Source organism: Streptomyces xantholiticus (assembly GCF_014651015.1).
GTDB lineage: Bacteria > Actinomycetota > Actinomycetes > Streptomycetales > Streptomycetaceae > Streptomyces > Streptomyces xantholiticus.
The window spans coordinates 1-51,824 of the sequence record NZ_BMWB01000038.1; the positions used below are offsets into that span (position 1 = coordinate 1).

General features: G+C 68.7%; 45 protein-coding genes and 15 pseudogenes. 34 read left to right on the forward strand and 26 right to left on the reverse strand.

Going from position 1 to position 51,824, the window contains the following annotated elements; translation table 11 throughout:
- The first annotated feature begins 148 nt into the window (after positions 1-148).
- Positions 149-298, forward strand: coding sequence for a hypothetical protein (locus tag IE198_RS32665; RefSeq protein WP_189893252.1), 150 nt, complete (start codon positions 149-151; stop codon positions 296-298).
- On the opposite strand, the gene IE198_RS32670 is transcribed toward IE198_RS32665, so the two are convergent.
- The 3 genes from IE198_RS32670 to IE198_RS32680 form a co-directional block, all read right to left on the reverse strand.
- Positions 299-1,342 carry a TolB family protein gene (locus tag IE198_RS32670; RefSeq protein WP_229834717.1) on the reverse strand — a complete coding sequence of 348 codons (1,044 nt, stop codon included), beginning with the start codon at positions 1,340-1,342 and terminating at the stop codon, positions 299-301.
- A complete protein-coding gene (locus IE198_RS32675; protein ID WP_229834719.1) occupies positions 1,339-2,592 on the reverse strand; it encodes an MFS transporter in 1,254 nt (417 codons plus the stop codon). The genes IE198_RS32670 and IE198_RS32675 overlap by 4 nt, the downstream gene beginning before the upstream one ends.
- A gap of 130 nt (positions 2,593-2,722) precedes the next feature.
- Complete coding sequence (locus IE198_RS32680) at positions 2,723-4,141, reverse strand: CBM96 family carbohydrate-binding protein (RefSeq protein WP_189893256.1); 1,419 nt, start codon at positions 4,139-4,141, stop codon at positions 2,723-2,725.
- Between the two features lie 535 nt (positions 4,142-4,676).
- On the opposite strand from IE198_RS32680, the gene IE198_RS32685 reads away from it, so the two are divergent.
- Entirely contained in the window at positions 4,677-5,789 is a 1,113-nt protein-coding gene (locus IE198_RS32685) for a HupE/UreJ family protein (protein ID WP_189893258.1), read from the forward strand.
- 58 nt (positions 5,790-5,847) lie between these two features.
- Positions 5,848-6,044: pseudogene (locus IE198_RS35880) on the forward strand (ABC transporter ATP-binding protein); the annotation flags it as partial.
- Between the two features lie 242 nt (positions 6,045-6,286).
- Here IE198_RS35880 and IE198_RS36245 read toward each other — a convergent pair.
- The 3 genes and pseudogenes from IE198_RS36245 to IE198_RS32700 all read right to left on the reverse strand — a co-directional run bounded on the left by IE198_RS36245 (position 6,287) and on the right by IE198_RS32700 (position 7,591).
- On the reverse strand, positions 6,287-6,415 hold the full coding sequence (locus IE198_RS36245; RefSeq protein ID WP_268246520.1) for a hypothetical protein: 129 nt from the start codon (positions 6,413-6,415) through the stop codon (positions 6,287-6,289).
- 172 nt (positions 6,416-6,587) lie between these two features.
- A pseudogene (locus tag IE198_RS32695) lies at positions 6,588-6,956 on the reverse strand (helix-turn-helix domain-containing protein); the annotation flags it as partial.
- Between the two features lie 137 nt (positions 6,957-7,093).
- Complete coding sequence (locus IE198_RS32700) at positions 7,094-7,591, reverse strand: SRPBCC family protein (RefSeq protein WP_229834723.1); 498 nt, start codon at positions 7,589-7,591, stop codon at positions 7,094-7,096.
- A gap of 176 nt (positions 7,592-7,767) precedes the next feature.
- Between IE198_RS32700 and IE198_RS32705 the strand changes: the two genes are divergently transcribed.
- The 6 genes and pseudogenes from IE198_RS32705 to IE198_RS32725 form a co-directional block, all read left to right on the forward strand.
- Positions 7,768-9,006, forward strand: coding sequence for an IS701 family transposase (locus IE198_RS32705; RefSeq protein ID WP_189893262.1), 1,239 nt, complete (start codon positions 7,768-7,770; stop codon positions 9,004-9,006).
- Positions 9,007-10,231: 1,225 nt separating this feature from the next.
- Positions 10,232-11,056: pseudogene (locus IE198_RS32710) on the forward strand (tyrosine-type recombinase/integrase); the annotation flags it as partial.
- Between the two features lie 82 nt (positions 11,057-11,138).
- A pseudogene (locus tag IE198_RS35885) lies at positions 11,139-11,331 on the forward strand (MarR family transcriptional regulator); the annotation flags it as partial.
- Positions 11,332-11,504: 173 nt separating this feature from the next.
- On the forward strand, positions 11,505-13,067 hold the full coding sequence (locus tag IE198_RS32715; RefSeq protein WP_229834725.1) for an FAD-dependent monooxygenase: 1,563 nt from the start codon (positions 11,505-11,507) through the stop codon (positions 13,065-13,067).
- Positions 13,068-13,172: 105 nt separating this feature from the next.
- Positions 13,173-13,433, forward strand: a pseudogene (locus IE198_RS32720) (aquaporin family protein); the annotation flags it as partial.
- A pseudogene (locus tag IE198_RS32725) lies at positions 13,430-14,466 on the forward strand (ArsO family NAD(P)H-dependent flavin-containing monooxygenase); the annotation flags it as partial. The pseudogenes IE198_RS32720 and IE198_RS32725, both read left to right, overlap by 4 nt.
- Before the next feature lie 38 nt (positions 14,467-14,504).
- Here IE198_RS32725 and IE198_RS36460 read toward each other — a convergent pair.
- Complete coding sequence (locus IE198_RS36460; RefSeq protein ID WP_189893338.1) at positions 14,505-14,750, reverse strand: TIGR02391 family protein; 246 nt, start codon at positions 14,748-14,750, stop codon at positions 14,505-14,507.
- Positions 14,678-14,958, reverse strand: a pseudogene (locus IE198_RS32735) (GNAT family N-acetyltransferase); the annotation flags it as partial. The gene IE198_RS36460 and the pseudogene IE198_RS32735, both read right to left, overlap by 73 nt.
- Between IE198_RS32735 and IE198_RS35895 the strand changes: the two are divergent.
- Positions 14,905-15,174: a hypothetical protein gene (locus IE198_RS35895; RefSeq protein ID WP_229834728.1), complete on the forward strand. Its 270-nt coding sequence runs from the start codon at positions 14,905-14,907 to the stop codon at positions 15,172-15,174. The pseudogene IE198_RS32735 and the gene IE198_RS35895 overlap by 54 nt on opposite strands.
- Here IE198_RS35895 and IE198_RS36850 read toward each other — a convergent pair.
- The 3 genes and pseudogenes from IE198_RS36850 to IE198_RS32750 all read right to left on the reverse strand — a co-directional run.
- A pseudogene (locus IE198_RS36850) lies at positions 15,100-15,282 on the reverse strand (hypothetical protein); the annotation flags it as partial. The gene IE198_RS35895 and the pseudogene IE198_RS36850 overlap by 75 nt on opposite strands.
- A gap of 62 nt (positions 15,283-15,344) precedes the next feature.
- Positions 15,345-15,713 (reverse strand): ArsR/SmtB family transcription factor, encoded by a 369-nt coding sequence (locus tag IE198_RS32745; RefSeq protein ID WP_189893264.1) that lies wholly within the window; start codon positions 15,711-15,713, stop codon positions 15,345-15,347.
- Between the two features lie 48 nt (positions 15,714-15,761).
- Complete coding sequence (locus tag IE198_RS32750; RefSeq protein WP_189893266.1) at positions 15,762-16,811, reverse strand: flavin-containing monooxygenase; 1,050 nt, start codon at positions 16,809-16,811, stop codon at positions 15,762-15,764.
- A 105-nt stretch (positions 16,812-16,916) separates the two neighbouring features.
- On the opposite strand from IE198_RS32750, the gene IE198_RS32755 reads away from it, so the two are divergent.
- The 3 genes from IE198_RS32755 to IE198_RS32765 are packed head-to-tail and all read left to right on the forward strand — an operon-like array spanning position 16,917 to position 19,804.
- Entirely contained in the window at positions 16,917-17,135 is a 219-nt protein-coding gene (locus IE198_RS32755; protein ID WP_189893269.1) for a hypothetical protein, read from the forward strand.
- 48 nt (positions 17,136-17,183) lie between these two features.
- Positions 17,184-18,542 (forward strand): NAD(P)-binding domain-containing protein, encoded by a 1,359-nt coding sequence (locus IE198_RS32760; protein ID WP_189893271.1) that lies wholly within the window; start codon positions 17,184-17,186, stop codon positions 18,540-18,542.
- Positions 18,543-18,547: 5 nt separating this feature from the next.
- On the forward strand, positions 18,548-19,804 hold the full coding sequence (locus IE198_RS32765; protein WP_189893272.1) for an MFS transporter: 1,257 nt from the start codon (positions 18,548-18,550) through the stop codon (positions 19,802-19,804).
- Here the strand turns inward: IE198_RS32765 and IE198_RS32770 are convergent.
- A complete protein-coding gene (locus tag IE198_RS32770) occupies positions 19,791-19,928 on the reverse strand; it encodes a hypothetical protein (RefSeq protein WP_189893274.1) in 138 nt (45 codons plus the stop codon). The two genes, IE198_RS32765 and IE198_RS32770, sit on opposite strands and share 14 nt — an antisense overlap.
- Before the next feature lie 113 nt (positions 19,929-20,041).
- Between IE198_RS32770 and IE198_RS36465 the strand changes: the two genes are divergently transcribed.
- The gene (locus IE198_RS36465; protein WP_308426899.1) at positions 20,042-20,944 is read left to right on the forward strand and encodes a hypothetical protein; all 903 of its coding nucleotides are present in this window, start codon (positions 20,042-20,044) and stop codon (positions 20,942-20,944) included.
- Between the two features lie 124 nt (positions 20,945-21,068).
- Positions 21,069-21,304 (forward strand): annotated as a pseudogene (locus tag IE198_RS35900) (acyl-CoA dehydrogenase); the annotation flags it as partial.
- Here IE198_RS35900 and IE198_RS35905 read toward each other — a convergent pair.
- Positions 21,262-22,136: pseudogene (locus tag IE198_RS35905) on the reverse strand (sporulation protein). The pseudogenes IE198_RS35900 and IE198_RS35905 overlap by 43 nt on opposite strands.
- 432 nt (positions 22,137-22,568) lie before the next feature.
- On the opposite strand from IE198_RS35905, the gene IE198_RS32785 reads away from it, so the two are divergent.
- Positions 22,569-23,048 carry a hypothetical protein gene (locus tag IE198_RS32785; RefSeq protein ID WP_189893278.1) on the forward strand — a complete coding sequence of 160 codons (480 nt, stop codon included), beginning with the start codon at positions 22,569-22,571 and terminating at the stop codon, positions 23,046-23,048.
- A 548-nt stretch (positions 23,049-23,596) separates the two neighbouring features.
- Here IE198_RS32785 and IE198_RS32790 read toward each other — a convergent pair.
- From IE198_RS32790 to IE198_RS32805, 4 genes and pseudogenes are all read right to left on the reverse strand, one after another.
- Positions 23,597-23,791: pseudogene (locus tag IE198_RS32790) on the reverse strand (IS701 family transposase); the annotation flags it as partial.
- 174 nt (positions 23,792-23,965) lie between these two features.
- Positions 23,966-25,744: a sulfite exporter TauE/SafE family protein gene (locus IE198_RS32795; RefSeq protein WP_189893281.1), complete on the reverse strand. Its 1,779-nt coding sequence runs from the start codon at positions 25,742-25,744 to the stop codon at positions 23,966-23,968.
- Positions 25,741-27,147, reverse strand: coding sequence for a tetratricopeptide repeat protein (locus IE198_RS32800; protein ID WP_189893283.1), 1,407 nt, complete (start codon positions 27,145-27,147; stop codon positions 25,741-25,743). The genes IE198_RS32795 and IE198_RS32800 overlap by 4 nt, the downstream gene beginning before the upstream one ends.
- Before the next feature lie 104 nt (positions 27,148-27,251).
- Entirely contained in the window at positions 27,252-28,790 is a 1,539-nt protein-coding gene (locus IE198_RS32805; protein WP_189893285.1) for a DUF4331 domain-containing protein, read from the reverse strand.
- A 523-nt stretch (positions 28,791-29,313) separates the two neighbouring features.
- On the opposite strand from IE198_RS32805, the pseudogene IE198_RS32810 reads away from it, so the two are divergent.
- Positions 29,314-29,865: pseudogene (locus tag IE198_RS32810) on the forward strand (oxidoreductase C-terminal domain-containing protein); the annotation flags it as partial.
- An 84-nt stretch (positions 29,866-29,949) separates the two neighbouring features.
- Here the strand turns inward: IE198_RS32810 and IE198_RS32815 are convergent.
- Positions 29,950-30,378 carry a beta-class carbonic anhydrase gene (locus tag IE198_RS32815; RefSeq protein WP_189893288.1) on the reverse strand — a complete coding sequence of 143 codons (429 nt, stop codon included), beginning with the start codon at positions 30,376-30,378 and terminating at the stop codon, positions 29,950-29,952.
- 323 nt (positions 30,379-30,701) lie between these two features.
- Between IE198_RS32815 and IE198_RS32820 the strand changes: the two genes are divergently transcribed.
- The 10 genes from IE198_RS32820 (at position 30,702) to IE198_RS32865 (ending at position 39,553) form a co-directional block, all read left to right on the forward strand.
- The gene (locus IE198_RS32820; RefSeq protein WP_189893290.1) at positions 30,702-32,063 is read left to right on the forward strand and encodes a PP2C family protein-serine/threonine phosphatase; all 1,362 of its coding nucleotides are present in this window, start codon (positions 30,702-30,704) and stop codon (positions 32,061-32,063) included.
- On the forward strand, positions 31,963-32,361 hold the full coding sequence (locus tag IE198_RS32825) for a universal stress protein (RefSeq protein ID WP_229834749.1): 399 nt from the start codon (positions 31,963-31,965) through the stop codon (positions 32,359-32,361). Before IE198_RS32820 ends, IE198_RS32825 begins: the two co-directional genes overlap by 101 nt.
- A complete protein-coding gene (locus IE198_RS32830) occupies positions 32,358-34,175 on the forward strand; it encodes a glycoside hydrolase family 15 protein (RefSeq protein WP_189893292.1) in 1,818 nt (605 codons plus the stop codon). Before IE198_RS32825 ends, IE198_RS32830 begins: the two co-directional genes overlap by 4 nt.
- Complete coding sequence (locus tag IE198_RS32835) at positions 34,172-34,654, forward strand: hypothetical protein (protein WP_189893294.1); 483 nt, start codon at positions 34,172-34,174, stop codon at positions 34,652-34,654. Before IE198_RS32830 ends, IE198_RS32835 begins: the two co-directional genes overlap by 4 nt.
- A gap of 243 nt (positions 34,655-34,897) precedes the next feature.
- A complete protein-coding gene (locus IE198_RS32840; RefSeq protein ID WP_189893340.1) occupies positions 34,898-35,281 on the forward strand; it encodes a VOC family protein in 384 nt (127 codons plus the stop codon).
- 56 nt (positions 35,282-35,337) lie between these two features.
- Positions 35,338-35,685 (forward strand): DUF488 domain-containing protein, encoded by a 348-nt coding sequence (locus IE198_RS32845; RefSeq protein ID WP_189893296.1) that lies wholly within the window; start codon positions 35,338-35,340, stop codon positions 35,683-35,685.
- A 161-nt stretch (positions 35,686-35,846) separates the two neighbouring features.
- Positions 35,847-36,560 carry a GTP cyclohydrolase I gene (gene folE / locus IE198_RS32850; protein ID WP_189893298.1) on the forward strand — a complete coding sequence of 238 codons (714 nt, stop codon included), beginning with the start codon at positions 35,847-35,849 and terminating at the stop codon, positions 36,558-36,560.
- A gap of 52 nt (positions 36,561-36,612) precedes the next feature.
- The gene (locus IE198_RS32855) at positions 36,613-37,437 is read left to right on the forward strand and encodes a RibD family protein (RefSeq protein WP_189893300.1); all 825 of its coding nucleotides are present in this window, start codon (positions 36,613-36,615) and stop codon (positions 37,435-37,437) included.
- Between the two features lie 783 nt (positions 37,438-38,220).
- The gene (locus IE198_RS32860; protein WP_189893302.1) at positions 38,221-38,514 is read left to right on the forward strand and encodes a hypothetical protein; all 294 of its coding nucleotides are present in this window, start codon (positions 38,221-38,223) and stop codon (positions 38,512-38,514) included.
- Between the two features lie 415 nt (positions 38,515-38,929).
- On the forward strand, positions 38,930-39,553 hold the full coding sequence (locus IE198_RS32865; RefSeq protein WP_268246521.1) for an NADPH-dependent F420 reductase: 624 nt from the start codon (positions 38,930-38,932) through the stop codon (positions 39,551-39,553).
- Between the two features lie 123 nt (positions 39,554-39,676).
- On the opposite strand, the gene IE198_RS36470 is transcribed toward IE198_RS32865, so the two are convergent.
- Positions 39,677-39,853, reverse strand: coding sequence for a hypothetical protein (locus tag IE198_RS36470; RefSeq protein WP_189893306.1), 177 nt, complete (start codon positions 39,851-39,853; stop codon positions 39,677-39,679).
- Positions 39,854-40,103: 250 nt separating this feature from the next.
- Between IE198_RS36470 and IE198_RS32875 the strand changes: the two genes are divergently transcribed.
- Positions 40,104-41,930 (forward strand): glycoside hydrolase family 15 protein, encoded by a 1,827-nt coding sequence (locus IE198_RS32875; protein WP_189893309.1) that lies wholly within the window; start codon positions 40,104-40,106, stop codon positions 41,928-41,930.
- A 214-nt stretch (positions 41,931-42,144) separates the two neighbouring features.
- Here IE198_RS32875 and IE198_RS35930 read toward each other — a convergent pair whose 3' ends face one another.
- Entirely contained in the window at positions 42,145-43,233 is a 1,089-nt protein-coding gene (locus tag IE198_RS35930) for a site-specific integrase (RefSeq protein WP_229834739.1), read from the reverse strand.
- A gap of 435 nt (positions 43,234-43,668) precedes the next feature.
- Between IE198_RS35930 and IE198_RS32890 the strand changes: the two genes are divergently transcribed.
- Complete coding sequence (locus IE198_RS32890; RefSeq protein ID WP_189893311.1) at positions 43,669-44,082, forward strand: hypothetical protein; 414 nt, start codon at positions 43,669-43,671, stop codon at positions 44,080-44,082.
- Positions 44,083-44,160: 78 nt separating this feature from the next.
- On the opposite strand, the gene IE198_RS32895 is transcribed toward IE198_RS32890, so the two are convergent.
- Positions 44,161-44,733: an ArsR/SmtB family transcription factor gene (locus tag IE198_RS32895; RefSeq protein ID WP_189893313.1), complete on the reverse strand. Its 573-nt coding sequence runs from the start codon at positions 44,731-44,733 to the stop codon at positions 44,161-44,163.
- Between the two features lie 93 nt (positions 44,734-44,826).
- Between IE198_RS32895 and IE198_RS32900 the strand changes: the two genes are divergently transcribed.
- On the forward strand, positions 44,827-45,546 hold the full coding sequence (locus tag IE198_RS32900) for a hypothetical protein (RefSeq protein ID WP_373300049.1): 720 nt from the start codon (positions 44,827-44,829) through the stop codon (positions 45,544-45,546).
- Between the two features lie 50 nt (positions 45,547-45,596).
- On the opposite strand, the pseudogene IE198_RS32905 reads toward IE198_RS32900, so the two are convergent.
- Positions 45,597-46,547: pseudogene (locus IE198_RS32905) on the reverse strand (IS256 family transposase); the annotation flags it as partial.
- Between the two features lie 415 nt (positions 46,548-46,962).
- Here IE198_RS32905 and IE198_RS35935 point away from each other — a divergent pair.
- Positions 46,963-47,305, forward strand: a pseudogene (locus IE198_RS35935) (hypothetical protein); the annotation flags it as partial.
- 31 nt (positions 47,306-47,336) lie between these two features.
- Here IE198_RS35935 and IE198_RS32910 read toward each other — a convergent pair.
- Together IE198_RS32910 and IE198_RS32915 are read right to left on the reverse strand one after the other, a co-directional pair.
- A complete protein-coding gene (locus tag IE198_RS32910; RefSeq protein ID WP_189893317.1) occupies positions 47,337-47,603 on the reverse strand; it encodes a hypothetical protein in 267 nt (88 codons plus the stop codon).
- The gene (locus IE198_RS32915) at positions 47,600-48,214 is read right to left on the reverse strand and encodes a nucleotide-binding protein (RefSeq protein WP_229834745.1); all 615 of its coding nucleotides are present in this window, start codon (positions 48,212-48,214) and stop codon (positions 47,600-47,602) included. Before IE198_RS32915 ends, IE198_RS32910 begins: the two co-directional genes overlap by 4 nt.
- Positions 48,215-48,407: 193 nt before the next feature.
- On the opposite strand from IE198_RS32915, the gene IE198_RS32920 reads away from it, so the two are divergent.
- Positions 48,408-48,626, forward strand: a complete 219-nt coding sequence (locus IE198_RS32920) for a hypothetical protein (RefSeq protein WP_189893346.1) — start codon at positions 48,408-48,410, stop codon at positions 48,624-48,626.
- Positions 48,627-48,920: 294 nt separating this feature from the next.
- The gene (locus tag IE198_RS32925; RefSeq protein ID WP_189893319.1) at positions 48,921-49,067 is read left to right on the forward strand and encodes a hypothetical protein; all 147 of its coding nucleotides are present in this window, start codon (positions 48,921-48,923) and stop codon (positions 49,065-49,067) included.
- Between the two features lie 656 nt (positions 49,068-49,723).
- Here IE198_RS32925 and IE198_RS32930 read toward each other — a convergent pair.
- Both IE198_RS32930 and IE198_RS32935 read right to left on the reverse strand, forming a co-directional pair.
- On the reverse strand, positions 49,724-50,875 hold the full coding sequence (locus IE198_RS32930; protein WP_189893327.1) for a UvrD-helicase domain-containing protein: 1,152 nt from the start codon (positions 50,873-50,875) through the stop codon (positions 49,724-49,726).
- Between the two features lie 132 nt (positions 50,876-51,007).
- Entirely contained in the window at positions 51,008-51,475 is a 468-nt protein-coding gene (locus IE198_RS32935) for a UvrD-helicase domain-containing protein (protein ID WP_189893330.1), read from the reverse strand.
- A 102-nt stretch (positions 51,476-51,577) separates the two neighbouring features.
- On the opposite strand from IE198_RS32935, the pseudogene IE198_RS32940 reads away from it, so the two are divergent.
- Positions 51,578-51,735, forward strand: a pseudogene (locus tag IE198_RS32940) (IS256 family transposase); the annotation flags it as partial.
- Positions 51,736-51,824: the final 89 nt, after the last annotated feature.

A 51,824-nucleotide genomic window follows, 5' to 3' on the forward strand; every position in this document is an offset into this window, starting at 1 on the left:
ACCGCCGAAGAAATCCTCGAATCCCTCGCCCGCTTCTGCCGACGGATCTCCGGCGCAGGACACTAGCCGCGGGCGCCCCAATCGGTGAAGGTGGCTGGATAGTTGGTTCAGAGAAGAAGTGCGTAAAGGGCCGGTCACCTCGTAGGTGATGGATCCTGGAGCAGGCCGGGCGGCGAGGGCCGACGGTCTGTGCCTCGGCCAGCGCGTCGGCTTCCCCAGTCTCGGCGAGCGCCCGGTACACGAGGCGGCCGACGGGGCCCTGCCGTTCCTCTCCGTCTTGATGGTCAGCTTCGGGTGATCATCCGAGCGCGGAGGGGGAGTGGGCGTCGCGCAGCAGCCGCCGTGGTTCGCCGGAACCGTCGGCGGGCACGGTCCAGAGGTCTTTGATGCCGTCGTCGTGTTGCTGGGCGTAGGCGAGGGTGGAGTTGTCCAGCCAGGCCGCTTGGTCGTCCACGCTGCGGGTTTCGGCCGTGGGGGTGACTCGGTCGGTGGCGAGGTCGAGCACGGTGAGCCGCCAGCCCCGTGTCGAGTCGCCGTTGATCGGTGCTTTGAACGCGATCCTGGTCCCGTCGGGCGAGAGCGAGGGACATTCGACGTGGTCGCGCAGGGTACGGACGGTTCGTGCGGCGAAGTCGCCTTGGACCAGGTGACGGTGCCCCTTGGTGTACATGGTTGCGTAAAAGGTGTTGTCGTCGTCGGTGAAGGTCACTCCCCAGTAATTGACGTCGACCGACTGATATGGCTTGCCGTCCTTGATGACGGCGAAGGTTTCCAGTGTCTTGAACAGGGTTCCCGTCTTGGTGTCGTAGATTCCGGTGCGGGTGGAGAAGTCCAGTGTGGCGTAGCTGTCGCCGCCGACGAAGGCGGTCCAGGAGACCATCCGGCCGCTGGTCGAGACGCGGACCCGGTTGGGGATGCCGCTGACCGGGATCGCTTTGCGTTCCTTGAGGTCCGCGTCGAGGATGCGCATCGTGACCGTGCCGAGTATCCCGTCGGCGTAGAGGCAGGCGACCGTTCCCGCGGCGGCGTAGATGCGATCGCACTTGGTCTTCGACACCGTGCGAGCGCCGCCCTGGGTGTCCTTGTCGACCGTGGTCACCTGCCCGGTGCTCATCAGGGTCAACAGCCGCGGGCCCGGCGCCAGCGACACCGTTTCGGCCGTGGTGGGCGCGTCGGGGGCCTTGGCCGATGAGCTGAGCTGGACGTAGCCGATCGCGACGCCGGCGAGTGCGATGGCGGCGGCCACCGTGGTGGCGATGCGAGCTGCGCGCCCGAACCGGGGCCATGAGGGCGGTGGGCTCAGCTGCTGCGTCTCGGTGTCGATCGTGGACTGCTCGCTCATGCGACCACCTCGGTGTTGGTAGTGGTGTCGGTTGATGGGTTGATCAGCAGGGATGCCGTGGCCACCACGGCCAGCACGGCAACGGCAGCGGCACACCGGCTGGCGGTGGCCGGGCCCCACAGCTGCCATGCGAGTCCGAACAGGACTGAGGAGGCGAGGTAGGCGAGAGCCTGGCCGGTCTGGATCAGCGCGATGCCTGTGGTGCGCAGATGCTCGGGCAGCACCGGGCCCGCCAACGCCATGAACACGCCGTCGGTCGCGGCATAGAAGAAGCCGTAGAGCAGCAGCACCACGGCCGGCAGTGGCCAGCCGTGCAGCGGGCCGAACAGCAACAGGTAGACCGCGACCAGCGCGGTGTAGCCGCCGAGCAGGATGGGCACCCGGCCAACCCGGTCGGCCAGCGCCCCCATGGGTATGGCCAGCAGCAGATAGGCCAGGCTGGCGCCGACCGCGAGCAGGGGGAACCAGCCGAGTGAGATCTCCTCGCGGCGTTGCAGGAGCAGAAAGACGAAGCCGTCGCCGATGACGGCGAAACCGAGCAGGCATGCCGTGATGAGCAGCCTGCGCACTGGCGCGGCCCGCAATAGCTCCAGGGCCTCCCGCGGGGAGACCACGACGGTGGGTGGGCGTTCGTCGTGCCGGTCCCGGACGAAGAGCACGAGAATCAGCACGCCGAGCGCGGCGATGCAGAAGCTGGTCACCAGGACGGCGTCGAAGGCCTGGCCCGCGGCCGCCAGCACGGCCAGCGCGACCAGCGGCCCCAGGAACGCGCCGAAGCTGTCCATCGCCCGGTGCACGCCGAACGCGCGACCCAACGCGTGCGTCGGGGCCGACAGCGTGATCAGCGCGTCCCGGGGTGCGGTACGCAGACCTTTGCCCGCCCGGTCGACGGCTATGACCAGCCCGATCGCGCTGGCCGAGCGGCCGACCGCGAGCAGCCCGAGCTTGGCCAGCGCCGACATGGCGTATCCGATGCCCGCCACCGCTTTGGGCTTGCGGACCCGGTCCGCAAGGTATCCGCCGATGAGCCGGAGCACAGCGGTCGCGCCGGTGTAGATCCCGTCGATCATGCCGTAGGCCAGCGGGCTCATCGAGAGCCCGAAGACCAGGTACACCGGCAGGATCGCGGTGACCATCTCGGCCGAGATGTCGGTGACCAAGCTGACCGTACCGAGCGCGAAGACGTTGCCGCCGACGACCGTGAGACCGCGTCGGCGCGAGCGGTCTGCGGTTTCTGTGGAGTCGGCCACGGGCCGATCGATTGAGGACAGGTACATGCGAGCGGGCCTTCCGGGGCGAGAACGGAACGGGGTGCTGTGACGACTCGGCAGCGGGCGGGTGCCCTCCCTGGCTGGGAGGGCACCCATCACCCGGCGCCGGTCAGTGACAGTTGTTGGTGCCGCTGTCGGTGAAGGTCTTGCCCGCCTCAGGGACGAACTGCCAGTCGTAGCTGTTGGCGTGCAGGGTCAGCTTCAGCACGCCCCAGGTGCTGCTGTTGCGGACTTCGCTGTTGGGCTGGATGGTGCCGAAGCCGCCCAGGCCGGTGCCGCCCATGCCGGCCACGAACTGCCGGATGCCGCGGGTGGTGTCCAGGGTGCCGTTGGCGTCCATCGGCTTGAACCGCTCGTAGTTGTGGTTGTGCCCGGTCACGATGACCTCGGCGTTGTGGTCGTACAACGCCTGGTACAGAGGCTTCACCGCGGTGTTCGGGCCGTGGCTGGAGCCGGAGGTGTAGCGCGGGTGGTGCCAGTAGGCCACCGTGCACGGCTTGGTGTTCGCGGCCAGGTCGTTGCGCAGCCACTGCTCCTGGGTCGAGCCGGCCGAGCAGGACACGATCGAGCAGTTGGAGTTGAGCGCGACGACGTGCCAGTTGCCCAGGTCGAAGGAGTAGTAGCCCTTGGTCGGGTCTCCTGCCGAAGCGCCGTAGTAGTTGAAGTACCCGGCCGCGCCTGTGGTGTGGTACTCGTGGTTGCCGGTGGCCGGCCGGGTGCGGGCCTTGTGCCGGCCCCATGACTGCTGGTAGCAGTTGGTGTAGTCGGAGGCCTTGCCGTCCGGGTAGGCGGTGTCACCGATGGCCATGACGGTGCCGGTGATGCCGTCCAGCAGGTTGGCGGTGGCCTCGTCGCCCGCAGTGCCGCAGTTGGCGATGTCACCGGCGCCGACCAGCACCGGGTCACCCGACGGCTGCGGTGACGATGTCGTGGGCGTGGGCGTGGGTGACGGGGCGGTGCCGGTGGTGATCACCATCTGCGGCGCGTCGGCGCCGGACTCGCGGGAGTCGTAGTACGCGCCGTTGGTGCTGGTGGAGGTGCCGCCGAAGCTGTACGTGCCGTTACCGGTCACCACCGAGGTCACGTCGATCTCGACCCACTGGTCGTTGGCCACCGATCCGAGCGATGCGACAGTGGCGCCGTCGATGATCGGCTTGTTGTTCCAGGTGACGCCGGTCTCCGACCAGGTGGTGTCGGTCATCGACTTCCAGGTGCCGCCGTTGCTGCTGTTGCCGCTGCTGGTGACGCGGATGCGCAACTTGGCGCCGGCGACGGCCTCGGTGAGGCCGCTGACGTTGAACTTCAGGAACGAGTGGCGCACCGGCGAGTTGTCCACCGTGAAATTCGCCGCAGTGCCGTAGTTCGTCGACGGGGTGGTGTCCTGTACGTAGGTGTCCCCGACCGGGTTGAGGGTCGTGGTGGCTGCCGAAGCCGTCGGGGTGAACGAGGACAAGGAGAAGACCGTGAGGATCATTGCGCTGACGGCGGTGACCGCCGCCCCCGCTTTGACCGCTCGGTGTCTGAACATGCAAAAGCCCTCCGCTTCCTGTTGTCGTGGGGGGCTTCACGGAAGATAGGGACACAGGCAGACCACCCGGTGATGAGACATAGGTCACACGATGGCTAACAGTTGAACGATCGACGGTGGTCGCGATCGGTGCGTTTGAACTCACTGGAACAGCGGGTTCCGTGCTGGCACACGAGTGCCGCAACGACACTCGCAGCGCAGGAGGGGACGCTCAGGCGGCCGATAGGCAGGCGTGGATACACATCCCGGAGGTCTTCCTGGCTTCGTGGTTCGAGGACGGCTTGCCCCTTCTTACTGAGGCGCAGCTCGCCGAGGCGCCGGCGTTCATCACCGAGCGCAAGGCCCGCGGAGAGTTCGCCGACGTGATCGGCCACCGGGCGGCTGGACGCCGATCCCGGCGGGGACGGCCAAGAATTCAACTAGGCGTCGTACCTACGAAACGAGCAAGCTACGCGGTCCCTCTCTCGGGCGGCTTTGGTTCCTCAACATGACGCTCTTGGCTCCGCGGCAAGGCTTTCAAGGCTCCCCCGGCCGAATGAGCCGCGCGCTTCTGGTCGCGCTGGGGGTCACGGTTCTCACGGGGCTCCTGATGTCGCTGGCAAGTTCGGTGGCCTCGGCGCATGTCCCGACGACAGACGGCACGTCCACCATCCGCCAGGACGGCTCGCTGGTCCGCTACCAGCTGGAGCTGGACTACGACATGCTCACCAAGGCCGCCGGCCTCGGCAAGCTCCCGCCCGGAGCGAAGGACGCGGAGCGCGAAGCGTTTCTTGAGGCTCGCCGCGACGAGCTGGCGTCATACCTGGCCGACCGCGTGACCGTCGCACTCGACGGCGTCCGCTGCGACGCCGAGCTCGAGGACACAGGAATCACGAAGCGCCAGAAGTTTCTGTACGCCCGCGTGCTTCTGATCCATAGTTGTCCGGGCGCGGCAAGCGGCGAGTTCACCGTGCGCTACGGGGTCTTTTCCCAGGCGGACGCCATCGGCGCCGATCACACCAACATCGTCGAATACCAGCTCGGCGGTGCCAGCGGGAGCGACGTCTTCGACGCCGGTCATCACGAATTGCGGGTCGGCGATACCGGTTCCCTCACGTCGATCGGCCGGTTCGTGACCCTGGGTGTGGAACACATCCTGCTCGGCATCGACCACGTGCTCTTCCTGGTGCTCCTGCTGCTCGGCGCGCGGGGATGGCGCAGCGTCGTCCGACTCGCGACCAGCTTCACCGTGGCGCACAGCGTTACTCTCGCCCTGGCCGTGCTCGGGTGGGTCCACGTTCCGGCCCAGATCGTCGAACCGCTGATCGCACTGTCCATTCTGTACGTCGCGGTGGAGAACATCGCGCGCGGCGAGTCGCGGCACCGCACCCTCGTCGTGTTCGGCTTCGGCCTGCTGCACGGGCTGGGCTTCGCCGGGGCGCTGAGCTTCACCGACGACCTCGGTGCCCGGTTGCTCGGCTCGCTGGTCAGCTTCAACATCGGCATCGAAATAGGCCAGCTCACGGTCGTTCTCCTGGTGTTCCCGCTGCTCTTGCTGGCACGCCGGTACTCCTGGTCGTCCGTGGCCCAGGTCGGCGCGTCCACCTTGTTCGGTGTCATCGGTCTGGTCTGGTTCGTCGAGCGCCTCCTGGCGCCGAGCGCCGCGTAGTCCGCTCGCCTCCGTTGGACCCGTCGACTCCCGTAACGCCCGCCGCTACGACTGCTCAGCCAAGGCTGCGTTCGACGAGCACCGTCCCGTTCTTGATCAGGTGGCCCGCACGGCCGTCCGGCTCCGCGGAGCGGAACCGCACGACGTTTTGGCCGAGGCTCTGAACACCTTGGGTGGCCTCGGCCTCGATGACACCCATGCGCGGCGCAGGCCCGGGCGTCTGTCCGGGGCGAGCTCCAGCGCGCCGCACTGAGCTGAACCGGATTTTCTGACGGCCCTTGGGCGTTGGTGCTCGTCACCTGTTGGGTGTCTGATGCGTTTTCGTTCAGCGGGCATGCAATGGTCCCGACGCGGTAGGCCCGTACATGCAGCTGGGACCCGTGGATGGAGGACGGAATGGCACTACATACCGGGAGAGGCGCGGATAGCGACGCGCGGCTGCGGCCGGTCGCGGCGCACGGGAAAGCCCGCAGCCGGGGTGATGTGTCCTGACGGGCTCAGCGGTCGAGGAGCCATGTGGTGAGGGCGCGTACCGCGCCGCTGACGGCTCCGGCGACGATGCTGCCGATGAGGGCGAGGATCTCCTTGCGGCGGGTGCGGTCGGCGTTGTGCGTGGTGCGGGTCATGGTGCGGCTCCCCGGGTAGAGGCTCGGCTGCTTGGTAGCGCCATGGAGCGGGTTCCGGGGAGTTTCCGGCGAACCGATACGACACCGGCGGGAAGTAACTAATTGGACTCCGTTAGGTCTGTCTCGATCTTGATGTTCTGTATGTCCTGCTGGGCAGGGGCTGTTGGCAGGTGTTCTTCGACTGCTCGGCGATGGTGTGGTCGCGGGTGGGGACCAGGGTGCCGATCAGCACGGTGTCCTTGCGGAACCGCTCCCGGGGCTGGAGCGCGAGGGATGGCCCGAGGTGGTCGACGATGCGGTCGGCGGCGGACTTGGACACCCCGAACAGCGGCGCCAGTTGGCGCAGGGTCAGGTTCGTCCGCCAGTAGGCGGCGACCAAGAGCACGCGGCCTCCAGCGGCAGGCTCCACGGCCGGCCCTTGCGCACACCGGATCTGCACCCTCGCGCCGGAGCGCGGTGACCAGCTTGCCGAACTGACGCGGACTCAGCCCGCTGAACGGGGCTATCCAGGAGGGCTCCGACGCCGGATCACACCAGACACGGCAAGATCATCTCACCCAGGACCAGTAGTTACGGGGCAGCGCTTAGTACTCCAGCCGTAGATCGCAATCTCGCTGGTCAGGGGCGGTGTGAAGACAGGTACGGCCGGCGGCAGGGCCCCTCCCACCGGCAAAGATCTCAGGTCGACGCAACCGACGACATCAGCTCCTCCAGCTTGTTGAGGCTCTGAGTCCAGCCTTCCTCGTGAAGAGCTTGGCGCCGCTCAGTGGCGAAGTCGCCCTGGGTGAAGACCAGCTCGGCCGAGGTACCGCCGATATCGCGAAGGGACAGCGTCACCACTGTCTCCCGATCCTCGGGATCGGGATCCTCCCACCGGAAGGTGTAGGACAGGCGTTCCGGAGGGTCGACCACAAGGAATTCCCCCACCAGGTGGAACCGATCGCCTTCCGGAGGCTGCATCGCGATCCGGTAACCACCTCCTGGCCGAAGGTCGCTTTCCACACTCGGGGTGGTGAACCCGTCGGGGCCCCACCACTTGGCCACTTCCTGCGGTTCGGTCAACGCTCGGAATACGACCGTACGCGGTGCGCGGAGGACACGTTGCATGTGCAGCCTCAGCCCGCCATCGTGCGTCATCACGAACCTCCTCCGGCCGAAGGCGTCGGGATTGACCACCGCACTTATCCTATGTATCCCCGCCGTAGGCTGCGATCTCACAGGTCAGGGGCGGTGTGGGGGGCAGGTGCGGCCACCGGTGATCATCGCGTGTTGTGTGGACAAACGAAGATCAAGCGGTGGCCGCAGGCCATAGCGTAGACCCCGCTCGCTGGCGGGACCTGTTCGATGCCCTGATGGGCCGGATCGCGGGCCGCTTCGCGCGGGTCGAACCGCGACGTCGCGCACGGGCCCTCGTCCTGGGACTGCTGTCGGACCTGCCACGGAAGAATTGCTGGACGATCGCCGAGCATGCCGGACACGCCACACCGGACGGCCTGCAGCACCTGCTGGCCCGGGCCAAGTGGGACGCCGAGGCAGTCCGCGACGACCTGCGCGGATACGTCGTCGAGCACCTCGGCGGCCAGGACGCCGTACTGGTCGTCGACGAGACCGGCGATCTGAAGAAGGGCACCCACACGGTCGGCGTGCAGCGCCAGTACACCGGCACCGCGGGCCGCATCGAAAACTCCCAGGTTGCCGTCTACCTCGTCTACTCAACTCCGGCCGGACACGCCGCGATCGACCGGGAGCTGTACGTCCCGCGCTCGTGGACCGATGACCCGGACCGCTGCCAGGCAGCCGGGATCCCCGCCGAGATCGGCTTCGCCACCAAACCGGCCCTGGCCACTACGCTGATCACGCGCACCCTGGACGCCGGCATCCACGCCGCCTGGGTCACCGGTGACGAGGTCTACGGCGCCAACCCACACCTGCGCGCCGCACTCGAAGCCCGGCAGACCGGCTACGTGCTCGCTGTCGCTTGCGACCACCAGATCCCCACCCACGCCGGGAAGCTCCGGGCCGACGCCCTGGCCAAGAAGCTGCCCAAACGGGCCTGGCAGCAACGCTCCGCAGGCACCGGAGCCAAGGGACTGCGCTTCTACGACTGGGCCGTGGCCGACATCACCGATGTCCGCCCCGGCCACCACCAACTGCTGATCCGGCGCAACCGCCGCACGGGCGAACTCGCCTTCTACCGCTGCTACTCGCCCGCTGCCGTTCCACTGGCCACCCTTGTGCGCGTCGCCGGACGCCGATGGACGATCGAGGAAACCTTCCAGTCCGGAAAGGGCCTGGCCGCACTCGACGAACACCAGGTCAGACGGTGGACGTCCTGGCGCCGGTGGGTCACCCTCGTGATGCTCGCGCACGCCTTCCTCGCCCTGACCGCCGCACAGGAACAGGCCCGCCATCCGTCCCCGGACGGGCTGATCCCGTTGACCTGCAACGAGATCCAGCATTTGTTCACCACGCTGATGGTCCAGCCCGCCCACGGCCCAGCTCACCGGCTTCGATGGTCCGACTGGCGACGACGACACCAAGCCCGCGCCCGCAACGGCCACTACCTGCAACAAACAGCCCAGACCCCATGAAGATCAAGATCTACGGCTGGAGTATTAGGCAACGCAAACTGCCCAAGCCTTCAGAATCCACGACTGTCCCCGCGGATATTTCTCGGCACTCACCCACCAACGCGTCTCGCTCTGGGGTCTACTCGAGGTCATTTGAGCGGGATAGGGTGCCGTCCACACCAGTTCGCCTGTGGTCGGCGAATACTCGCGGTGTATGGCCTCCCCGCCGCCGCCGCTTACTCGGTACCCTTCGGGACAAGTGACTGCGATTCCCTTGCCAGGCGAGCCGTCATTGGCTGATTCGCGATTGACGAGGATATAGTGGTCCACTGCGGCCGATGCGGATCCTCCGGCCAGCAAGGACACCGCCAGGGTTCCTGCCGCGACGGAGCCGGCGAGGAACGAGGGGATCCCTATTCGATATTTTCGCTGATTATCTGGCATTGATTCACTTTCGGACCTAGCATATGTCGAGCCTCACCTACCGAGTGTATTTGAGCCCTCGATTTCGCTCATGAGTAGTTGCTACTCAATTCCCCTTGCTGTTCGGCACAGCGTGAGCGGAACGCCCGATTATGCCGAATCGGCCCCTCGGTATTGGCGTTCCGGGCGATAGGTTCGCGGTGTCCTCTCCCGGCCGACCATCTCAGTTCGCGGGCGGCGGGAGTCGCGGTCCGCTCGTGGGTGGTGCAAGGGGTGTCCGGGTCGTTCGTCACCGGGGCCGGCTCCGGACGCCCTCGCGCTGTCACGGGGCCCGTTCTCAACTGGGCGCCACGGGCTGCTCGAGGAGCCCTCCGGCGCGGCGGAAGCCGCAGCGCCGGTACTGCGGCGCGCTGAGCGGGAAGGCCAGACGACCAGTGTGTCCAGGCCGTCACTGCAGGCGTAGCGGTTGACCTCTTTGGGAGGGCTTGGCCGATACCGCGATTGCGGCGTTCGGGGATGACGTAGAAGGCAAATCAACTCAGTTCAGCCGCGTGAGGTTTCATGGGGCTTGGGTTGTGCGGGCGAACGTGACAGGGCGATCGGACCGCGCATGGAATCCCGTGGATACGCTCTCGTTGAGTGATCGGCCGAGCCCGCCGCAAGAGCAGCGTTCGTTCAGGCTTGCGGGTGGGGCGCAGGTGGCCACCTTGTACCTCGGCGGGCAGGGCGAAGCTGTAGCGGCCGTGGAAGTTGATGTGCGCGAACAACTGCGGGGAGCGGCGGGAGATGTCCTCGTCGCGGACGTGTCGGCCCTCAGCGCGGACGGTGTCTGGCGTCGGTGGCGGACGACGAGATCGGCGAGGCCCTCGAACTGCTCTGGGGCACCTCGGCGGTCAACACCTGGAACTCCCGCCGGGCGGGGGTGCCGTCCTGGCTCGGCTGGTGCCGTGAGCGCGGCTATGAGGGCCGATGGTTCCGGCCTGGGCGAAGCGGCTGGCGGTGCCGGACTCCGAGACCCCGGCGCGCTCCAAGATGGCGATCGACCGGCTGATCGCGCAACGCGAGGTCCACCTGCGGGAGAGGACGCTGTGGCGGATGCTCTACGAGACCGCCGGGCGGGCCGAGGAGATCCTGGGCGTCAATATCGAGGAGGTGGACTTCGCCGGGCGTCGTTGCCTGGTCAAGGCCAAGGGCGCCCGGACCAAGGGCCGCCGCCGCGGCCAGGCGCGCGAGGACTACGTGCTGGAGACCGTGTACTGGGACGCCGGCACCGCCCGGCTCCTGCCCCGGCTGCTCAAGGGCCGCACCCGCGGACCGGTGTTCGTCACCCATCGCCGCCCAGGGCCGGGCAAGGTCGTCAGCCCCCGCGACGTCTGCTCGGACACCGGGCTGGCCAGGCTGTCGTACGAGCAGGCCCGAGCACTGCTGGACAAGCACACTCCGCCGCGGTCCCGGTACGGGCTGGGACCTGCACGAATACCGCCACTCCTCTCTGACCCACCTCGGCGAGCAGCACTCGTCACTCCTGATGCTCATGGCGAAGTCCCGGCACAAGAAACCGGAGAACGTCCGCCGCTACTTCAAGCCGTCCCCGGAGGCGATCGCCGAGCTCACGACCCTGCTCGCTCCCGGCGACAGCAGCCGATGAGCCTCGTTCCTTGATCGTTCTCACCGCTAACTGTGTGCCCCGCTCTCGTATGGCTACGGCGAACGGACACGTGGGGCTGGGCGTCTCGGACGGCGCGCACCTTCGACCCGCGGCTGCAGGGCATGAGCTGATCGCCGCCGCCAGCGCGGAGATAGCCCCCATCACCGCCCGCATCTGGGGGCGGGATACCCGCCAAGGACCTGGCCGCCGCCGGCCGCGTCCTCGCTCTGGTCACTGAGCGCGCCAGCGCGGAGCTTGCAGCGCTGACCGCCTGACCGCCCGGCCACCTGATCGAGCCGATCGAGGACCGGCCGGGACACCGGCAGGGGCGGGTGAGGTAGCTGAGGAGGAGCGCGGATGGCCCGCTTCCCGTCCCTCCTCGCGGGGCTGGCTCCTTGACACCGCGGCGCCTTTTTGGCCTTCTCGGCCCTCGGTCATAGTCGGCGCCATGGACTATGACGTAGTGGTGGCCGGAGGCGGCCCGGTCGGACTGATGCTGGCCTGCGAGCTCCGGCTCGGAGGCGCGCGGGTGGCCGTCCTGGAGCGCCTCACCGAAGTGGACCCGACGATCAAGGGCGGTGCGATCACCACGCCCAGCGCAGAGGCGCTCTACCGCCGGGGCATGCTGCCCGCGCTGGCCGAGGTGCAGCGGCAGGCGATGGACCGCTTCCAGGCATTCATGCGCGAACGGAACGGCGGGGACGGAGGCGGGGCCGCGGGCCAAGGGCTCGGGTTCGTCGGGCACTTCGCCGGAATCATGCTGCGCGCCGACCTGGTCGACCGTACGGAGCCGGGCCTCGGCGACGCCGGACCCGCCGCCGAGATCGCTTTCGTGGCGCAGCAGGACATCGAGCGGCTGCTCGGCGGGCGGGCGGACGAGCTCGGCGTCGACGTGCGCCGGGGAGTGGAGCTGACCGGCTTCGACGCGGACGACGGGGCCGTTACGGTGCGGACCAGCCACGGGGCCATACGCGCCGGCTGGCTCGTGGGCTGCGACGGCGGCCGCAGCACGGTCCGCAAGCTCGCGGGGTTCGAATTTCCCGGTACAGAACCGGAGATCACCTGTCACCAGGCGGTCGTGGAGATGAGCGGCGCCGAGGACCTGAAGGTCGGCTGGACCGCCACGGACACCGGGGTCTACGCCCACGGGCCGATGCCGGGACGCGTCGTCACCGTGGAGTTTGACGGCCCGCCGGCCGACCGGGACGCGCCGGTCACCACCGAGGACCTCCAGGCGCGGCTGCGCCGCGTATCCGGCGTGGACGTCACGATCACCGGGGTGCGGACCGCGACCCGCTTCACCGACCACGCCCGCCAGGTCACCGAGTACCGCAAGGGCCGGGTGTTGCTGGCGGGTGACGCGGCGCACGTGCACTCCGCGTTCGGGAGCCAGGGGCTGAGCCTGGGTATCGGGGACGCGATGAACCTCGGCTGGAAGCTCGCCGCGGTGATCGGCGGCCGGGCGCCGGAAGGGCTGCTGGACACCTACACCTCCGAGCGGCACCCGGTCGGTGCGTGGGTCCTGGACTGGACCCGGTCCCAGGTCGCGGCCATGCGCCCGGACCCGCAGTCCCGGGCCCTGCGCGAGATCGTCAGCGACTTGGCGGGGACGGTCGTGGGCACCACGTACCTCACCGCGCGGCTCAACGGTGCCGGGGGTCGGTACGAGCTGCCGGGCGAGCACCCGCTGACCGGCCGCAGCGCCCCGGACCTCGAACTCACCGACGGCGGCCGCCTCGCGGACCACCTCCACGGGGGCCGGGCGCTCCTGCTCGACCTCACCGACGACCCGGAGCTCCGGGCCCTCGCTGCGGGGTATGCCGGCCGCGTCGACACCCTGACGGCCGGCTGCCCGTCCCGCCCGGAACTGGCGGCGGTCCTCGTCCGTCCGGACGGCTTCACGGCCTGGGCGGCCGACGCGGGGGTGCAGGCGCCGACGTCGACGGCCGAGCTGGCGGAGGCGCTGGAGGAGTGGTTCGGAGTGCCAGAGGGTGCGGTGACGCCGGGCTGATCCGCCGCTCTGCTGACTGACTCGAACCACGAGCCGATCCCACTCACGGCCGCCGCACCCACCCGGTGTGGCGGCCGCCCGCACCCCAGTCCCGGCCCAGCAGCAGCCCGCACCGACCGCCTGCGTTTCGCGCCCGTGGCCGTCGCCTCCTACATCGGTGCCGCATACTGGTTCACCTCCTCCACCTCCTTCGCCAACCCGGCCGTGACCATCGGCCGGGCCTTCACCGACACCTTCGCGGGCATCGCCCCCGCCTCGGTCCCCGGCTTCATCGGCGCCCAACTCGCGGGTGTCGTGGTGGGTCTGGCCCTGGTGGCGGTCATCTTCATGGGCGGCCGGACCGGATCCGAGCAGCCCGCTGCATGACCCAGCGGGCAGACGTGGTGGTGATCGGCGGCGGCCAGGCGGGATTGGCCGCCGGTTACCACCTGCGCCGCCTCGGCGTGGACTTCACCGTGCTCGATGCGCAGTCCGCGCCGGGGGGCGCCTGGCAGTACATGTGGGACTCGCTGCACCTGTTCTCCCCGGCCGCCTACTCCTCGTTGCCCGGGCGCCTCATGCCGCCCCAGCCCGGCCAGACGTATCCGGACGGGAAACGCGTCGTCGACTACCTCGCCGACTATGAGAAGCGGTACGAACTGCCCATCCAACGCGGCATCCAGGTCGACGCCGTCCAACGCGACGGTCAGTTCCTGCGCGTGGAGAGCGGCTCCGGCTCCTGGCGAGCGCGTGCGGTCTTCAGCGCCATTGGCAGCTGGTCGCGCCCGTTCCTGCCCGCTGTCCCCGGCCGCGACGTCTTCACCGGCCGCCAGCTCCACACCGCGCAGTACCGCCGCCCGGCCGACTTCGCCGGACAGCGCGTCATCGTGGTGGGTGGTGGTAACTCCGGTGCACAGATCGCCGCCGACCTCGCCCACGAGACGGAACTGACGTGGGTGACCCGGCGTGAACCGCGCTTCCTCGCTGACGACATCGACGGCCGCATCCTTTTCGATGTCGCCACCGCCCGCCGCCGCGCCCTCGACGAAGAACGCACCGACACCGGCGGTGTCGCCTCGCTCGGCGAAATCGTCGCCGTGCCGCCCGTACGGGAAGCCGGGACGCAGGACTACTCAAGGCCCAGCCGATGTTCATCCGCCTCACCCCGGACGGCGTCGAGTGGGCCGACGGCAGCCGCGCAGAGGCCGACGCGATCATCTGGTGCACGGGCTTCCGCCCGGCCCTCTCTCACCTCGCGCCACTCGGGCTTCGCGGCCCGCGCGGGCACATAGCTACCATCGGCACCCGGGCCGTGGACGAACACCGCCTGCACGTGGTCGGCTACGGCGACTGGACCGGCGCGGCATCGGCCACCCTGATCGGCGTAGGCCGACCCGCTCGCGATGCGGCACATCAGATTTGCCGAACTGCTCCGCTGAGGCCCGTTCTTCGCGCCGCTCAGAAGGCGATGGTGGCGGTGTCCACCCAGCGAGCCAGCACGCTGAAAGCAGCCAGCTGCTCCAGCGCCTCATGCTCGGGCAGCTCGGGAAGACCGTCCTCGTGGCTGTTGGGGTTACGGATGCCCGCAACGCAGCCCTCGGCGAAGGCGGCCGCGCCGCGATGGACGGTCCGGAGGCGGTGCCGCGCCCGCGGGCGTAGGGGTGGACGTAGACCGAGTGCTCGACGACGCCGGCGTAGGCGCAGCGGCCGGAACCTTGGTGGCCGCGACCCAGCCCAGCACGGTGCCGTCGTCGTCCAGGGCGGCGAAGCGGTGTTCGGGCAGCTTGGTCGCGTCGAATGCCTGCCACGTGGGGGCGGTTGTTTCGAAGGTGGCGTTGCCTTCGTTGATGCCGAGTTGGTGGATGCGCAGCACTCGCTCGGCGTGCGCGGTGGTCAGCGGCGTGATGTTCATGAGCGAACCATGATCGCTCGGACGGCGGCCGGGGAAGCGTTCCAGTCCGGCGCCGTTGACCTGGTACCGGGTCGAGGCGCCGATCCGTTCGGCCGGCACGAAGCGGACATCGGCCAGGACTTTCAGGTGATGGGAGACCGTCGGCCGGCCGATCGGCAGGTGCTCGACGATCTCCCCGACAGCCATCGGGCGCCGCTCGGTTGGCAAGCAGGTTGAGCACCCGGACCCGCATGGGGTCGGCCAGACTTTGAACCACCCGGCGTACAGGGTGGCGTCTTCGGTGCTGAGCGCGGCCAAGACGCGCTTCGTCTGTGACCGTTCCATTGATGATCGGCGATAATCGATTGAGCAGCCGCCCCGGAAGAGTCCCGGGGGTTGCGGCTTCGTCAGGGGGTCGCGGCGGTGGCGAGGAGCTTGCCCATGGCGGCGAGGACGGACGGCTCGACGCGGTAGTAGACCCAGGTGCCCCGCCGCTCGGAGGTCAGCAGGCCGGCCTCTTTGAGCTTCTTCAAGTGGTGGGAGACAGTGGGCTGGGAGACGCCGACGTCGGAGATGTCGCAGACGCACGCCTCGCCGCCCTCGTGGGAGGCGACGGCGGAGAACAGGCGCAGCCGGACCGGGTCGCCGAGGGCCTTGAACATCTTCGCAGCCGTCTCGGCTTCCTCGGCGTTCATGGGGCGCTCGGTCAGCGGCGGGCAGCACGGCGCCGCGGCCTCGGCCGGTTCCATCAGCGGCAGCACCTGCACGTTCGACATGCGTCTATCTTGACATACGTCGAACTAGCGCGCCCAGGGATCGGTCAGCTATGGCCGGTGGGCCAGGCGGCGGGCGGCTCGAGCAGCGTCCCGGCCGACGCCCCGCAGCGAGTTCGACGACAGTGAGCGCTGCCATTCCAGCCCGACGAAGGCCGGCCCGGGGTGCGTCAGGGAGGCGCCGTCGCGGTGGCGGGGCCGCCCTGTGGCGTCGAGGGCGCCGAGCCCGGTGAGGTAGGGCAGGTCGGGGCGGTACCCGGTGGCCAGCAGGATCACGTCGATCTCCTCTGCGGTGCCGTCCGTCCATGTCGCCTTGCGGTCCTCCAGGGCGGTGAACAGCTCCCGGCGGTCCGGCATGCCCGCCGCCAGTGCGGCGCGGTAGCGGCCTTCGTCGATGACGGGCTGGCCCGGCGGAGTGCGCAGCAAGTCGCCGAGTGGGGCGGTGTCCAGGCCGGTTGCCTTGAGCCAGAAGTGCAGGTCCCGGCCGAGGACGTGCTGGCGGGCGAACTTAACCGGGTGGCGGCTGGCGAGCGTCACCTGCGCCACGGTGGCGAGCTCGGCCGCGATCTGCACGGCGGAGTTCCCGGCTTCCACGACGATGATCCGCTGTCCGGCGAAAGAGGCGGGGCCGCGGTAGTCGGCGGCGTGCAGCACCGTGCCAGGGAACTGCTCAAGGCCCGGCAATGCCGGCAGGTGCGGGCGTCCGAAGGTGCCGGACGCCGCGACCACCGCGCGCGCGGACAGCCGGCCGCCACCGGCCAGACTGAGGATGAAACCGGCCGCGTCCGGATGGACTTCGGTGACGCTGCTGCCGGTGCGGATGTCAGCGTCCAGGTGTGCGGCGTAGGAGGTGAGGTAGGCGACGACCTCGTCGCGGTGCGGGTAGCGGTCCGGGTCCCCGCCGTCGAACGGCATCCCCGGCAGAGAGCTGTACCGGGCGGGGGAGAACAAAGTGAGGCTGTCGTAGTAGCACGGCCACGAGCCGGCTGCCCGGTCGGACGCCTCCAGCACCACAGGCTTGAGCCCGCGCCGGATCAGCTCATACGCCGTGGCCAGCCCGGACTGGCCGCCCCCGATCACTGCGACGTCAACGTGCTCCATGAAACAACTCCAGATTCGACGTATGTCTATGTTGACGTTCATCGAAGCAGGTGTCATGCTTGCAGCGCAAGACATCGACAGGCATCGAAGCACCGAGGAGTCGTCATGAACGAGCCCGTCGCCCCCGCCACCGGCACCACCCCCAACTCCACCGAGACCGCGCCCTCGTGCTGCGGACCGGCCCCCGCACCGCCCGCCGATGCGACCGCTCCGGCCGAGTCCTCCCCGTGCTGCGGCAGCAGCGAGGGCGCGAAGGCGGCCGGAGCCTGCTGCGACCCGGCGGCCCAGCGCGAAGCCGTCGCCACCGGCACCGGCTGCTGCTGACAAGCCGACCCCCACCCACGCCCCTTTGTACGAGTCCGGAGACATGTGATGAGTGAGAGCCCCACCGTCCACCTGCCCGTCGTCGTGATCGGAGCCGGTCCCGCCGGCCTGGCCGCTGCCGCCCGCCTGATCGAGTACGGCCTCGAGCCGCTGGTGCTGGAGGCCGGAACGGCCGCTGGCGCCGCGGTGCGCGAGTGGAGCCACGTACGCCTGTTCTCCATGTGGGGCGAGCTCACCGACCCGGCCGCGGAGAAGCTGCTGGCCCCGACCGGCTGGGTGAAGCCGGACGCATCCACCTACCCGTCCGGCGGGGACTGGGCCGAGCAGTACCTCCAGCCCCTGGCCGAGGTCCTTGGCGAGCGCGTCCGCTTTGGCGCCACCGTCACCGGGGTCTCCCGCACCGGCCGCGACCGGATCGTGGACGCCGACCGCGAAGCACAGCCCTTCGTCGTGCACTTCGCCACTGCGGACGGCGGTGAGGAGAGGGTCTTCGCCCGCGCTGTCATCGACGCCTCCGGCACTTGGACCACGCCCAGCCCCGCCGGCGCCAGCGGCTTGCCCGCCCTCGGGGAGAAGGCAGCCGCCGACCGCATCACCTACCGCGTCCCCGACCTGAAGAACCCGGCCGTCCGCGCCCGCTACGCCGGCAAGCGCACGGCCGTCATCGGGTCCGGCGCCTCCGCCTTCACCGCATTGGCCACGCTCGCCGACCTCGCCGAGGCCGAGCCGGGCACGCGCGCGGTGTGGATCCTGCGACGCGGCATCAGCGGCTCCACGTTCGGCGGCGGCGATGCCGACCAGCTGCCCGCCCGCGGCGCCCTCGGGCTCGCCGCGAAGGCCGCCGTCGACAACGGGCACGCGGACGCAGTCACCGGCTTTCGCACCGAGGCGATCGAGCGGACGGCCGACGGCCGCCTGGTCCTGGTCGGTGAGGACGGCCGGCGCCTGGACCCGGTGGACGAGGTCATCGTGCTGACCGGCCTGCGCCCGGACCTGTCGTTCCTGTCCGAGATCCGCCTCGGTCTCGACGAGCGCCTCCAGGCCCCGGTCGAGCTGGCGCCGCTGATCGACCCCAACCAGCACTCGTGCGGCACCGTCTACCCGCACGGCCACCGCGAGCTGTCCCACCCCGAACCGGGCGTCTATCTGGTCGGCATGAAGTCCTACGGCCGCGCGCCCACGTTCCTGGCCATGACCGGATACGAGCAGGTCCGCTCCGTCGCCGCGGCCATCGCCGGCGACCTGGAAGCCGCCGAGCGCGTCGAACTCACCCTTCCCGAGACCGGCGTCTGCGGCGGCGCCGGCCTGTTCGACCAGCCCGCTGCTGAGGAGACCAGCGGCGGAGGCTGCTGCGCTGCCCCGGCCACCCTCACCATTGGTGCCGCCGCCTCTTCCGGCGGCTGCTGACCACCGTGCCGACAACCCAGGCCACCGCGGCCGCGACCGGGACGGGACTCCGATCGCGGCCGCGCGCCGTACTGCCCGCACTGTGCGCCACCCAGATCACCAGCTGGGGCATCGTCTACTACGCCTTCCCCGTCCTCAACCCCGCCATCACCGCGGCCACCGGCTGGCCGGCCGGAGCGACGACAGCCGCGTTCTCCGCCGCCCTCCTGGTCTCCGCCCTCGCCGGGATCCACGTCGGCCGGATCCTCGACCGCCGAGGCCCGCGCACGGTCATGACCACCGGCTCGATCCTGGGCGTACTGAGCCTCCTCCTCGTGGCCGCCGCCCCCAACCTCCTCGTATTCACCGCCGGGTGGCTGCTCGCAGGGCTCGCGATGGCATCCACCTTCTACCCGCCCGCCTTCGCCGCCCTCACCCGCTGGTGGGCGCCCGACCACGTCCGCGCCCTGACGATCGTCACCCTGGCCGGCGGCCTCGCCTCCACCGTCTTCGCACCCCTGACCGCCGCCCTGGAAAGCCACATGTCCTGGCGCGCGACCTACACGGTGCTCGCCGGGATCCTCGCCCTCCTGACGATCCCCGCCCACGCCCTTGCACTGAAGGCACCGTGGCCCCCGGCCGCAGACGGCCCCGCCCACCCCGCCCAGGGAACAAAAGACGTCGTGCGCAGCCGGCCGTTCTGGATGCTGGCCGCCACGCTCACACTCTCGGCGTTCGCGATGTACGCCGTCGTCATCGCGCTCGTTCCGCTCCTGCTCGAACGCGGCTACTCCACTGCGCAGGCTGCCTGGGCCCTCGGCTTGGGCGGCGTAGGACAGACCCTCGGGCGCACCATGTACGCAACGCTCGCCCGCCACACCGGGGCGACCTTGCGCACCAGCATCCTGGTCGCGCTCGGCGGCCTCACCACCGTGGCCCTCGCAGCCATTTCCGGCCCGTACATCCTGCTGGTCATCCTCTCCGTACTGGCGGGAACGGTCCGCGGCAACCTCACCCTTCTCCAGGCCACAGCGGTCACCGACCGATGGGGCACCTCCCACTACGGACGGCTGTCCGGACTCCTCGGCGCTCCCTCTCACACCGCGGCCGCGCTCGCTCCCTTTGCCGGAGCCGCCCTGGCCGGCCCACTCGGCGGCTACCCGCAACTGCTCGTACTGCTGGCCGCGCTGTCCGGCCTTGCAGCCACGACGGCCCTTGCCACCAGTACTCCACGCAACGCCCCAAGTTCACCCATGGGCACAGGCAGGGTCAGCGACGGCTGAGATCGGCGGCATACTCCGGGCCGAAGCCCTGGGCGTCGCGCTGCCAGTTGTCGGCGGTGCTCTGATGGAAGCCCGGAAGCCGGCTGACGACGAACGCCGGAAGCTCGGAGGCGAGCTCGATCAAAGCCGACCGGTGAACGACCTGGCACCGGATGCCGACTGCCTTAAGCCCCACCGCCAGGGCATGGGGAGTGAGGGGCATCCCGTGTGGGAACCGGGGAACAGCCACGTGGACTCGTGCACAGGAACGGTGACGGCCTTCCCCCGGCGTCTGCGGACCAGGGCACGGACGAGTTCGTCGAGAGGTTCAGGGAGAGTGACCGGTTCGCTGCCGAGCTGCAGGGTGACGGTGTGCCCGTCGTCGGTGACGTGGTGAGTGGTGAGCTGGACAATCCGGCAGAGCTGCCCGCGCCGCGAGCAGCGCGTCTGGTCCAAGCTGCGGCACACCGAGACATCCGACGCGGCTGTGGTTGGCTTCACCGGCCGCCCGGACCGCCCCGCCGCCCTCGTGCTTCAGCTCGCCGAACGCACCCCCGACCCGCCCTCACGGCGCCACTGTCCACCGCGCTGCGCCTGCAGGCCGCCAGGTCGCCAACCACTCAGCCGCCCGCCCCGAGGCCTCCCACCCGATCACCAACTGGAGAGAACAAGTGGCCACCGTCTCCAGCACGGACACCATCGTCACCTTCGCCGCCGCCTTCGCGACCCTGTGGACCGCCCACACCGTCGGGGACCAACTGGGTACAGACCTCGGTCCAAAGCGCCGACGGGGGCCAGCACGACCGCAACCCGGGCCAGTCCAGCCGCATCGGCCGACTCGCCTGCACCCGACACGTCATCGGCCTGACCCTCACCAAGGCGCTGCTCCTGGCGCTCGCCGCCGTCGTCCTCGACCTGCCGCTGGGCCTCGCCGGAGTCACCGCCGGCCTCGGTCTGGACGCCGCCTCGCACTGGTGGGCGGACCGACGCTCCAGCCTCACCTGGCTCGCCGAGGTCACGGGAAAGAGCGAGTTCTACAGCCTCGGCACCGGCGCCCACCCGGCGCACCCCATCACCGCAGAAGGCAAGCCCGCCGGTCACCTTGGGACGGGGGCCTATGCGCTCGACCTCCTCTGCACCAACCAGGCCGCACTCCGATGAACTCCTCGCAACAGGATTCGCGAGACATCCTCGGAGCTGGAAAGCCCAGATCAATTCGATAGCGTCCACTCGCGAGTCGACCACCTAATGGGTGCAGTCGACTGACCCGATCCTGGTCCCTCCTCGGCTGATGACGCAGAAGGCCACCCACCTCGACGACGTCGGTGACGACATCAGCGCCGGCGAGGCCGTGAGGGCTGTCGGCCAAGCCGTCCACACCTCGAGCCAAGGGTCTCAACCGCGCGTTCGGCCTCGCCCGGCTGATCACGGCGACCCGGTGGCCCGGATGGCCCCGGTCAGCCGGGAGATGACCTGACCTACATGTCTATCCACACCCTGGGGCCGCCCAAGTCGTACTGAACCTTCTCGCGATCATCGACAGCCTTCTCGGGCAGGACGGCGACCTCGTCGATCCACTGCCGGACTCGCGCCTCGAAGTCCACGTGGCCGACCTCGTGGTGGGCGGCCACGTAGCGCAGGACGGGCGGCTTCTTCCACCAGTCCTTCTGGTGCAGGGCGGCCTTGCGGACGTAGATCTCGGAACCGACCGCGTTGGTATGGAAGTTCACCTCCAGGTGCTGCGGGCGGTCCGGCCCGGTCACGGCCAGCGTGTCGACGAGGCGCAAGCTCTGTCGCATGTAACGGATGTGGCGCTCGGTACGCGGAATGCCCTCATCGTCGATCTTCGCGCTCCCGCAGGAGTACCCCGCGGCCTCGAAGGCGTCGAGGACCACCTCGTGCAGCGGCGTCGCGCCGATGCGCAGGGGGTCGCTGTCCGTCCGGTCCTCGATGCCATCGGCCTCTACCTCGGTGTAAAGAGCCAGGCGCACCCCTTGGAGCTGCCTCCCCTGCACCTCGGACACCGGGCTCTCCCACTGGAGCCGGTACCGCAGGGGCACCCGTGTCTCCTGGCCCTTCTCTACGTGAAGTGGCTGCTCACGGGGAAGTGCGCGAACGTGTCGCCCGACTCCGTGTCGACCACGTCGCTCTTGCCGACGGCGGGTGACGCGCTGGCGACGAGCTTCACGTTGACGGTCCGCACCCTCACGTCCCGGTCGGGTGCGCGCAGCACGATCTCCCCGCGCAGCAGCCCTCCCGGCTGCAGCGCCTCGTCCGGTATGACGGTATCGATCTCCAGCGGAATCCGGGTCCCGCCGCTCCCCTTGCTGCCCAGCAGCCGTTTGAACACCATGCGCGCAGGCTAGCCGTTCACGCATCGTCAATGATCCGCGACAGCGGGTCAGCTGGGCCCGCCGTCCCTCAGAACCTCGATCGAGAAACCATCGAAGCCGGTCCCAGCGCAGCATGTAGTACGCGTAGCTGCGGCCGGTGAACGGCCGATTGTCGTCCGTACGCGCCGAGGACGGACGGCGTACCCGGGTACCTGATCTCCAGCCCGACGGCGGAGCCGACTCGAAAAACGGTTGCTCGACCCATGCTCAGGGCACTGGGTAGGCCCTGCACACCTCTCCTTGGGACTCGTGATCGCCATGTCCCACGAGCCCGAGAAGGTGCAGTTAACACACCAGAGCTTCCACGTCTTCTTCCTCTTCCTGGCAGCCCTTCTCATTGCCGCACTGTGACCCTGCCTCCCACTGCTCGCCGTTTCGAGAAAGGCCCCACCGTGACCAGCAGGCTGACGTTGCAGCAGGAGATCGACGCGGCAATCGCCATCGTCCGAGTCGGACTCGACCGACTCCGCGACGCCGCAACCCGCAGCGAAGACATCGCCCCGCACGCCGCCGTCCTGGGCGCCCTGTACGACTCCCAGGCCCCGGACAACGGAGTCCTGGCGGCCGTCGGTGACATCATCGGCACCTTCACCGTCTCCATCACCGAAGTCGACGACGAACGGATCGACCAGGTTGTGGAACTCCTGGACGAGGCCCAGGCCCACGCCCAGGACAGCACCGGCGACCGCATCCGCCGCGCACTGGAGACTATGGCACCGCTGCTGCCGCGCTGCGGCGGCTGCGGCCAACAGAAGCCGGACGTCAAGGCGATAAAGGACCCGTTCACCGAAGCCCTGTACCCGGAGGCCACCGACCACGAGACCGTCCACCTGTGCCCGCCCTGCGCCACCGCCCGGTTCGAGGAGAGCTGACCGCGGTCCCATCGCTCCCACGGTTCCCGGCCTCCGGATCGGCGGATCGGAGGCCAAGCAAGGGCGTGCGTCCCCTCAGCGTTGGCCCCCGCCCGCGTCCATCCATGACTGTCGGTCGTCGGCGAAAGGCGTGGCTGCGAGCCGCAGGCGCGATCGCCCTGCAAGAACTCGGCTTCGCGGAATCCATCGACGATTGCGGCACTTCCAAGGCAGCGACGACCTCCGCGGTACTTCTTCCACGTCACCTCTGACGGGCGCCAGGAGTCGCCGACCGAGTGCGGATCGCCTCTGATCGCGTTCCCGGGATCGCGATCGAGGAAATTCGGCACCGACACCTACCGCAGCAACTGACGGGGGCGCATGCTGTGCGCACCTGCCAGCAGATCTGTCCCCCGCCGGCAGGGAGCCGTCCCTCCCGGCCCTCCCCACGGGAGGGCCGACGCCTGCCCGAATTCGGGTTCTAGTAGTGCTTTGTTAGGTTGTGTCGTAGGGCTGCCAGGGGGTGGGGTGTCGGCAGGTGGGGCAGGTGCCGGTCCAGGTGGCGAGTAGGTGTTGGAGGAGGTCCAGGGCCTGGTAGAGGGGCAGGCCCTGGCAGGGGCTTTTGGGCAGGTCCGTTGTTCGGTGAGGAACAGGTGGGCGGCGGTGACGAGTGTGACGTGGCGGTGCCAGTCGGTGAACGAGCGGCCCTCGAAGTGGTCGAGGCCGAGGCTGGTCTTGAGTTCGCGGTAGTCGTGCTCGATCCGAAGTGCGAGCAGCCGGCGCGGTCGACGGTCTCGTACAGGGCGCTGTCGGCGCCGCTGACGGCCTCGAGTTGTCGCACTGGCACACACCACGTGATCATTCCGGGGCCCTCGCCATGCCCAGAGGGCAGAACCCAACCGTCACGCCTCGCGCCTGATCAGCCACCCGACAGGCTCTCAGCCGAGGGCCGTGGCAACACCCCTGAGCAGCAGGCCGCATCCCAGCGTCAGGACGACGACGGCCGAGGCCATCGGTGCGGTTCGGCCGACCAGCGAGAAGAGCGGGCCATGCGGTCGCAGCGCCAGCCTGCGCGTGGTGGTCTCACGCAGGCGGACCACCGCGAATCCGGCTGCCGCGAGCGTGAGCGCGAGTCCGGCACCGTAGGCGACGATCAGCAGGAACCCGAACCAGGCCTGGCCGAGAGCCGCCGCCCCCACGAGGACGACGACGGCCGAGGGACTCGGCACCAGTCCGCCGGCGAGACCCATCAGGACCACCCCACGCAGGCCGGGAGCGGGAGGGACATGCGAGTGCCCGTGCGCGTGGTGGTGACCGTGACCATGGTGGTCGTGACCATGGCGGTGACCGTGCGTGTCGCTGCTCCGGTGCCGTTGGTGCCCCTGCTGCTCGTCGTGCTCGTGACGGCGGGGCTCCCCCTGCCCACGGTCGCCGTCGTGGTGGTGGACGGTGCCTGTGGGTACGGGCGCTGCGGCGGACGGAGTCACCGCAGCGGCGTGTCCGGCGCCGGCCGCGGCCAGTGCCGGCACCCGCTCCGCGGCGGGCGCATCCGTACATCCGGCGGCCTGCGCAGGAGCATCAAGCTGCTTGCGGTCATGGCCGAGCTCGTGGCGGTGCCCGTGCCCGTGCCCGTGGTCGTGTGGTTCGCGGCGCCGTCGCCATGCCCTGCGGACGAGCAGCAGCCCCGCGACGGCCACCAGCCCGCCGCTCACCGCCGTCAGCCAGGAGACCACCGTGGGCGCGGCCGCGGAGCCCGCGGTGATCAGCGCCCCCAGGGCGAAGACGCCCAACGTGTGCGTCAGAGTCACCGACGCACCGAGCGTGAGCACATCACGCAGCGAGGTCCGGCCGCCGGCCGTGGCGGCGGCAGCCATCATCGTCTTGCCGTGGCCCGGTGCCAGCGCGTGCAGGGCGCCGAGGCACAGGGCCACGACGAGTGCGAACGCGGCGAAGCCGACAGTCAGCTCGTGACGGGCCACCAGCCCGGTCAGGGCCTCGGCCCAGCGGTCCGCGCCACGCGGCAGCACACCCGCCGCCGGTGATCCGTTCCTCGTCGCCTCGCTGCCGCCGTCCGCGAGGGCCGGCCCACCGAACCGGACCGTGAAGGCAGCGGCCGTGTGCTCGGGCGGAGAGGAGAGGAGGTCGTTGGGGTACGTGCTCAGCCGACGCGACACGGACCGCTGCGGCACGTCCGAGCCATGCAGGGTCATTGCGTCACCGCGCCCAGTGATTTCCCGCCAGCCTCCCACGGTCGAGGCATCCGCGGGCCGGTACCCGATACGGATGTCCTCGCCACCTGCCAGCGGTGCCGTCAGCTCACAGGTCACACGCAGTGTCTTCAGTCCGGCCTGCCCGGGACGCTCCTCGGCGCGCGCCCGGCCGGCCGTGACGGTGGTCCGCTCTCCTCCACCGACGACGAGCCGTGCTCCGCGCGCCGCCACGTCGCACCGCGTGCGTGCCCACGCCGACAGTTCGGCCTCGGCCGGACGGCCGTCCCCGTCGGTGTCGATGCGGGACAGTTCCTGCGCGGCGGGGATCTCCGCCAGATCCTCCACATGGTCCACGCGCAACCGGCCCGGTGAGACGACGATGCCGTCGTACTGGTTCACCGTGAAGTTCCCCAGGGGATGCGCCCCGGCTGCCCCGGCGGGCACCAACGCGAGCGCGGTGCCCGTCATGAGCACAGCCAGGGCGCCGACGGCGCTGCGGCACCTCATGACGCGCTCCGCCCGCTCGGGCCCGCCGGGTCCGGCAGGGCCTTCAGCGCGGATTCGGCCCGGCGCGCACCGACGGGCGAGAAACCGGGGTTCAGATCGAGCGCTGCACGCAGGTGGCGCGCGGCCTGTGTGTGGTCACCGAGGGCACGTTCGATCATGCCCAGGTGGTAGAGGAACGACGCGTTGCGGTATCCGGGCGAGGGTGCCGTCGCCTTCCTCGCGTAGACGAGGGCCTCCCGGTCCCGGCCATTGACATGGAGTGTCCATCCGAGCGCGTCCGCGGTGTGCACGGTCTCGCGGCGTTTCCACTCGGCGCGCGCCGAGGACAGTGCCTCGGCGGCATCTCCGTGGTCGGCGGCGACGAGGGCCGACTCCAGGTCAGTGGCAACACCGTTGGCGTCTGCCAGCCGCATCCATGTGCCGGCCAGCTCGTACTGCTGAGCGGCCTCGGTCCGGTCCCCGGCCACCTCGTGCAGCTCCCCGAGCGCTGCCACCCGCCCCGGCAGCGGCTGGCGCCTGGCGACCTCCTCGAGGGCTCTCAGCGCCTTGCGCTCCTCCCCTTGTGCGGCATATGTGCGCCCGCGCCCCTCCTGGGCCGGCAAGTGCTGCGGATCGGCGCGCAGTGCCTCGGCGAAGTGGTCGAGGGCCGGCTGGTAACGGCCCTGGCTCCAGTCCAGTTGGCCGAGCGCGGTGGCGACGTACGCCCGGTCCGCCGAAGCCGTCGCGGACCTCAGGGCCCGCGTCAGCACACGTCTGGCTCCTTCCGTGTCGCCGCGCAGCTCGAGCACATACGCGTAGCGGGTGAAGATCGGGATGCCGGGGCGGCGGCGGTCGGCGAGTTGCACGGCCTGGTACGCCTCGTCATACCGCCCGAGTTCGACGAGCGCGTCGACCCGGCCGGCGAGTGCCCGCTCGCTGTACCCGTTCACCCGCAGAGCACGGTCCGCGAGGTCCAGCGCGGACGCGAAGTCGTGCCGGGCTGCGGCCAGCACGGCCTGCCCCGCGAGCGCGGCATCGTTCTCGGCGGCCGGACGCAGCTTCAGTGAACGCGCGAACGCCTTCTCAGCCTTCGGATACCGCGTCGGATCACCACTGATCCTTGCCTGTTCGACGTACGCGACGCCGAGCGTCGCCCACCCGGCGGCGTCCTTGGGCTGCGCGTCGAGGTGCTTCTGCAGGGCAGCTGTTCCCCGCGCGAGATCGTCCGCCGGCAGCCGCTCCACGGGGACTCCCGCGGCGAGCACGGGCGCGCTCCGGGCCGGGCGAGCGGAGTCGGCGTCCGCACCGAGCGCCACCGAGACGGCGGTGAGTCCCAGGGCCACGGCCGCAACGGCGGCGATCCGCAGGTGCGGGCCGATTCCCCGCTCACGCACTTGCGCGAGAAGCGGCTTCCGTACGGGCATGTGTGTCAACTTCCTCGGTCCGGTCGAAACAAAGGTGGCCCGGCGCCGCCGCGGGGAACGGACGGCGCCGCCGGGCCGTTCGGGGTGGCCTGTGTCCCGTCGGGTCAGCCGAGCCAGGAGCGGCTCGCGGTGCGGCGGCGCGATCGCAGCCAGAAGGCTCCGAGCCCGGCCACCAGCAGGGCTCCGGCGCCTCCAGCGGCCAGCACGGTGCTGTCGCTCAACGATCCGGTGAGGCCGGAGGCTCCACCCGTCAGGCCGGTGGCGCTCTTCGTGTCGGCGCCGGCAGCTGCCCGGGTGTCCGACCCGGAGGCAGGCAGGGCGACGTAGGGGAAGGAGTGACCGAACTCCTTGTCGTTGGCGTCCACTGCATCGCCCAAGTCGTTCTTCGAACCGACGAGTTCGCCCTCGACGACCTGGAGCGCGATGTCGAGTACGTCGTCCGTCAGACGTCGCCCGTTGGGGAAGCCCGCGTTGTCGCTGTCCAGCACGCCCAAGCGCTTCGGCTCACCCGTCGGCTTGACTGCCGTGTTCAGCCGCAGCATCTCGGACGGTGTACCGCCGGGCGGCTGGTTGACGTCCTTGATGCCGGTGAGGAACACCGAGACGAGGTCCTGGCGCGGCTCGGCCGGAGCCTTGATCTTGTAGATCGCCTCGATGAGCTTCGGCAGCTCGGGCTCGGTGACATTCTTCAGGAAGTCACCGTCGTTCTCGGGCGACGAGGCGTTGAACTTGTCCTTGTCCTTGACCGGGTTGACCACCTCGTTGACCAGCGGCATGCCGAGCCGCGACACCTGGGTCCAGTGCCCTTCGGCGTTCTGGCGCTCCGTCGTCGAGTAGATGCCGATGACCGGCTGAGCCTCGGACTCCCGCAGAAAGGCGTTCGGAACCTGCAGGGCGATCGTGTTGACGTTGTAACCCCGAAGCGTGTCGTTGCCGACCTCCGACAGGTCGCCGCCATACAGCAGGTCGAAGACGCGCAGGTCGAGGAAGAACGGGTCGTCGGCCTGGCCTGCGAAGGTCTTCAGCCCGCCCGGGATCTCGTGGACGGCCTGGTCGCGCAGCTTCTGGTAGTCGGGCATGGACGCCTTGCCGACGTTCGCGGGAGCCGTCGGCAAGTGCTTGGCGAGTTGGTGCGAGGAGATCGCCTTGCCGTGCTCCAGCCGCAGGAGCTCGATGTCGTAGGTCTGGGTGAAGTTGAGGTCGGGGTCGTCCAGGCTCTCCACGACACCCGTGTTGTGCAGGAAGGTGTTCTCGTTCTTTCGGTGGTCCTTGAACGTGTACCGGTACAGCAGATCGTCCTGCGCGTCACCGTCGCTGTCGACGTGGATGCTGTAGCGGGCGTCTCCTGCGAACGGGAAGAAGTTCGGGCCGCCCGCAGGCTCCTGGAACGGCAGCCAGTTCGCCACGATCGTCGTCGTGTCGGGATGGTCCGGGCTGACGAAGGCGTACACGTCCGTGTTGTCAAACTGCGGCTGCCCCGATATCAACGGGGCCTCCCGGTGGCTCGATGCCGTGGCGCTCTGTGGCTGGAGCATCGCCGCACCAGCGGCCGATAGCCCGGCCGCGGCCAGCGCCCCGCAGGTGACCAGGGCAACGCTCCTGCGTGTCGGTCGGGGCCACCGGCCCCAGCTGATTGGCGTCATTGCCTTCGTCCTTCGTCCGACTTCCGGTCCGACCCGGTTGTACGTCCAGTACGTGCGCGACCGCCGTCTTGCTCGGTCTTGATCGCCACTACTTCCGCGCGTTGCGTCTCCGGACGGGTGTGGGCGGCATCACCCCGGTGACAGTCAGGGCGGGCATCCGCGCAGGTCGGGCCCTGTGCGACAAGGGTGGGGCGGCAGGCTGTGGGGAGACGGTGTGTCGGATTGCTCACACACGCAAGAAAGTTCGCCACGGCGGCCGAGGGCGACGGAAGGCCCCCGCGGTCGCCTTGGCGTGGGCCGCCCAGCATCATCGCCGGCCGTGATCTTCGCCTATGAGAGCGACTTGTCGAAGCCGGCGACCACGACGTCGGTCATTGAAAGGGGGCTCCCCTCGAAGATCTCCTCTGTGCGCCGGGCTTCTGCGACGTTGTAGCCAGGTAGACGACTTGTCCCGGCTCGACACAGGCCGGCCGCATCGTGCCGGCTCCCGGGTCGGGGGTGCCGGATAGGCCACTGCCCACATGCCGACGCGGTCATCGTCGGGGTCGGCATCACCCCCAACACCCAACTCGCCGACGCCGCCGGCCTGGAAGTCGACAACGGCGTCCTCGTCGACGCCCGGTTGCGTACCTCGCACCCGGACATCCACGCCGCCGGCGACGTCGCCAACGCCTTTCATCCGTTGCTCGGGAAACACATCCGTGTCGAGCACCGGGCCAACGCCGTCAATCAGCCGCACGTCGCAGCCAAAGCGATGCTCGGCCAGGACGTGGCCTACGACCGCGTTCCGTACTTCTTCACCGACCAGTACGACCTGGGCATGGAGTACACCGGCTACGTCGAACCCGGCGGCTACGACCAGGTCGTCTTCCGTGGGCGGAGGGACACCCGCGAGTTCATCGCCTTCTGGCTCGCCGAGGGGCGGGTGCTGGCCGGGATGAACGTCAACGTCTGGGACGTCACCGACCCGATCCGCGACCTCGTGACCTCCCGGCGCCCGGTCGACGCGAAGAGGCTCGCCGACTCCGACGTTCCCCTGGCACACCTTCTCGGACGCCCAGACACGACCGCATGATTCGGAGAAGTGCTGTTTGGAGGCCCTCCCACCGGCCCGGACCATCGCCGCTGAGGCACCTGTCGGCGACTCAGCGGTCGCGTGTCATGTCACTTCTTCAAGCTGTCCTGTAGCGACGTCGAGGACGAACCCGCGTACGGATTCGCGGTGAGGAAGGTAGGGACTCGCCTTGATGCGGCTGATGGACCGACGTACGTCGACCTCCACGTCATGGAAGGATTCGGGGTAGGTCAGCATTCGGCAGTCGGTGTGATGGATGAGGATGATCTCGTTCGTTCCCAGCAATTGCTGGCTCACCGCCAGCGATCGGATGACATCGTCCGTGACCACGCCCCCTGCGTTGCGAATCACGCTGGCCTCGCCATCTTTCAGGCCGAGGAGGGCGTAGATGTTCAGCCTCGCATCCATGCAGGCCACTACGGCTACTTGCTGGGAGAGTTCCATCGGGAGGGGGCCGGTGAAGCGAGAGGCATACGCCCGATTGTTCGCGAGGTACTGCTCGGTGACCGACATCTTCGCTGCCTTTCCCGCAAGGGTCTTGGCACGAATGGGCGCTGACGCAGGCTTCTTCGGCTTTGCGCAGCCACGCGCCCGGCGTGAAGAGCTGTGCCAGCGGCCTGCCGGCCGGGCCACAGCCTGGGCGAGCACTGTGTTCCTCACTTCGATGGTCGCCCCGAATACGCCCGCATACGACCTGCGCCACTTTTAAGGTCGCGGGACCAGGTGCGGGACCGCGTGTTCCAGGCGGGCTGCACACACGGCACCAACCAGGGTTGTGCTGTCCCCACGGAGCCCGTCGCTTTGCGGCGGCGGGGGGGCCGGGGGAGCCTGGAGAGGTGATACGTCGGCGGCGTGTGGGGGCCCGTACGCCCGACGCTCCGCTGCCGTTGCGCGCCGAGAGCGCCGGGCCGTCTCCCAGAGGTGGCATCAAGGCCCCGCTGGCCTACGTGGTGGCAGCGACCGTACCGGTCGTGCTGCTGGAGTTGACGATTGACGACCGCACGGTGCGGCTCATCCCCCTGCTGATCCTGCTTCCCGCCTTTCCGGCGATGGTCGGCACAGTGCGCCAGACCGCCTGCGCGGTGGGCTGGGTTTTGATCGTCATCACCGCAGTTCTGATGTACCGGCCGCTCCCTTCATCGTACGACTACGGGATCATCATGGTGCTGGCCTGCGTGCTCGGCGTGCTGTGCGTGGTGACCTGCCACTGGCGGATCAGGCGGGAACGCGAACTGCTGCGCGTCCGGTCCACGGCTGTCGCTCTCCAACGGCAGATGCTGCGGCCCCTGCCGATCCTCACCGACCGGGTGATCGTCGACGGCCTGTACCTGCCGGTGGAGGCGGACAGGCTGGTGGGTGGAGACGTCTACGAGGTGGTGGCATCGCCGTACGGCACGCGGCTGCTCTTCGGCGATGTCCAGGGCAAGGGACTGCCGGCGATCGGAACCGCCTTCGCGGTCCTCAGCGCTTTCCGCGAGGCCGCTCTGCGTGAGCCGACCCTTACCGCGCTCGTCGACGACCTGGAACAAGCTGTCGTCCGGCACAACGCCTTTGCCCAGCAGGCCGGCGAACCCGAGCGATTCGTCACCGCTCTCGTCCTGGGCATCGACACCTCGGCCGAGACGCAGGCCGTCAACTGCGGCCCTCTTCCGCCCTACCTGTTGAAAGCCGGCCCGGTCGCCCCCGTTCCACTCGGCGACCCGGGCGTTCCGCTGGGTGTTGCCGACCTCTCTGCCGAACCCAGGACCGTCGCATGGTTCCCCTTCCCTCCGGGTGCCACCCTCATCAGCTGCAGCGATGGTGTCACCGAGGCCCGCGACGCCACCGGCGCCTTCTATCCCCTCGCAGAGCGCTTGGGGGGCCTGGGCGAACATCTCCCCCTGGGAAGTCGCCGATCACCTGAGCGAAGACCTCAGCCGCCACACCGCCGGAGAACACCGGGACGACATCACCGCGCTCGTGGTCCGCAGGACGGACTGAACGGCCGCTCACCGCAAGCACCCGACACTCGGCTTGGAGGCACCCACTATGACGAACGTCGCCCGTCCTGCACCTGTCGTGGTCGGCACCGACGGCTCTCCCGCCTCCGGGCCGGCCCTGCGCTTCGCCCTTCAGGAGGCACAGTTGCGCCAGACCGGTCTCCGCGCCGTCTGCGCCTACGACTTCACCAGCAGGTACAGCGCACTCCCGTGGCCTGATGCCGCCGGTTTCCATGATCTGGACACACAGCTGCGCGACACCACGTGGGAGGCGGTCAACAAGGCGCTGGACGAGGCTCGGAAGCAGGTCGGCGGCGCGTCGGTGGAGATCGAGATCAGAGCGGAGAAGGGCCGTCCGTCGCAGGTCCTGCTGGACGCGAGCGAAGACGCCTGCATCGTGGTGGTCGGCAGCCGCGGCTCCGGTGCGTGGGGGCGCCTCACCCTGGGCTCCACCAGCACCGAGGTCGTGCACAACGCCCAGCTCCCGGTTGTCGTCGTGCCCGGCGCCCCGTCGTGAGTGACTCCGCCGTCGCCGCACCGGTACGGACGGACGGCTACGCGGCGTTGCGGGACTACGCGGTGATCGGGGACGGCCGCTCTGTCGCGCTCATCGCCTGTGACGGAGCGGTGGACTGGCTGAGCTGGCCGGACCTGGACTCTCCGACCCTGTTCGCCGCCGTCCTCGACCAGGCCCGCGGCGGCAGATTCACCCTGCGGCCCGAGGTGCCGTACACCGCGGCCCGACGCTATCTGCCCGGTACCAACGTGCTGGAGACGACCTTCACCACCGCAGGCGGCACGGTCCGGGTCACCGACGCGCTGACTCTGTCCGACACCGCATCCCTGACGCCCGGACGCGAGCTGGTCCGACGCATCGAGGGCCTTGCGGGCAGCGTGCCGATGGGCTGGAGCGTCCAGCCCCGCTTCGCCTACGGCGCCCGCGCACCGCATCTGGCGCGCCGTGCGGGCGTACCGGTGGCCACCTGCGGCGCCGAAGCGGTCGCGATCTGCGCCTGGCACGCCGGCCAACCGCAGTACACGGCCGACTCCGTCACCGGCCACTTCCGGACCGAATCCGGTACCCGGGCGCTGATCGCATTGCCGTACGCATACCAAGAACCACTGGTTCTGCCCCCACGCGCCGAGTGCGAGGCCCGCCTGGACCACACCGCTGCCACCTGGCGGCAGTGGTCGGACGACCGCACCTACACCGGACCGTGGCGTGAAGCGGTACTGCGCAGCGCCCTCGCGCTCAAGCTTCTGGTCTTTGCCCCTTCCGGCGCGGTCGCCGCCGCCGCAACCTGTTCGCTGCCCGAGGAGCTGGGCGGGGAACGCAACTGGGACTACCGCTTCAGCTGGATCCGCGACTCCGCCTTCACCCTGGACGCCTTCCTCAAGCTGGGCTGCGCACCGGAAGCCACCAGCTACCTCTGGTGGCTCATGCATGCCTCCCAGCTCACCCACCCCCGCCTGCACGTCCTGTACCGCCTCAGCGGCGGCACCCGAGCCCCCGAACGAACCCTGCCCCTCTCGGGCTACCGCGGCTCGTCACCCGTACGCGTGGGTAATGCGGCTGCCGGACAGCTCCAGCTGGACACCTACGGGGAACTGCTGCAGACCGCCTGGCTCTACACCACCGCAGGCCATCGTCTCGACGCCGACGTCGCGCGCCGGCTGGCGGAGATCGCCGACTTCATCTGCACCACCTGGCGACAGCCCGACGCCGGCATCTGGGAGGTCCGCAGCGCCCCGGAACACTTCACCCAATCCAAGATGATGTGCTGGATCGCCCTCGACCGCGCCCTCGACCTGGCCGGCCGGCAGCTGATTCCGGCCCGGCACGCCGCCCGCTGGCACGAAGAGCGTCAGGCCGTCGCCGACTTCGTCGAGACCCGCTGCTTCAGCGAGCGGATGAACAGCCATACGCGCTCGGCCGGCAGCGACGATGTGGACGCAAGCCTCCTGCTCGGCCTGCTGCACGGCTACCGCCCGAGCGACGACCGACGCATGAGCGGCACCGTGTCCGCCGTCCAGGAAACCCTCCGAGCAGGCCCATACGTCAACCGCTACCTCGGCCCCGACGGCCTGTCCGGCAGTGAAGGCGCCTTCCTCGCCTGCTCCTTCTGGCTCGCCGAGGCCCTCGCACGATGCGGCCGCACCGAGGAAGCCGTTTCCCTCATGGACCAGCTCGTGGCCCTCGGCAACGACGTCGGCCTCTACAGCGAAGAAATCGACCCCGCTTCGGGTGCCTTCCTCGGCAACCTGCCCCAGGGTCTGACCCATCTGGCACTGATCAGCGCCGCCTGCGCCATCGGAGAGGCCACACGATGAGCATCTGGGCCGCGCTGGCAGGCGGATTCGTCGGCACCCTCATCCTCACCACCGGCCTGCGGGCCGCCAACACCTTCAACCTCACCCGCATCGATCTGCCATTCCTGCTCGGCACCGCCTTCACCGGCGACCGCACCCGCGCCAAAGCCATCGGCTACAGCGCACACTTCATCAACGGCCTGATCTTCGCCCTGCTCTACTACGCGGTCTTCGCCGCCATCGACTACAGCAGCTGGTGGCTCGGCACCGTCTTCGGCCTCGTCCACGGCCTCTTCGCCGCCACCGCCCTGGTCAACATCCTGCTTCCCCTCGTCCACCCCCGCATGGGCACCTCCCAGACCAGCGCCCCCGACGTCGCACTGCTCGAACCACCCGGCTTCCTCATGCTCAACTACGGACGCGGCACACCCACCGTCACCCTCGCCGCGCACCTCGCCTACGGCACCATCGTGGGAGGGTTCCTCACCTGGCCGAGCTGACCACTCGGCCAGCGCCGTTCAGGGGCCCCGAGGCTGACTCCAGCGGGCCCAACGCGGGGCGGGTAGCGTGGAATCAGGACGACCAACCCGCACAGACAAGCCCCGTTCGCGGTCGAAGGCGGAAGGCCCATGGCACATGCACATGAAGCGGCGCCCAGCGGCCCGGATTCCGCACCGCTTCCGGCGGATTCCCAGCCGACCGGTAACCGACCGGATGCGCACGGTCCGCGGCTTTCGTCAGTCGTGGTGTTCGTCCACGACCACGACGCATCGGCGGACTTCTACCGGGAGCTGCTGAACATGGAAGTCACCGTTCGCACCGCCACTGCCGCGCTGCTCGTGGGCCTGGGCGGTTTCCAGGTGTACCTGCGCACAGTGGGCCCCGGCGCCGCCCATCCGGTGGGGCACGTCGGGGCGCAGTACGTCATCTGGACGGCGGACAGCCTCGAGGACTTCGAGCGGTGCGAGCGCGTGCTCAGAGCCCGGTCCGACCGTGTCGACACCAGGGAAGGTGAGGGATTCACCCTCATCGAGGGCCGCGATCCCAGCGGCCTGCCGGTGCTGGTGGCCTATCCGGGGCCGGACGAGGTGGAGCGGCTCGAGATCATTTCTCGTTACTACGTATGAACCGCGGAAGGAAGCCCGAGTACCTAGCTCACGAGAGAGGGTGAGGAGGTCCTTCCATGGCTCATAGCAGGACGGTACACGTGCGCCGCATCTACGAGGCTCCTACACAGGCTGACGGCGTGAGAGTACTGGTCGACCGGATCTGGCCCCGAGGGATGACCAAGGACAAAGCCCACCTCGACGAGTGGTGCAAACAAGTCGCCCCATCCACGGAGCTGCGCAAGTGGTACAACCACGACCCCGAGCGCTTCGCGGAATTCAGCCGCCGCTACCGAACCGAACTCAAAGATCCCGAACACGCAGACGCTCTGACGCACCTGCGCAACCTCGCCGAGGACCGCCCCCTGACCCTCCTCACCGCGACCAAGCATCCCGAGATCAGCGAAGCCGAAGTGCTCGCCTAGATGCTCCGGAGCTGACAGCCGGAGTCAAACGGCACCGCGAGGCGCGCGCCGTCTCGCTGCGCCGGCGCATGGGCACCGCATCTCGGGCAGCACTCACACAAGAATCGGCCGATAATGGCTATGAACGACTGCAGTGGCGTCGTCACATCTTGAGGCTGCCCATGAATGATCATCTGCCGCAGATGAACGGTCCCCCACCCGTCGCAGGGCTGGTCGGGGAAAGCCTCGTACCCGCCACGGACGAGATCGAGTGGGCCGCCGTGTCTCCGCGGCAGATCACTCCCGAGGAGTGGCAGCGGTTCGAAGGCCACCTCAAGGAGATCTTTGAAGCGCTGGGCCTGGCCGCAGGGTCAGCAGCCACGGCAGACACACCCCGCCGCTTCCTGCGCGCCCTTTTCGACGCCACGAGCGGGTACGAAGGCGACGAAAAGTTGGTCACCGCCTTCGAGACCGAATGCCATGGCGGCTCCGACTGCCGGATCAGCCAGATCGTCGAAGGACCGATCCCCTTCTTCGCTCTCTGTGAGCACCACGCTCTGCCCTTCTTCGGCAAGGCGTACATCGGGTACATCGCGCACGAGCACATCCTCGGGCTTTCCAAACTGACCAGGCTGGTACGACTGTTCGCCCGCCGCTTCTCGGTACAGGAGCGCATCGGCCGCCAGCTTGCCGAATCGTTGCAGCAGATCCTGCTGCCGCACGGCGTCGCGGTCCATTTGGAGGCGGTGCATCTGTGCACGCAGATGCGCGGAGTACGGGAGATCGAGTCCAGCACCCGCACCACCCACTGGCGGGGCACGTACGACGAGGACCCACAACTGCGTGGAGAGTTCTTCACGTTGTGCGGCCAACGCGGCCTGGCCGGATATGGCTGAAGACAGCACGGCACACCCCACCGGCGGAACACAGACAAGTTCCGTGGCGCCCATGGAACTGCTGTACGAGGAGGCAGGGCAACCGGGCTTCGGTCTGCCTTCGGCGCTCGCCACGGCCTACGGCGGCGACCTCGGCTTCACGACGCCGTGCCTGTACGCGAACTTCGTCACCTCCATCGACGGAGTGGTCGCCCTCGGCCCCGAATACCCCTCATCCGGCTCCGCGATCAGCGGGCGTGAACCCGCGGACCGCTTCGTCATGGGACTGCTACGCGCATGCGCCGACGCGGTACTCATCGGGGCCGGCACGCTCCGAGCCACCCCCCGCCACCTGTGGACCCCCGAGCACGTCTGTCCACAGGCCGCCCCCGACTTCACCAAGCTACGGCGCAGCCTGCGCCGCACCACCCAACCGCACCTGACTGTGGTCACCGCGAGCGGCGATGTGCCCACCGACCACCCAGCGCTGCAATCGGGCGCGCTCGTAGCCACCACCGCGGACGGCGCCCGCCGCTTGGAGGGACGCCTGCCTCCAACGTGCGCGATGCTCACCGTCGTCGAAGGATCCACCCTCCGTATGGCCGACGTCCTCGCGGCACTCCAAGCCCAGGGAGACACCGCGGTGCTCACCGAAGGCGGGCCGCACCTCATCGGCAGCCTGCTCCAGGAGGGCCTGCTGGATGAACTGTTCCTCACGACATCCCCCGTGCTCGCCGGGCGTGCCGACACCCCCCGCCCCGGGCTGATCTCCGGACTCGAACTGCTGCCGAACCAACCGGCATGGACGGACCTGATCAGCGCCCGGCGACGGAACTCACATCTGTTCCTCCGCTACCGACTTCGGACGCCACGCGGCCGTCCCTCACCGGCCAATTGACGCATGCCGAATCAGCAGGTGGCGCCGTCGAGACGACCGCTGGCCCTCACGTGATCAACCATCGCCGTCGGCCCATCATGGCCACGAAAGTCGGCCAGGAACCCAGCGTCGGAGCACCGCGGCGTCCGAACTGCTCGGCGCACCACGAGAAGGGCATCATGCTGCTTGGGCAGGTACGACATCCCACCATCAACGTCCAACCCGGCCATGTCGTCGGCACAGGGACCGGCGGCCTCCAGGGCCGGCGGTGCGGCGAGCCAGCCGAAGCCTCAGAGGACGACGATGGAACGCGCGGTGGGCTGCAGCAGGCGCAGTTCCCGTTCCAGCCACGGTCGGCACGTGGTGACTGGGAGTACTGGTGGCGGCCCGTACCGGGGTTAGGGCCTTCCGACGCCGCCTTGGCCATCATCGGACTGGCGCCGGCGGCAACCGCACCGGTCGAATGACCGTACGCTCCGCTCGCGCAAGACTGGGCGAAATCTGCCTCCGCACGGCAAACGACCCCACCCGCACCGGGAGAGATGCCGCGCGCATCCGGCACGTCAAAGGACATCCACCCGCACGACGTCCGCCCGCAGATCACATACTTCCCTTTCACGCTCGGCCCGCACCATCGCCGACCAGCAGGTGGCATTCCGGACGACCTGCAGAAAGCAAACACGGTGTGCGCCCAGCCACGCCCCCACTGGAACGCCGGCGGCCTGCGCTAGCCGCGATCCGCAGGCGCGCAGCCGGGTTCCGGCTGGCGCGCACGGTTCTCACGCCTGCGAGTAGAGTGCCGATATGTCCGACAACTCTGCAGATTATGGGGTCCAGCCGCTGGGTGACCACGAATACCTGCTCCGGGTCCCAGGCGACGCGAGGGAGGCTGAGTTCCGGTTCCGGGTCAGCCCCAACGTCTTGAAGGACTTGGGCGTCGACAGCACCGCCGAGCAATTTGTCGTCCGAGAGACGGCCGCGTTCCTGCTCGAGCATCAGCCGGTCATGGACCTTCCTCCGATGATCGATCTGGAGGATGTCGCTGCGGCCTATGACGGCTACCTCAATGAACTGCGGGAACGCCTGGCACCTTCCTGAGCGGCACGGGCGCATAGGGAGACTGCACCTCGCTCGCAACCGGCTGCGCACCCTGCCGCGCTGTGCCCCGCGGGCTCAAGGCTCGGCACCCATCGATACTCCGCCCCCTGCCGGACCGCGGCAGGGGTTCATTTCAAGCCGCTTCGGCCACTGCTGCCAGCACCACGCTCCGTCACCACCGAATGTGAAACAGAGCCGAACGATTTGCAGTCCCCTCGTTTCCAGCATCCGGGTGACAGCGGCCGTTCTCTGCGCACAGCCATCGGGCGTCGGGATAGGGATGCCTTTGCGCACTTCGGCGTCCTGCCTGACCCGGCACTCCGCTCGGGGCCAACCCTGCCCACTGGCAGAGCGCGGACGCGACGGCGTCCTACGCCTCTCAGACCGGAAGGCAGCACCAGTGAGAATCAATCTTGTGGGCCCCGGCAAAATGGGCCGTGCCATCGCCACCCGTGCCCTTACTGGCGGCCATGGAGTAAGCGTGACCCATCCCAGAGACGATCGTGCTCAGGCACTGGCCGAAGAGCTCAAGCAGCGGTTCCCGGACGCCGAGAGCCACTGGGCCGCTTCGCCGGGACCAGCCGATGTCACCGTCCTCGCACTGCCGTACGACGCGGCGCTGCAGGTCGCGAGATCCGCCGGAGCCGCTTTGGCCGGGCAGGTCCTGGTAGACATCTGTAACCCCATCAACTTCTCGACCATGGATGGGCGGGTGACACCCCTCGACAGTTCAGCGGCCGAGGAGATCCAGCAGGTCGTCGGCACCGACGTGAAGGTCGTCAAAGCGTTCAACACCACCTTCGCCGGCCTGCTGACGACTGGCGAGGGCCATGACGTCCCGCTCGACGTCCTGATCGCCGGCGACGACTCCGCAGCAAAGGACAAGATCGCCGAACTTGTCCGCTCTGGCGCGATGCGCCCGTTGGACGTGGGCCCCCTGCGCAGAGCCCGGGAGCTGGAGGCGATGGGATTCCTGCACATCGCCATCCAGGAGCCTCTCCAGCTGAACTGGCACAGCTCAATCAAAATCCTTCCCTGACCGGAAGCCGCGGGGACTGTGCGAACCGAGAGCAGCGCGTCGAGGGCTTCCCTGACCCTTAACTATTCGCCTCATCCGTGCCTGCCTGCCGTCGCGGGACGGCCGCCGCCCCCGGGGAGAGTTTCAACTGCCCCGCAGCGTAGCGACAGGGTGATCCCTCGCCTCTTTGCGGTAGACGTCGACGAAAGCGATCGTGCATCCTTGCCTGACCGCCAGCCAAGGAGCGGCAACGCCCCGGCCGGCGAGTTCCCACAGGGCCAGCAGGGCGAGTCCGGTCTTGAGATCCTGCGAGATCTTCACGTGCGCCGTGACTTGCGGTTGAACCGCCCGCCACTCGCCGAGACGGTCACCTGCTCGAAGCCGACCTCGTCTGCACCACCGCGCTCGTCCGGACCAAGCGTTCCCTGGTCAGTCATACACCCACCCTGCGCCTACCTGAAGTAGCCGCAGCATTACCTAACACTTTAGGGATCTATATCCGCTGTCGAGCGTCACCCCGCCCCGCCACCTAAGCTGAAACTGAGGTGCGCGTCGGGCCGGGGAGGCTGCGATGGAGGAAACACGACAGGTCTCCGGGGCCACGCGCTATCTGCCGATCGCTGAGCACGGCCTGATCGGCGACCTGCGCAGCGTGGCTCTGGTGGGGACCGACGGCACGATCGACTGGTACTGCTGCCCTTCCTTCGACGCCCCGAGCGTCTTCGCCGCGATCCTGGACGCGGACAAGGGCGGCCGCTTCGAGCTGGCCGCGAGTATTCCGGCGCGCACCAAGCAGTTCTACTTCCCCGACACCAACGTCCTGATCACCCGGTTCTTCACCGAGGACGGTGTCGGCGAAGTGCAGGACTTCATGCCGGTCGACGGCAATGCGGTAGAGACCGAACGCCACCGGTTGATCCGGCGGGTGCTGTGCGTGCGCGGCTCCATCCCCTTCCGTACCCGCGTGGCGCCGCGCTTCGACTACGGCGCCGAGCCGCACACCGTGCGCATGGCCGACCAAGTCGCGCTGTTCGAGTCAGCCAAGCTGTCGCTCGGGCTGACCTCGACCGTCCCGCTGGAAATCGACGGCCAAGACGCGCGCGCCGACTTCAAGCTGACCGAGGGCGAGTCGGTGGTACTCGCCCTGGACCAGGTGGGCGGCAAGGTGGCGCTCCGCGGGTGCGCGCGGACGGAGGCCGAGGAGCAGTTCACCACCACGGTGCTCTACTGGCGGAAGTGGCTGTCCTCGTCCAAATACCGTGGCCGCTGGCGCGAGAGGGTGCACCGCTCGGCCCTCACCCTGAAGCTGCTCACCTACGAGCCGACCGGCGCGATCGTGGCTGCCCCGACGACGAGTCTGCCCGAAGAGCTCGGCGGCGAACGCAACTGGGACTACCGGTACGTGTGGGTACGCGACGCAGCCTTCTGCGTGTACGCGCTGCTGCGGCTGGGCTTCACCGGCGAGGCCGAAGCGTTCATGAACTTCGTGTCCCGGCACATCACCCCGGGCGGCGCCAAGCCGTCGGGCCCACTGCAGATCATGTACCGCATCGACGGCCGCACCGACCTGCCCGAGCGTGAACTCGCCCACCTGGAAGGGCATCGGGGCTCCGCGCCGGTACGGATCGGCAACGGCGCGGCCGAGCAGCTCCAACTCGACATCTACGGCGCGCTGATCGACTCGGTCTACCTCTACGACAAGTGGGCCGAGCCGATCCCCAGCGACCAGTGGGACGACCTGTGCGCGCTCGTGGATTGGGTCTGCGAGCACTGGGACCAGCCCGACGAGGGCATCTGGGAGACCCGCGGCGGCCGCAAGAACTTCCTGTACTCGCGACTGATGTGCTGGGTGGCGATCGAGCGGGCGATCCGCATGGCCAACCGGCGCGGTCTGCCCGCCGACCTGTCCCGCTGGCAGGCGAGCCGCGACACGATCTACCGACGGATCATGAAGCGCGGCTGGTCCGAGGCCAGGCAGGCCTTCGTGCAGCACGAGGACGGCGACGTCCTCGACGCCGCCGTCCTGATGATGCCGCTGACGAAGTTCATCGCCCCGACCGACCCCAAGTGGCTGTCCACCCTTGACGCGCTCACCCACGACCTGGTGTCCGACTCTCTGGTCTACCGCTACGACCCGCAGGCGAGCCCCGACGGACTACGCGGCGACGAGGGCACCTTCTCCATCTGCTCGTTCTGGTACGTCGAGGCGCTGACCCGAGCCGGACGCCTCGACGAGGCGTCCCTGGCCTTCGAGAAAATGCTCACCTACGCCAACCACCTCGGCCTGTACGCCGAGGAGATCAGCAACACCGGCGAGCAACAGGGCAACTTCCCCCAGTCATTCACTCACTTCGCCCTGATCAGCGCCGCGTTCAACCTGGACCGCGCGCTCGGCTGAGGAACCAGCATCCAGCCTCTGCCCGCCCTGCACCCCGATGCCGAGATGGCCTGACCGCCCACGAGAACGGACGGACCGTGCTGGTGCGACCGGACACCGTGACCGGCAGCGGCCCGTCGCGGACCGAGCTCATCGCGGGAGCTTCGCGGTGCGCTCGGGGTGGGCCGCGGTGATGTACCGCATCGCGGTGTGCGAGGAATGCCGAACAGGCGCATCAGGTGAAGTGGGTCGTCGACCTCGAATGCCTCGTCGCGGATCCGGTCCTGCCGCAGGGTGGGCATCGTGAGTCCGGGGGCCGGAAGATGGCGGTGAACGTGGTGCCGATGGGCGAGTGCGTAGTGTCCACCGCGGTCCATCGGTTGATCAACAGATGAGGGTTGGTCGTCACCGGCCAGCGGCGGTGACGTTCACGGAGCCACGCGGAGGCGCAGCGGTAGGTAAGTTCGTCCAGGTAGATGATGTGCCGTTTGCCGGGACGCCGGACGATGAGCCGTTCACGGGACAGGTCGAGGTCGGTGAGCAGCAGCCGACGGATGTCGGTGCCGTTGAGTGCATGGACGCAGACCAGCACCATCACGAAGCGCTGGAAGTCGTTCTTTGCATGGTTGAGGACGCCGGCCAGCCGGTCCGAGGGCACAGAGGGCGGGGTTTTGTTGATCGCGGCGAAGACGAGGTCACGGGTGGGATCGCGGAAGATCACGCCCTCTTGCCGAAGGGCCCGGAAGACATTCCGCAGGACGATGTGGATCGAGCGGGCTGGCGTCCCCTTGCGGGTGGCGATGGCCCTCTTGACGTCGTCGCGGGTGATCTCGCGCACGCTCTCGATGCCGTCCGCGAGCCACCCCTTGAGGATCGGGTCGAGGACATGCCAGTAGCGGACGATGCTCCGGTAGGTGCGGCCGGTGTGCTCCCACCTGCCCTCTCCGCGCACGACCTTGATCCAGACTGAGAGTTCCTGTGCGATCGTCTCGGGCAGTGCGGCGAGTTCGGCCTCCAATCGCTTCTGATGCGCGTCCCGGCGGAACTCGGCATCCGGGCTCAGCAGCCCTCGAGTTTCAAGGAACTGTGTGACCCGCCGTCCGCTGAACTTCAGGGGACGGTTGTCGACGAGCGCCCGGATGTCGGTCTCCAGCAGCGGGGCATCGGCGCCGAGCCAGGACACCAAGACGGTCAACGTGTGTCGGGTCTTGGTGGCGGGGACCTTGGACCACATCTCCTGCTTCATCACGCTGTCGAGGTCGGCGAGCAGCCGCTTGGCCGAGTCCGTGAGAGTCGGCAGATCCTGCCGCGCCAGCTCGGCCACCGGGCGCCAGTCTCACCGGACCTCAAACAACCTCTCCTGCCCAGGGGCCGCCAATTGCTCGGAGACAGGACGGCGCAGGGTAGGCGGGGCCACCTCCGAGCCACGCAAGCTTGTGGGTGCCGGGACCGGCGAACCAAACCACAGCTGGGTTCCAAACCGGGCGATGTCCCCTTGGCCGTAGTTGGCCACGTGCCAGCGGCATCCGCGGCAGCGTCCATCAGCCAGCGGCAGGTCGACACGGTGGCAGCGGTCGCACACTCCCGTGGATACCGGGCGGTTCCCTCTCTTCCGGAAGGCGAAGGCCGAGCAGGGCTCGCACGTGACCCTCGTCTTCGCAGTGAACCAGCAGCCGCACTGCTGGCAGGACCTCGGTGTCATCGTCCGGGGCGGCCAGAGACGGCGCGTAGTCCGCGATGTCCGTGGCCGCTGAGGGCGGTGAGGTTCGCGGGGCTCTGGCAGAAGCCTGAGCATCTCCGCCCGCAGAAGGACCGCCCGGACGGACCGGCTGTAGTTGGGGATGTCGTCGAGGACCAGTTCATCGACGAGGTCGTCGCCGTCTGCGTCGCGCACGGCGAGCGCGAGGCGCAGCATCTCGTGCAGCTTGCGCTGCATGGGCTTGCTGATGCCGGTCTCAGTCGCGAACGCCGCGGTGTGCTCGACGACGTCGCTATAGCCGGCGAGCGGCCTTTGCAGAATGCGCCGGCAGACGTCGATGGACAGCATCCGGCGGACCGGGAAGAGCGGCAGCTGCCCGTGGACAGTGGGTGGGAGGACCGCGGGGTCGTCTCTGGTCGGGGCCGCGACCGCGCGCAGATGCGTCGCCCGAATGAGGAGACCGTGGCTGCGTGAAGATGTCGGCCCGTCCCTTCCCTCACCTCACCCGTACGGCCAGTTGGCCGATCAGACAGTTCGTCGGCTGGCTGCCGGTCAGTCGGCGGGCAGGCCGAACCAGCGGAGGAGTACGGGTCGTGCGTCGTCGGGGGCGTCCTCGGGCCCGCGGGCATAGCGCGCGAGCAGGGCCAGATAGTCGTCATGGAGCGCGTCCAGCTCACCCTTCGTGAGGTGGATGAGGCTGCGTGAACCCCGCATCCAGCCTTCGGACTCCGCCTGTCCGGCGGTGAACTGCCGGGCGAGCTCGACGTCCTCCTCCATCCTCATCCGGTCCAGCTCGGCCGACATGGCGCGCTCGGCCTCCGTCAGCTCACCCTGCGGCGGTCTGCGGATGTCGAGGCCGCGCACCCCGCGCCACCAGCGCTCACGCCCGGTGGAGCGCTCGGGGATGTCTTCGATGAGGCCACTGCGCTCCAGCATGCGCAGGTGGTAGCTCAGCGTCCCTGTGTTCTCGCCGAGGGCGGCGGCCAGCGTGGTTGAGGTGGCCGGGCCCGCCGCGCCGAGGTGGCGCAAGATACGCAGGCGCAGGGGGTGCGAAAGGGCCTTGAGTACCTCGGGGCTGTCGACCGTGCGCCGCCCTGCGGCGTCCGCTCTCCGCTCTTTCGTCATGGCGGCAGTCTATCCCAGATAGCAGCGATTTCTCTGCAGACCTTCCTCTGCAGAGAAACCTCTGCAATGCTGTGACGTATGACGCCGAACCGAGTGACCTTGAATCGCACAGTCCGCCGCTTCACAAGTGCTGCTGCGGGGGCCCTACTTGCCGGACTCGCCCTGGGCGCCGCACCCGCGTATGGAGCTGAACGGGCCGCGGATCTGCCCGAGTTCGACTTCTCCGCCTGCCCGACCGTCGATGAGCTGCCCACGGGTGCGGACCCCGGGACCTGGCGCTGCGAGGTCATGCACGCCACGGGGCATCTGCGCATGGGCGCCGTCGACGAGCCTCTCACCGAACCTATGAAGATCACCTTTGCGGAAGGCCGTGTGGACGGTGAATTCCGCCAGGTCTTCGGGGAGATGACCGCTGCGCCAATCCGGGTGGGAGGCACCCTGTTGACTTTGACTCCGCAGTACGGCGGCTACTCGGACTTCCTGTCCGACGACACCCGGCGCGGCGAGTTCGACATCAAGTTCGTCATAGGCTCGGCGCACGGGCTGCTGTCCCTGCCCTGGTCGGGCTGCTCGGTGGGCAGCGATGAGGACGCGGTCCACCTAGTGCTCAAGGACACCGATCCCACCAGGGTGATATCCAAGGACCCCCTAATCGCCGCCTTCGGTGCCCAGGACGCGGAGTTCGCCGCCCCGGGCACTAGTGGCTGCGGCCCCCTTGGCCGCGCGCTCGACCGGGCCCTGGGCCTGCCATCCACGGCGGGAGCGAACGCCTTCGACATGGATGTCACGGTATCCATCCGGTCCTACATGTGAACCGGTTTCGGTTGAGTAATTGTCAATACCTCTGAGCCAGTTGAGGTGGTTCAGGCCGCGTGAGCCTCGGAGCGTTCGACGAGGTGGCCGCGCTCGAAGCGCGCTCCGGCCCGGACGAGCGCGACGAGGTGGGGTGCGTTGACCGCTCGCCACCGCTGCTGGGCGGACTCGACGAGCTTGAAGACCATCGCGAGGGCGGCGGCCGCACTGCCGGCGCCCTTGGTGACCTTGGTCCTGAGCCGGACCGTCGCGAAGGTCGATTCGATAGGGTTCGTCGTGCGCAGGTGAACCCAGTGCTCGGCGGGGAAGTCGTAGAACGCCAGCAGTTCGTCGACGTCGTCGGTGATCTTCCGAGCCGCCTTGGGCCACTTCACGCCGTACGTTTTGTCGAATGCGGCGACCGCCTTGACGGCGTGCTCGCGATCCTCGGCGTTGTAGATGTCCTGCAATGCCTTGCGTGCACCGGGCTGGGCTGACTTCGGCAGGGCGTTGAGCACGTTGGCCGTTTTGTGAACCCAGCACCGCTGATGGCGGGTTTCGGGGAATACCTGCGCCAGGGCCTTCCAGAAGCCGAGTGCACCGTCGCCGACCGCGAGGACGGGGGCCCGCATCCCGCGCCGGGCGGCATCGCGCAGCAGATCGGCCCAGGACTCGGCGGACTCGCGGTAGCCGTCGGCCATCGCGATCAGCTCCTTGGTGCCGTCCGCACGCACACCCATGACGACCAGGACGCAGGACTTGGCCTCCGTGAGGCGGATGCGCAGGTGGATGCCGTCGGCCCAGACGTAGACATAGTCGGACCCGGTCAGGTCGCGCTCGCCGAAGGCTTTGCAGTCGGCCTGCCACTGCGCGGTCAGCCGGGTGACCGTGGCAGGCGAGAGCCCGACGGAGGAGCCGAGGAACTGCTCGAGCGCGGGCACGAAGTCGCCCGAGGACAGGCCGTGCAGGTAGAGCAGCGGCAGCACCTCGCTGATCTTCGGGGACTTCCGGCACCACGGCGGCCAGCATCCGCCTCGCACCCTCCCGGACGACCTCAACCAGCAGCGAGCTGCCGCTTGGCGTGGTGCCGTCCTCGTTGACTACCGTAAGTACAGGCGTGTCTTCCCGACCGGCGGTGCAACGTCGGCCTTGCTCGATGACCTATCGATCGATCCATCGGGAAGGTAAGCCTCCTTCCGCCAGGGCTGATCCACAATTCCTGAGCATTGCTCTGCCCCGGGCACAGGTGGGCGACCCAGCCGCGCAGCACGGCCAAGTCGTCGCGGTCCCAGGCACGCAGTCGCCAGCCGGGGAGCGCCGTGTCGCCCTGCATTTCCACGAGACCGGCGAGGCGCGCGCGGTCCCAGCCGGCCCGTACCTGCTCCGAGGTCAGGCCCAGGGCGACCGCTCCTCGTTGCTGTCAGAACTCGACGATGGGTCGCCGAGGTGGTCGAGGCGGTGCCCCAGATGCTCTCCCTCCTCCAACTGTCGGCCGGCCCCGTGCTCGCCGGCCCTGCTCGACCTGCTCCAGCAGCGTGTCGCCGAACTCCGCGAGGAACGCGGCGAGGTGCCCTACGGCACCCAGCCGGAACCGCAGGCCGGGCCCGCCGTCGGCGAGGCGCCCGTCGGCGTGCTCCTCGACTGGGCGCTCGAAGGTCTGTCCGCCGTAGGCGCTCTGACCCTCGAGCGCGGCCAGGCCACCCTCACCCCGCTCGGCAATTGGGCGGTCTGGGTCAAGCTGGAGCAGATCTGCGTCGCCACCCAGAGCCCCGCCGGCAACCCTTTCGGGCGCCGTACGACGACCTGGGCCTCTACGGCCCCGTATGCCGGGCACCTCCCACGGATCGGGGCACGGCCGCGGCGGTGTCGGCCAAAGTGCGCAGAACGGTCGTGCTGGCGAGCACCAGCGCTGAGACCGGCAGACTGGCCCATCGCGTCAGGTCTCGCTGCAGGTCCGGGTCCACTTCGAGGGTCATCCGGACGTATCTGCTGTTCAGCGTGATGATCTTGGAGGACCTGGCAGCGATGTCCCCTCCGCGCTGCAACGCCGCGCGGTACCTGTCCTTGCGCTCCTTCATGCCTCTTCCTGACGCTTGATGAGTTCATCGGCGAGGTCCATGAACGCCGATCCTTTGGCCCGCACCGGACTTCCAAACGACTGGGCGTACAACTCGAGCCGCGCGATCTGGGTGTCCAGTACCACGAACCCCCACTCGGTGAGCGCCTCACGGGCGTCGGCATCGGGGCCGGTGCGTGTGGCGTCGGGGCGATTGGTCCGGTTCAGGAGGACTGCGGTGCGGGCCGGCTCGGCACGCAGGGATTGGACGTCGTCCATCTCGGAGAGGATGGGGGCCATCCGGTCCAGTTCGATGGGAGCGGGGGTCACCGGGACGATCCACTCACCCGCGTACCTCATGATGCTGCGGGCGATGCGAGGATGGTCCTCCATCTGCGGCGCATCGAGCACCACAGCCTGCCGATTGCCCAGGAAGTCGTTCACGCGCCGGTGCACGTCGCCCACCGGTAAGGCGATGACGGGAAACGGAAAGCCGTCGGCCAATTCGCTCCAGCGCAGTGCGGAGGAGGCTGGGTCGCCGTCGACCAGAAGCGGCGAGTAGCCCGACTCGTGAAGCGCGTGGGCCAGCCATACGGCACTGGTCGTCTTGCCGACTCCAGGCTTGAGATTCACAAAGGCAAAGCTAAGTGGCATGGGAGCCAACCATATCGGACGTGATCGACCGAATGGATTCGACGCGAGCGCGGAGCTCCATCGTTCACTCGCAAGCAGCCAGGAACTACTCTTCGGCCGGTGGACGAGCCGAAGGTGGAGTGCCGCCCAGCAGGCCGAGGCGTCGGCCGTCCGGAGAGTCAGCGTCCGCGAGATGTGTCTGCGTAAGGGGGTACAGCTCAACATCCGTTCCCTCGTACGCCGCGGCCGCTGGGCCCGGATCGTGCTGGGACGGGCGGCGTTGACCACGCTCTGCGCACTGCTGACCTCCCAGATCCCGTGGACCGGCCGGAGTGTGCCCGAGTTCCTCTTCTGGACCGGCGTGGTGGTGCCGCTGTCGACCATGGTGTACGACCCCAGGAAGACCCGGTGACCGGTGCCCGCGTGAAAGTCGAACCTGTGCACAGGGAACTGCGCCACTGCGATCCCGCCGCACGTCGCTGGTCGCGCCCGAAGCCGGGGCCCTCAGCGCGCGGCTGACGAACGGCAGGCCACACAGCACCACGCCGGACCCGGCCCGGGCCACGTCCGGTCAGGCGTACGGCGGAGAGGTCGGCTAGGCCATGGACGGCAGCATCCCGACCACCTGCCCGCCGCCGCCCACCCGCGCAGTCCCGATGCCCTGCTCCTGGCCGCGCACCTGCTCACCCGCCCAGCCCCCGGCCCCTTGTACGACGCTGACGTCCGCCGGCACGCCCGGGCCCTGCACCAGGCCGCCGCAGCGCTGCCCGCGGCCGAGCGCCCCGCCGAGGCAGAACAGCTGCGCCGGGCTCTGGTCGAAGCCGACGAGGTGGACTGTGAGTTCCTGGTGTAACGCTGAGGGCGCAAGTGCTTACCCAACTGCGATCTTCGTGGATGGGCTGAGACCTTAAGGACGTTGTCATTGAGAGTCGCTGGTCTGTGGCTACTTCATAGAGTGCTTTCTTGGTCAACGGTTTGAGGGTGCCCTGGGCTGTAGTCCCGTCGAATGATGAGATTCCCGTATATGTCGCGGGAATTCCAAGGTGTCGGCATCTCGAGCGGGCCGGACGATCCTCGTTCCTGCTGTTCTGGTGCTTGTGCAGGGTCGTCGCTTGCCCCGCATGCCCGGACCTGTTGACTCAGCCTGGCTTAGCGTGAGATGGCAGCATGGCGTAACGGAGGCGAATCTCTCACCTGCTGAACGAACCCAATGTGGCACTGTCCGCGCGGGCCGAGCAGGACAGTGCGGTACTGGCGGTGACCAGCCGCATGCTCGTGGAGATGATGCGCACCCCCGGAAGGCAGCATGCTAGCTACGCCGACGCTGACAACTGGTGCCAGCGATGACCACGGGCCGGTTCCCGAGCCCGGGACTGCTGCATGAGCCTCGAGCCATTTTTCGGGCTGCCGAAGCAAGCGCCGATAGCCGGAAGCTGCCGCATCAGGCTGGTCTGATGATTGGCTGTTAGGCACATGGTCGTTCTTACCGCGGCGCGTCGAGACCAGGCGTCACACCAGGCGGGCTGGTATCTGATGCTGCTCGAGTAGGCGGGTGAGGGCTTCGGTCGCCTCATCGGGGACGGCCAGAGCCACCAGGCGGCGGGCGCGGGTGACGGCGACATACCAAATGCGCAGCACTTCGTCGGTGGCCGGGTCGCCGGTGGCCCAGCGCTGGATGCTCCCGCTGTCGGGCAGCATCAGCAGCACGGCGTCCGCCTCGTCGCCCTTGACCTGATAGACGCTGTCGGTCCACAGGCCGGTGGTCATTGAGGGGTTGGTGATGGCAGGCTTGCCGGCCGGGCGGCCCTTGGTGCCCTGCGGGGCTGCGCCCACCGGAGCTGGCCAGGCCTTCAGCGCCTGCCACACGTCCTGTGCCCAACCCTTGTGCGGGGCAGGGAGGCTGCACAAGAAGGCGAACGCCATGCGGTTGGCCTGGGTGGCCGACAGGCCGTGCGCGGCGCAGATCCGGTCCGTGCCTCCTGTCTCGTCCGGAAACCAGTAGCTGAGCAGGGTACGTACAGCGACCGCGCAGGCGCGTATAAGGTCGCCGCTGGTCGCCGTGGCAGTGTGGGCCACAGTGCGGGCCCAGGCCAGGCTGGTGATGAGGGAAGGATTGCTCTTCTCGCGGGTGATCCCAGGCAGAGTGGCATATTTGTGGGCGGTGACCAGGCAGTCAGTGGAGCCGATCCCGTACTCGTGGGTTAGGTTGTGGAAGGCGTCGACCACCGGCTCGTCGGTGGGGACATGGCGGTGGTTGCTGCCCCGAGCGGCAAAGCGGGTGGGCAGAATGCCCACTGGAATCTCTTCTGCGGACGCGACCGGGGTATCCGGCGTCCGCTTTCCCGTGCGCAGGGCCGCTGCGAGGCGGCAGATGACCGGGGAACTGCACCAGTTTCCGGTCAACGGCACGGGAATATCGGTCAATTGGGTGGCAAGCCGATGCAGCGCTTGGGGCTCGGCGCCGCGCCACGCATAGATGGCCTGGTCGGGGTCTCCGACTAAGACAAGCGGCAGGCCGGCCTGGTGCAGCAGTTCCAGGATCGCCAGGTCTGCGGCGGAGCAGTCCTGCGCCTCGTCGACGATGACCTCCGCGAAGCGGGACAGCAGCGGCGGCAGAATCCGGGAGGAGCGGCTGCTGCGCAGGCACCACAGGACGAGCATCCGCGTCTCGTGACCGGTGAAGTAGCCCTGCTTCAGCCACGGTTCACGCGTTGCAATGATCTTGTCCAGCCAGTCGATGCGGCTAAACGGGCTGTCGTCGAGGATCCGGGCCGTGCTGTAGTCGACACGATCTCAGGCCACTGCCTCCATCTGCTTGATGGGCAGGCTGGGATCGGGATCCAGCGTCAGGGGGAACTGGTGCAGCGGAATCGCCCGATCCAGCTGCACCGTTGCTTTGACGCTTGCCCAGGACTCCAGTAGCCGACAGACGGGCTCGGCCTTTCTCAGCGGCTTGACCAGGAACTCCCACAGGAAGGAATCGAGCGTGCCGATGAAGTGGGGGGCCTGCACCAGGTCGCCGCGGCCCGCCTGGCGGCAGCGGCTTGCCATCTGATCCCGTGCTACCCGGGTGAAGGAGATCAGAGCCCGCCCTTTGCGCAGCGACCGGGCAGGGGACTGCAGATGCCGCATGGTGATCACATGAGTCTTGCCCGCACCGGGGCATGCCGGGATGAAGGCGGGCGCCGGTGCTGTGATCGCCGCTGGCTGCTGCGCCTCGGCAGCAGCCCGTACTTCCGTCGCTTGGCTGAGGTCGCTCACGCGACACTCACCTCGTCCGCTGCGTCGTCGCCATCGTCGGCAGCAGTAATGAAGCGGATCGCCTCGGCAAGGTAGGGCGGCACGGTGAACGGGATGGCCGCCTTCCCCTCGGAGGCCGCCGCCCTCAAGTGCGTCTACATGGCGCTGATGAGCCTGGACCCAACCGGCAAGGGCCGCAAGCGGTGGACCATGCGCTGGAAAGCACCCTGAACGCCTTCCAGATCTCCTTCGAAGGCCGGCTCACCCCGGCCAACAACTGAACGACCAAGATCAGCCGTTAAATTGGCTCTGTTCCGTAGTCGGTGGTGACGGCTGGTGACGGGCGTCGTTGACGTTGTATGCGAGATAT

What these genes read in the sequence shown, in the direction of transcription:
- folE (WP_189893298.1), top strand. Translation starts at nt 35,847, where the DNA reads ATGAATGATCATCTGCCGCAGATGAACGGTCCCCCACCCGTCGCAGGG.
- IE198_RS32715 (WP_229834725.1), top strand. Translation starts at nt 11,505, where the DNA reads ATGGACTATGACGTAGTGGTGGCCGGAGGCGGCCCGGTCGGACTGATG.
- IE198_RS32845 (WP_189893296.1), top strand. Translation starts at nt 35,338, where the DNA reads ATGGCTCATAGCAGGACGGTACACGTGCGCCGCATCTACGAGGCTCCT.
- IE198_RS32895 (WP_189893313.1), bottom strand. Translation starts at nt 44,733, where the DNA reads ATGACGAAAGAGCGGAGAGCGGACGCCGCAGGGCGGCGCACGGTCGAC.
- IE198_RS32685 (WP_189893258.1), top strand. Translation starts at nt 4,677, where the DNA reads ATGAGCCGCGCGCTTCTGGTCGCGCTGGGGGTCACGGTTCTCACGGGG.
- IE198_RS32760 (WP_189893271.1), top strand. Translation starts at nt 17,184, where the DNA reads ATGAGTGAGAGCCCCACCGTCCACCTGCCCGTCGTCGTGATCGGAGCC.
- IE198_RS32860 (WP_189893302.1), top strand. Translation starts at nt 38,221, where the DNA reads ATGTCCGACAACTCTGCAGATTATGGGGTCCAGCCGCTGGGTGACCAC.
- IE198_RS32910 (WP_189893317.1), bottom strand. Translation starts at nt 47,603, where the DNA reads ATGAAGGAGCGCAAGGACAGGTACCGCGCGGCGTTGCAGCGCGGAGGG.
- IE198_RS32705 (WP_189893262.1), top strand. Translation starts at nt 7,768, where the DNA reads ATGGGCCGGATCGCGGGCCGCTTCGCGCGGGTCGAACCGCGACGTCGC.
- IE198_RS32680 (WP_189893256.1), bottom strand. Translation starts at nt 4,141, where the DNA reads ATGTTCAGACACCGAGCGGTCAAAGCGGGGGCGGCGGTCACCGCCGTC.
- IE198_RS32800 (WP_189893283.1), bottom strand. Translation starts at nt 27,147, where the DNA reads ATGCCCGTACGGAAGCCGCTTCTCGCGCAAGTGCGTGAGCGGGGAATC.
- IE198_RS32920 (WP_189893346.1), top strand. Translation starts at nt 48,408, where the DNA reads ATGTGTCTGCGTAAGGGGGTACAGCTCAACATCCGTTCCCTCGTACGC.
- IE198_RS32815 (WP_189893288.1), bottom strand. Translation starts at nt 30,378, where the DNA reads ATGTCGGTCACCGAGCAGTACCTCGCGAACAATCGGGCGTATGCCTCT.
- IE198_RS32755 (WP_189893269.1), top strand. Translation starts at nt 16,917, where the DNA reads ATGAACGAGCCCGTCGCCCCCGCCACCGGCACCACCCCCAACTCCACC.
- IE198_RS32670 (WP_229834717.1), bottom strand. Translation starts at nt 1,342, where the DNA reads ATGAGCGAGCAGTCCACGATCGACACCGAGACGCAGCAGCTGAGCCCA.
- IE198_RS32750 (WP_189893266.1), bottom strand. Translation starts at nt 16,811, where the DNA reads ATGGAGCACGTTGACGTCGCAGTGATCGGGGGCGGCCAGTCCGGGCTG.
- IE198_RS32835 (WP_189893294.1), top strand. Translation starts at nt 34,172, where the DNA reads ATGAGCATCTGGGCCGCGCTGGCAGGCGGATTCGTCGGCACCCTCATC.
- IE198_RS32795 (WP_189893281.1), bottom strand. Translation starts at nt 25,744, where the DNA reads ATGAGGTGCCGCAGCGCCGTCGGCGCCCTGGCTGTGCTCATGACGGGC.
- IE198_RS32665 (WP_189893252.1), top strand. Translation starts at nt 149, where the DNA reads ATGGATCCTGGAGCAGGCCGGGCGGCGAGGGCCGACGGTCTGTGCCTC.
- IE198_RS32805 (WP_189893285.1), bottom strand. Translation starts at nt 28,790, where the DNA reads ATGACGCCAATCAGCTGGGGCCGGTGGCCCCGACCGACACGCAGGAGC.
- IE198_RS32875 (WP_189893309.1), top strand. Translation starts at nt 40,104, where the DNA reads ATGGAGGAAACACGACAGGTCTCCGGGGCCACGCGCTATCTGCCGATC.
- IE198_RS32930 (WP_189893327.1), bottom strand. Translation starts at nt 50,875, where the DNA reads ATGCTCGTCCTGTGGTGCCTGCGCAGCAGCCGCTCCTCCCGGATTCTG.
- IE198_RS32855 (WP_189893300.1), top strand. Translation starts at nt 36,613, where the DNA reads ATGGAACTGCTGTACGAGGAGGCAGGGCAACCGGGCTTCGGTCTGCCT.
- IE198_RS36245 (WP_268246520.1), bottom strand. Translation starts at nt 6,415, where the DNA reads ATGACCCGCACCACGCACAACGCCGACCGCACCCGCCGCAAGGAGATC.
- IE198_RS32745 (WP_189893264.1), bottom strand. Translation starts at nt 15,713, where the DNA reads ATGTCGAACGTGCAGGTGCTGCCGCTGATGGAACCGGCCGAGGCCGCG.